Consider the following 57,671-nt stretch of genomic DNA (forward strand, 5'->3'; position numbering starts at 1 on the left):
TTCCGCCATGATCGCCGCCATGCGGTCTACCGACGATGCTACCTTCACCGTTTGGCGAAAATAGCGCCGCTCAATCGAACGGCCGGTCGATCGACGGCGGCGGTTCGCTGAACCACTTGGGCCCGCTATCGGTCATGTAGAAACAATCCTCCAGCCGGATCCCAAACTCGCCGGGAATATAGATGCCCGGTTCGTTCGAGAAACACATGCCCGGCGCCAGCTTCGTCGTCTCGCCGCGCACCAGATTCACCGGCTCGTGCCCGTCGAGCCCGATGCCGTGACCCGTGCGGTGCGAAGTCCCCGGCAGCTTGTAATCGGGGCCCCAGCCGAGCCCGGCATAATAGCTGCGCACCGCATCGTCGACCGCGCCTGCCGGCGTGCCGAGCTTCGCCGCGGCGAAGGCGACGTCCTGCCCCTTGCGCATCTGGTCCCACACCTGCCGCTGCCGCGCGCTCGCCTTGCCGTAGACGAAGCTGCGCGAGATGTCGGACTGGTAGCCATGGACGGTCGCGCCGCAGTCCATCAGCACGACTTCGCCTTCGCGCACCGCCTGCGGCTTGCCCGACCCGTGCGGATAGGCGCTGGCCTCGCCGAGCAAGATCAACTCGAACTCGCTGCGCCCGCCGAGCGCGGCGGTCGCCGCCGCCATGATCGCGCCGATGTCGGCGGGGGTCATCCCCGCCTCGATGCGCGGCGCGGTGTGGCGATAGGCGGCGATGGTGATGTCCGACGCGATTTGCATCAGCGCGACTTCGGCCGCCGACTTGTGCATCCGGCACCCGCGCACCACCGGCGCGCCGTTGATGACCGTCGCGCCCGGCATCGCCTTTTCCAGCCCGTCGACCGCAAAATAGCGCACCGTCTCCTCGACGCCGATGCGCCCCTTCGCCAGCCCGCGCTTGCCGAGCCACGCCGCGACCGCCGCGAGCGGATTTTCGTCCTCGTTCCAGGTCAGAACCTCGGCGTCGATGCCCAGGCTCTCGCGCACCGACGGCTCCTCGAAAAAGGGCGTGACGACCGCGACCTCGCCTTCGCGCGTCAGGATCACCGCAGTCAGCCGCTCGCTGCGGTTCCAGCGCACGCCGGTGAAATAGATCAGGCTCGACCCCGGCTCGATCAGCAGCGCGCCGATGTCGTTCGCCGCCATCAGTTCCTTCGCCTTGGCGATCCGCGCCAAACGCTCGGCCTTGCCAATCGGCACCGCCTTCGCCGCAAGATTGGGCAGGCCCCCCGTGTCGGCCGCCAGCACCGATGTGGGCAGCGTCGCGACCAGCCCGGTCAGCGCCGCGGTTCCCAGAAATTGCCGCCGGTGCATGCTCATCCCCTCAGTCATAGATCAGCATATCGGCGATCTCCGCGCGCCACGCCGCCTCGTCGGGCCCCGCCAGCGCATCGAGATCGCCCGCCGCGGCGCCCGCCTCGTCGACCCATTCGCGCAGGCCCGTGCCGCCGTTGATCACGTCGATCGCGAGCACATCGTCGGTATATTCATATTTGAAATCCGTGCCGCGCCAGATCGGATAGTCGGGATAAAGCGAACGCACCGCCTTGAACCCCAGCGCCTGCACGCGCCACGGCCGGAACGCCGCATGATCGTACCAGCCACCCTCGGCATGGATGAACACGCCGCTGTTCAGCACCTTCATATGCTTGTGGAAGGTCGGCTCGAACCAGATGTCGCGCAGCCTGCACCCCGCGAGCCATTCGGGTGCGAGCCGCTGCATTTCGGCGATCACCGCCTTCGCGTCGATATCGGGGGCGCCGAACAGTTCGAGCGGGCGCGTCGTGCCGCGCCCTTCGCTCAAGGTCGCGCCCTCGACCATCACCGTCCCCGCATAGGCGCGCGCCATGTTGAGGTTCGCGGCATTGGGGCTGGGGTTGATCCACACGCGCTCGTTGGGCCAGCCGAAGCCCGGCCCATCGGGCAACCAACCCTCCATTTCAATCACGCGGTAGTCGACGTCGAGATCGAAGTGGCGGATGAACCAATGCCCCATCTCGCCCATCGTCAGCCCGTGCCGCATCGCCATCGGCCCCGCGCCGACGAAGCTTTCCCAACCCGGCTGGAGCAAGGTGCCCTCGACCGGGCGCCCCGCGGGGTTGGGCCGGTCGAGCACCCACACCGCCTTGCCGTGCGCCGCGGCGGCTTCGAGCACATAGAGCAGGGTGGTGACATAGGTGTAGATGCGGCAGCCCAGATCCTGCAGGTCGACGAGCATCACGTCGAAGGTGTGCATCGACTGCCCGCTCGGCCGCCGCACTTCGCCGTACAGGCTGAACACGGGCATGCCGTAAGTCGGATCGGTGAAGTCGGGCGACTCCATCATATTGTCCTGCAGGTCGCCGCGCACGCCGTGCTGCGGCCCGAACACCGCGGTGACGTCGATCCCGACCGCGACCAAAGCGTCGATGCTGTGCGTGAGGTCCGCGGTAACCGAGGCGGGATGCGCGAGCAGCGCGACACGCTGGCCCTCGAGCGGTTTGCGAAGCGCAGGGTCGGCGAGCAGGCGGTCGATACCGAAGAGGATAGTCATGCGGGCGGGGGTGCCTCAAGCGTCAGCGCAAAGCAATCGGGATGATGGAAGTCGGGCTTGCCCGGCGGATGGCGGAGCGCCCAGTAGCTTTTGGTGCCGTCCGTCTCCTCGATCACGACCGATAGCCCGAGCTGCCAGTCGATATCGTGGACGCCGGGCTCACCTGAAAAGTCGAACAGCGCCTGAAGGATACCGCCGACGCGATCGAAATCGGGCGCCACCTCGGCGTCGCGCATCCCCGCCCGATAGTCGTCGAAGCGGTAGGACGCCCAGGCGGTCGAGGGCGACAGGTTGAACTCCCAGTAGTCGTCACGCCTCGCGGGTTTCAGGAACGCCTCGCAGCAGGTCGTTTGCCAAAGCCCATCGGTGCGCCCGAGCGCACGGCGCGGCGGCATGATGATCTTGTCCATTTCGCCGTCGACGACGAAGCGCAGATAGAGCGAGCCCGGCTGGTTGCGAACCGCATCGACCGAGATGAACAGGTCGGCGGAACAGGGCGTGTCGGGATGGCAGGTCAGCAGCATGCCCCATCCTACGCCAATCGCGCCGACGCTGGAATGACGGGTTTGAGGAATTTCTCACACATGCTAAGCGCCCGCGCGCTATGACCAGTTACAAATCCGATTTGCTCCGCGTGCTCGACGGCCGCGGCTATATCCACCAGACTACCGATGCGGAAGGCCTCGACGCCCTTGCCGCCAAGCAGATCATTCCCGCCTATATCGGCTTCGACGCCACCGCGCCGTCGCTGCACGTCGGCAGCCTGGTCCAGATCATGATGCTGCGCCGCCTGCAGCAGACGGGGCACAAGCCCGTCGTGCTGATGGGCGGCGGCACCACGCGGATCGGCGACCCGACGGGGCGCGACGAGAGCCGCAAGATGCTCGATGATGCGACGATCGAGGCGAATATCGCGTCGATCCGCACGATCTTCGAACCCTTCCTGACCTTCGGCGACGGCCCGACCGACGCGGTGATGGTCAACAACCACGACTGGCTGGGCCAGCTCGGTTATATCGAACTGCTGCAGGAGGTCGGCACCCACTTCACGATCAACCGCATGCTGACCTTCGATTCGGTCAAGCTGCGGCTCGAACGCGAACAGCCGATGACCTTCCTCGAATTCAATTACATGATCCTCCAGGGCTACGATTTCCGCCACCTGTCGAAGGCGATGGGCGTGCGGCTGCAGATGGGCGGGTCGGACCAGTGGGGCAATATCGTCAACGGCATGGAGCTCGGCCGCCGCATGGACGGCGCCGACCTCTATGGCCTGACGACTCCGCTGCTGACCACCGCGGCGGGCGCCAAAATGGGCAAGACCGCTGCCGGCGCGGTATGGCTAAATTCCGATCAACTGTCCCATTTTGACTATTGGCAGTACTGGCGCAACGCCGACGACCGCGACGTGGGCAAGTTCCTGAGGCTGTTCACCGACCTGCCGCTCGAAGAGATCGCGCGATTGGAAGCGCTCGAAGGCGCCGAGATCAACGAAGCGAAGAAGATCCTCGCCGACGCCGCGACCGCGCTCTGCCGTGGCGAGGAAGCGGCGCGCACCGCCGCCGAGACCGCCGCGCAAACCTTTGAAAAAGGGCAGATCGGCGGCGATTTGCCGCAGGTCGCGGCGCCCGCCGAGGGCATCCGCATCCTCGATGCGCTGCGCGAACTCGGTTTCGCGGCGTCGAACAAGGAGGGGCGGCGCAAGCTCGACGAGGGCGCGGTCAAGGTCGATGGCGTCGTGGTCCGCGACCCCAATCATGTGATTTCGCCCGCCGCCGACCCGGTGCCGCTCAGCCTCGGCGCCAAGAAGCACGGGCTGGTCACGCGCTGACGGCTTGCCGCAGCGTTTACCACTTCTTAGGTGAATCGCGGCGATCACTCCTCGCTCGACCAGCGAGAGTGATGGAATGCGCAAGATCGACACCAACAAGGCCCATTATGTGGGGCTCGACCAGCGGCTCGCGCCGCGGAGCGACGTCTATTGCCGCTTGCCGATGGTCCTGCCCGACGGCAGCCAGGACATGTGCACCTGCGTCAACATCAGTTCCGACGGGCTGCTGATGCGGTACGAGCGCGGGCTCGAAATCGGCGACCTCGTGGTATTCCGCATGCCGATCATCGGCCGCATCGCCGCCAAGGTCATCTGGTCGCTTGCCGGCAAGACCGGGGTCCAGTTCGAACAGATGATCGCGGTCGAGGATTACCTGCCGATGATCCGCGCCATGGGCGCCAGAGGCGACATCTAACCGCTCCTATTCCAAACCCGTTCGCCCTGAGCTTGTCGAAGGGCTGTCCTTTCTTTCGACCGCGGAAGAAGGAAGAACGGTGCTTCGACAAGCTCAGCACGAACGGTTTTGAGTTGGTTTGCAGTCGCTAACCGCTCCGGAGCAGCGGCACCGCCGCATCGCGTTCGAACAGATAGAGGCAGAGCCGCACCGCTTCGCCGCGCGCGCCGTCCATCCCGCCGTCGCGTTCGACGAACAGCCGGGCATCGTCGTGGGCCACGGGGAGCAAGCGCACGAGCTGCTCGGCGCTCGCGACGCGGTAATCGGCGTCGCCCGACTGCTTGAGCCCGAGCAGTTCGCCGCCGCCGCGCAGCTCCAGATCCTTCTCGGCGATCAGGAAGCCATCATTCGTTTCGCGCATCAGCGCCAGCCGCTCGCGCGCGGTCTCCGACAGATTCTGCGAGCGCAGCAGCAGGCACACCGACTTCGCCGCGCCGCGCCCGACGCGCCCGCGCAGCTGGTGGAGCTGCGCCAGCCCGAAATTCTCGGCATGCTCGACGACCATCAGGCTGGCGGCGGGGACGTCGACCCCGACCTCGATCACCGTCGTCGCGACGAGCACGCCGATCCAGCCCGCCTGAAAGCGCGCCATGACCTCGTCCTTGTCGGGGCCCTTCATCCGCCCGTGCACCAGCCCGACGCGATCGTCGCCGAGCCGCAAACGCAGCAGCGCCGCGCGCTCCTCGGCCGCCGCCAGCTCGCTCGCCTCGCTCTCGGCGACCAGCGGGCACACCCAATACGCCTGCGCCCCGCTCGCGAGATGGCGTTCGAGCCCGCCGATCACCTCGTCGAGCCGGTCGACCGAGACGACGCGCGTGTCGACCGGGGTGCGCCCCGGCGGCATCTCGTCGATCCGCGACACATCCATCTCGCCATGGTTGGCGAGCTGCAGCGTGCGCGGGATCGGGGTCGCGGTCATCACCAGCAGGTGCGGCGGCCGCTGACCCTTGGCGGTGAGCATCAGCCGCTGTGCGACGCCGAAGCGATGCTGCTCGTCGACGACGACCAGCGACAGGTCGCGATAATTCACCGCCTCCTGGAAGATCGCGTGCGTGCCGACGAGGATGTCGATGCTGCCGTCGGCCAGCCCCATCAGCGTCGATTCGCGCACCCGCCCCTTGTCGCGCCCTGTGAGGATCGCGATGTTCACCGGCAGCCCGGCAAGCATGCCCTGCAAGGTCGCGAAATGCTGCCGCGCCAAAATCTCGGTCGGCGCGAGCAGCGCCGCCTGCGTCCCTGCTTCCACCGCGGTCAGCATCGCGCGCAGCGCAACCAGCGTCTTGCCCGACCCGACGTCGCCCTGCAGCATGCGCAGCATCGGCACGTCCTGCGCCATGTCACCCGCGATCTCGCGCCCGACCCGTTCCTGCGCACCCGTGAGTCCAAACGGCAGCTTGAGCGCGCCGGTCAGCCGCCCGTCGCCGGCGATCCCCCGCCCCTTGCGTTTGCGCAGCCCCTCGCGGATCAGCATCAGCGCAACCTGGCTCGCGAAAATCTCGTCATAGGCGAGCCGGTCGTGCGCCGCGGCATCGTGCGGGCTCGCGTGCGCGCGCGCCAGCGCCTCCTGCCAGCCCGGCCATTCACGCAGCGCCAGCAACGGCCCGTCGATCCATTCGGCGAGCTCGGGCCGCCGTTCGAGCGCGATCTCGACCAGCTGGTTCAGCCGCGCATTGGTCAGCCCCTCGGTCAGCGGATAGACCGCCTCGCTCGTCGCGATCGCGGCGTCGCCCGGTTCGCCGACATGGTCGGGATGGACGATCTGGCGCATGTCGCCATAGGCGTCGAGCCGCCCCGACACCTGCCGCGGCTCACCGAGCGGAAAGAGCTTTTTCGCGAGCCCCGCGGTGCGCCCGAAATAGACGAGCCGGACATGGTCGCCCGCGCCGTCGAACGCCTCGACCCCGAAGGGCGCACGCGGGCTCCGGCCGGGGCGATAGTCTTGCGCGGTCAGCGTCACGATGATCTGCTGCCCGACCTGCGCCGCGTCGAGCCGGTCGACCGGATAGCGCTGTACCAGCCCCGTCGGCAGGTGGAACAGCACATCGATCACGCGCTCGAGCCCCAGCCGCGTCAGCGGCTTGGCAAGCTGCGGCCCGACCCCTTTGAGGTCGGTCAGCGCGGCAAAGAGCGGATTGAGTATCTCGGGTCGCATGGCTAGGGCTTGTCTAGCCCCCACATTCCGTTCGTGTCGAGCGAAGTCGAGACACCCAGATGGCATGCGCCAGACCGATGGGCATCCCGACTTCGCTCGATGCGAACGGAGTTGGGAATGGCCGAGTAGAAGTTCGAGAAAAGACGATGACCGACCGCCTCAAACGCCTCAAATTCCGCGCCTGGCATCGCGGCACGCGCGAGGCCGATTATATGATCGGCGGCTTCTTCGATCGCTATGCAGCCGCATGGAACGACGAGGACATCGCCTGGTACGAGCTGGTGGTCGAGGAGGATGACGTCGACATCATGGCCTGGGCGCTCGGCACCGGGCATCCGCCCGCGCATCTCGACCGCCCCGACATGATCGCGGCGATGCGCCGGCTGGACTATATCCCGCTGCCATGACCCGAAGCGCCGCCGATATCTTTGCCGCCATTGCGTCGGCCAACGCGCCGTTGACGATTTCGCGCGCGGCCGACGGTTTCCTGCCGCTGCTGCTCGCCGACCTCGCGCGCGCCAGCGACAAACGCCTTGTCTATATCGCGACCGACGATGCCGCGATGCAGGCGGTCGCCGACGCCGCGCCTTTCTTCGCGCCCGACCTCATCGTCCACCGCTTCCCGGCATGGGACTGCCTGCCCTATGATCGCGCGGGCCCGTCGATGCGCGTCAGCGCCGACCGGCTCGCGACGCTGTCGGCGCTGCAGGCGGCGCCGAAACGCGGCGAACTGATCCTCACCACCGTCGCCGCGGTCACGCAGCGTACGCTGACCCCCTTCCGCATCCGCCAGCTCGCGACGACGCTCGGCCCCGGCATGCGGATCGACCGCGACGCGCTCGCCGAACTGCTCGTCTCCAACGGCTTCAGCCGCGTCGACACCGTCGCCGACCAGGGCGAGTTCGCGGTGCGCGGCGGCCTGCTCGATCTGTTCCCCGCGGGCGAAGAAACCGGGCTGCGCGTCGATTTCTTCGGCGACGAGATCGAGAGCATCCGCCGCTTCGACCCCGCCGACCAGCGCAGCCTGGGCCCGGCCAAGGCGCTGCAACTGCTGCCCGCGGCCGAGACCCTGCTCGACCAGGACACGATCAAGCGCTTCCGCTCGGCCTATCGCGAAATCTTCGGCGCGCAGGCGACCGGCGACCCGCTCTACCAGGCGGTCAGCGAGGGCCGGCGGCAGGCGGGGATGGATCATTGGCTGCCCTTGTTCGAGGAGCGGCTGGCGACGATCTTCGACCATATCGATCCCGCGACCCCGGTGCTGCGCGGCCACCGCACCGAGGCGACCGCCGAGACGCGCTTTGCCGCGATCGCCGACTATCATGCGAACCGTGTGGCGGCGGCGCAAGAGCATGCGGGCAGCTATCGCCCGCTGAAGCCCGAAACGCTCTACCTGACGACAAGTGAATGGTCCGACGCCGCGGCGAGCCGCCCGGTGCATGTCGTCACGCCCTTCGACGTGCCGCCTGCCGCGAGCGTGGTCGATCTCGAAACCTTCGCCGCACGCGACTTCACCCCCGAGCGCGCCGCCGACCTCAACGTCTACGACAAGGTCGCCGACCATCTCTCCGACGAGCGCCGCAAGGGGCGCCGCACGATCATCGCAAGCTATTCGGGCGGCGCGCGCGAGCGCCTGTCGGGGCTACTCCGCGATCATGGGGTGACTTCGCTCGCCCCCGCCGACGGCTGGCAGGAAGCCCTCGGCACCGCCTCGGCCGAAGCCGGCGGCACCACCGCGATGGTCGTCCTGCCGCTCGATCATGGCTTTGCGTCGGACGCGATCAGCCTGCTCACCGAACAGGATATCCTCGGCGAGCGGCTCGTCCGCCGCCAGAAACGGCGGAAGAGCGCCGACGCTTTCCTGGCAGAGCTCGCGACGCTCAGCGTCGGCGACCTCGTCGTCCATCTCGACCATGGCATCGGGCGCTACGAGGGGTTAACCTCGATCCCCGTGGGCAACAGCCCGCACGATTGCGTCGCGCTCACTTACGCGGGCGGCGACAAGCTCTACGTCCCCGTCGAAAATCTCGACGTGCTGTCGCGTTACGGCGGCGAGAGCGAGGGGGTCGCGCTCGACAAGCTCGGCGGCGAGGCGTGGCAGCGCCGCAAGGCGCGGATGAAGGAGCGCATCCGCGAGATCGCGGGCGAATTGCTCGCGACCGCGGCGCAGCGCGCCTTGCGTTCGGGCGAACTGCTCGCCGCCGACGCCTCCTATCCGGCCTTCGCCGACCGCTTCCCCTATCAGGAAACCGATGACCAGGACCGCGCGATCGGCGACGTGCTCGCCGATATGGCGTCGGGGCGCCCGATGGACCGGCTCGTCTGCGGCGACGTCGGCTTCGGCAAGACCGAGGTTGCGCTGCGCGCCGCCTTCGTCGCGGCGATGGCGGGGGTGCAGGTCGCGCTCGTCTGTCCGACGACCTTGCTCGCCCGCCAGCATTTCACCAATTTCGTCGAGCGCTTCAAAGGCTTCCCGGTCAATATCGGCCGCCTGTCGCGCCTCGTCCCCGCCGCCGAGGCGCAAAGGACGCGCGACGGCCTCGCGAGCGGCCAGATCGACATCGTCGTCGGCACCCATGCGGTCATCGCCAAATCGGTCGAATTCAAACAGCTCGGCCTCGTTATCGTCGACGAGGAACAGCGCTTCGGCGTCGTCCACAAGGAGCGGCTGAAGCAGCTCAAGACCGACGTCCATGTCCTGACGCTCACCGCGACGCCGATCCCCCGCACGCTGCAGATGGCGATGTCGGGGCTGCGCGAACTCAGCGTGATCCAAACGCCGCCGGTCGATCGCCTCGCGGTGCGCACCTATGTCGCGCCGTGGGATCCGGTCGTCATTCGCGAGTCGCTGCTGCGCGAGCATGATCGCGGCGGGCAGAGCTTCTTTGTCACCCCGCGGATCAAGGACCTGCCCGACATCGAGGAATTCCTGCGCACGCGGGTGCCCGAGATCAAATATGTCGTCGCGCACGGCCAGATGGCACCGGGCGAGGTGGAAGAGCGCATGGGCGCCTTCTACGATCGCAAATATGACGTGCTCGTCTCGACCACGATCGTCGAAAGCGGTCTCGACATCCCGAGTGCCAATACGCTGGTGGTCCACCGCGCCGACCGCTTCGGCCTCGCGCAATTGTACCAGCTGCGCGGGCGGGTCGGGCGGTCGAAGACGCGCGCCTATGCCTATCTGACCACCCCCGACCATGGCGCGATCACCGACACCGCCGAAAAGCGCCTCAAACTGCTCGGCGATCTCGACACGCTCGGCGCGGGGTTCCAGCTCGCGAGCCACGACCTCGACATCCGCGGCGCGGGCAATCTGGTCGGCGACGAGCAGTCGGGGCATATCCGCGAGGTCGGCTTCGAACTCTACCAGTCGATGCTCGAGGAAGCGATCCTGGTGGCCAAGGCCGAGGGCGCGGGGAAGCTGCCGCCGCGCGAAGCCTTGTCGCCGACGATCACCATCGACGCGCCGATCCTGATCCCCGAGGATTATGTCCCCGACCTGCCGCTGCGCATGGCGCTCTACCGCCGCCTGAACGACGCGCAGGACCGCCCCGCGCTCGACGCCTTCGCCGCCGAGATGATCGACCGCTTCGGCCCGCTGCCGCCCGAAACCGCGAACCTCGTCCAGCTGATGGAGATCAAGGCGAACGCGAAGCTCGCCGGCATCGCCAAGCTCGACGTCGGGACGAAGGGCGCGCTGGTCAGCTTCCACGGCGACGCGTTCGCGAACGTTCCGGGCCTGATCGCCTATGTCGAGCGGCTGAAGGGCCGCGCACGCATCCGCCCCGACAACAAGCTGTCGATCAGCGGCGATTGGGTCAGCACGGGCGCGCGGCTGAACGGCGCGCTGCAATTGTCGAAGGGTTTGGGGAAGCTGGCCAAGCAGGCCGGCTAGGCCTGGAGCAGCGCCACCAGTTCGTCCCCAGGCACCGGCCCCGACTTCAAAAACCCCTGCCAGGTCGCGACCCCCAGTTCCTTCAGCCGCGCGAGCTGCGGCTCGTGCTCGATGCCCTCGGCGACCACCAGCAGCCCCAGCGCGCGCGCGAGGTCGACGATCGCGCGCACGACGATGCGGTCGCGGTCGCTGCCGTCGATCGTGCGCGTGAAGCCGCTGTCGATCTTGAGATAATCGATCGGCAGCCGCGCGAGCAAAGACAGGCTCGAATAGCCGGTGCCGAAATCGTCGATCGCGATCGCGCAGCCGAGTTCGCGGATCTGCGCGAGCTGCGCCGCGGCGCTCGCGGGGTCGCTCAGCATCGCCTGTTCGGTCAGTTCGAGCGTCAGCCGGTCGGGATCGACCCCCGCCTTATTCGCCATCGCGGCGAAGCGGTCGGCGAAATCGGGATCGCCGAGGTCGGCGGCGGTGATGTTGAGCGAGACGCGCAGCTTCGCCAGCGCCTTCGGCCACCCTGCCATTTCTTCCAGCGCGACGCGGTGCGCATGTTCGGTGAGTTCGCATTCGAGCCGCGCCGCGCGCGCCGCGGTGACCAGCGCGCCCGCGCCGAGCAGCCCGAGCTCGGGATGCTGCCAGCGCAGCAGCGCCTCCACCCCGGTCATCGCGCCGCTCGCGACGTCATATTGCGGCTGATAATGGATCACCACCTCGCCCGCGGCGAGCGCCGCCTTCACCGTCGCGCCGTCGCGCGCCGAGGCGGGGCGCGCGAGCTGGTCGCTCGCCGTGCGGAGTTGCTCGGCCACCGGCTCGTCGCGCGTGATTCGTGCCGCGGCGATGCGGATCGCGAGGCGGCCGTTGGGATCGCCGACCATCGGCTCGGCGAGCGCGACGTGCAGCGCGCGTTCCTGCGCGCGCAGCGCTCCCAGCGACAGCGCCGCCGCGGGCACGATCAGGAAGCGCGGCCCGTCGAGCCGGTCGACGTGCGAGCCGCGCCCGAATTCGTCGCCCGCGAAATTTTCGAGCCGCCGCGCGACTTCCTCGAGTACCGCGTCGCCCGCCTCGGTCCCCGCGCTGTTGTTGATTCGCGCGAGCTGGTCGACCTGGACCAGGATGACGCCGATATCGGCATCGTGGCGCAGGTGGAGCGCCTCGAGATGCCGGACGGCCGCTGCGAACGTGTCAACTATGCGATTCATCGGCGCGGCCATAGCAGGCATTGCTTGCCAATCCCCTGTCTTTTGCATCACAATCGCACAATATGGCCGCTCCGCTGCCTTCCCCTGCCCCGCTGACCGACGGCCACGGCCGCCGGATCGACTATCTGCGGCTGTCGGTGACCGACCGCTGCGACCTGCGCTGCCGCTATTGCATGGCCGAGGACATGACCTTTCTGCCGCGATCCGCGGTGCTCAGCATCGAGGAGATGGGCGAGCTCGCGGCGCGCTTCGTCGCGCGCGGGGTGCGGCGCATTCGCCTGACCGGGGGCGAGCCGTTGGTGCGGCGCGGCATCGATTTGCTCGCGGGCCGACTCGGCGCACTCATCGGGCACGGGCTCGACGAGCTAACGCTGACCACCAACGGCATGCGCCTCGCCGAATATGCACCGATGCTCGCCGAGGCCGGCGTGCGGAGGATCAACGTCAGCCTCGACACGCTCGATCCCGCCGCGTTCCGCCATATCACCCGCGTCGGCGACGTCGATATCGCGCTGCAGGGCATCGCCGCCGCGCGCGCCGCGGGGATCGCGGTCAAGATCAACATGGTCGCGCTCGCGGGGCTCAACGAGGACCAGTTGCTCCCGATGCTGAGCTGGTGCGCCGACAACGGCTGCGACCTGACGTTGATCGAGACGATGCCACTCGGCGAGATCGCCGACGACCGCAGCGACCATTATATCCCGCTCCATCGGTTCATCGCGCCGCTGCGCGAAACCCACGCGATCTTCCCCGTCGACAAGAAGACCGGCGGCCCCGCGCGCTATTTCGGGGTCGAGGACAGCCCGGTGACGCTCGGCCTGATCACCCCGCTCAGCGATAATTTCTGCACCACCTGCAACCGCATCCGCCTGACCGTAGAGGGACGCATCTATATGTGCCTGGGGCAGGACGACCATGTCGATCTGCGTACGGCCTTGCGCGAAGGCCGCGACGTCGATGGCTTGATTGATGCGGCATTGGCTGGCAAACCCCGCGCGCATGACTTTCATATCGAACGAAAGTCCGCACCGGCGGTCGCGCGTCATATGAGTGCAACGGGCGGCTGACACGTCGCCCACCAGGGGGACCAATATGCATCGCAAGATCGCGCTCGTCGCATCGAACGCGCCCGCGGGACTGGAGGCCGAGGCCGAGCTGCGCCCGCTCTACGACTTCGTCGAACTCAACGAGGCCGACCTGCTCATCGTGCTGGGCGGCGACGGTTTCCTGCTCCACATGCTGCACCAGTTGCTCGACCAGCGGCGGAGCATGCCGGTGTTCGGGATGAACCGCGGCACCATCGGCTTCCTGATGAACGAGTTTCGCATCGAAGGGTTGCTCGACCGGCTCGCCGCGGCGCGTCCCTTCCTGATTCATCCGCTGTCGGGCGACATCACGACGGTCAGCGGCGAGCGCCACATCCTGCCCGCGATCAACGAGATCTCGCTGCTGCGCGAAACGCGCCAGGCGGCGAAGCTCGAGGTGCTGATCAACGAGAAGTCGATGCTCGAGGAACTGTCGTGCGACGGCGTGCTTGTGTCGACCCCCGCGGGGTCGACCGCCTACAACCTCAGCGCCAACGGCCCGATCCTGCCGCTCGAATCGCAGATGCTGGCGCTGACCCCGATCAGCCCCTTCCGCCCGCGGCGCTGGCGCGGCGCGTTGGTCCCCGAATCGACGAGCATCCGCTTCAACGTCCGCGAGGCCGCGAAGCGCCCGGTGAGCGCGGTCGCCGACCAGCGCGAAATCCGCGACGTGAAGACGGTGCTCGTCACCACCGATCGCAGCCGCCCGCTGACCCTGCTCTTCGATCCCGACCACGGCCTTGATGAGCGCATCGCGATGGAACAATTTATCGTCTAAAGGGGCTTGCAATATCGAACGCGCGGCGGCAAAGGGGCCGCCTTGCCCGCCACGGCGGTCTGTTCCTCGGTAGCTCAGCGGTAGAGCTCTCGACTGTTAATCGAGCGGCCGTAGGTTCGAATCCTACCCGGGGAGCCATTCACCGACATCGACTTTATCAGGCGTCGGCTCGCGTCGTGGCCCGAAAAGGTGCGCCACGCAGTCCAGAGCGAACCTGTCTCCGGCTGAAATTCGCTGTTTTCAGGGATTTACACGGAAATCATCGAATTTCGGATGCGTTGTGCGCAGCTTCGCCGCCCCGAACCCCCGGAAAAGTGCGGTATTCGGTCAGCCGGCATCGGAAATTCCCTAAAAAATAACAGGGAAATCCTCTCGCGATAACAGGAAACATAGTTGCGGCGAACAGGGAAGGCGGGCGCCCCGTCTGGGTGCAACCCGCGCAGGACCCGAGCCCTCTCGCGCATGCTCTCCTCGGCGCGGCGCGCGAACAAGGCATAGCGACGCTCGCGTATCCCAATGGTGCGATAATGGAAGCGCCGGAAGGCGCCGCCATCAGCGACATGCTTGTGCGCGGCGGCCGACGCCAGTCGCTCTACCGCGCTTATGTTCATCCCGTATCGGACCAGCCCAACCTCACGATTCTGACGGGCGCACAACCTCGAAAGCCGAAACGCAGCAAGGCTGGTGGATAGGCCCAGCTGGAGACAGGCAAATCTCCGAATAGCCGGTAGCGGTCGTTCCGCTTCTAGAGCCAAGGTTCGAAAGCGGTCTTTGCAGACCGGTCGCCATCTTTTCTATTTTGTGGAACATTGAGGTTAATTTTATCAGCCTGTTTCGCACAAATGCTTCAGCGTAAACCGACCTCGCCCCGAACGGATCGGGAAGACAGTTTAGCAACAGGAGCTTCAGCCATGTCGACCAAAGCCACCCCGACCCCCGCCAAAGCGCTGCTGGATCCCAGCAACCATGCGCTGGTCCTTATCGATTTCCAGTCGCAGATGGCCTTCGCCACCAAGTCGATCCCCGCCGAACTGCTGCGCAACAACGCTGCGCTCGTCGCCAATGGCGCCGCCGGCTTCAACGTCCCGACCATCCTGACCACGGTCGCCGAAAAGAGTTTCTCGGGTCCGATGTTCGACGAGATCACCGAAGCTTTCCCGGGCCAGAAGCTGCTCGACCGCACCAGCATGAACACCTGGGAAGACGCAGCGGTGATCGACGAGATCAACCGCATCGGCAAGGACCGCATCGTCTTCGCCGGCCTGTGGACCTCGGTCTGCATCGTCGGCCCCGTGCTCTCGGCGCTCGAACAGGGCTATGAAGCCTATGTCATCACCGACGCCAGCGGCGACATTTCGGAAGAAGCGCATGAGCGCGCCGTCGAACGCATGGCGCAGGCCGGCGCGAGGCCGATCACCGCGCTGCAATATCTGCTCGAGCTGCAGCGCGACTGGGCGCGCGCCGAAACCTATGACCTGACCACCGGCATCGCCCGCAAATGGGGCGGCGCCTACGGCCTCGGCATCACCTATGCCAAAACGATGTTCGGTGCCTCCGAAGGCGGTCACTGATAGTCTCGGGACCGGGCGCTTTCCGCCCGGCCCGCTTTCCTATCCATCCACGCACAGCGAAACGAAGGAATTCCCCATGGCCTATGTTACCACCAAGGACGGCGTCGAAATCTTCTACAAGGACTGGGGACCGAAGGATGCCCAGCCCATCGTTTTTCATCATGGCTGGCCGCTGTCGTCGGACGATTGGGACGCGCAGATGCTGTTCTTCCTCGCGAACGGCTATCGCGTCGTTGCGCACGACCGCCGCGGCCACGGCCGATCGGAACAGGTGAGCGAGGGTCATGACATGGATCACTATGCGGCGGACGCCGCGGCTGTGATGGAGCACCTCGACCTCAAAAACGCGGTTCATATCGGACACTCGACCGGCGGCGGCGAAGTCGCCGCCTATGTCGCCCGCTATGGCATTCCGCAGGGCCGCGTCGCCAAGGCGGTTCTCGTATCGGCGGTCCCGCCGATCATGCTGAAAACCGAACGTTATCCGGGTGGCCTGCCGATCGATGTATTCGACGGCATCCGCAGCGAACTCGCGGCCAATCGCTCGAAATTCTTCCGCGACCTGCCCTCGGGCCCCTTCTACGGTTTCAACCGCGAGGGCGCGAACATCATTCCCGCGGTGATCGACAATTGGTGGCGCCAGGGCATGATGGGCAGCGCCAAGGCGCATTATGAAGGCGTGAAGGCCTTTTCGGAAACCGACCAGACCGACGATCTGAAGGCGATCGGCGTGCCGACACTCGTCCTCCACGGCGACGACGACCAGGTCGTCCCCTATAAAAACGCTGGCGTCCTGCAGGCCGAAATCCTGCCAAACGCGACGCTCAAAATCTACGAAGGCTTCAGCCACGGGATGCTGACGGTCAACGCCGACGTCATCAATCCCGACCTGCTCGCCTTCGTGCAGACCTGAGGCATAAAGAGGGAGAACGGACGATGAAGATTTACCTGGTCTCGCTCGGTGCCGGACTTCTGGTCGGTATCGTCTACAGCCTGCTCGGCGTCCGTTCTCCCGCCCCGCCGATCGTCGCGCTCGTCGGCCTCGCCGGAATCCTGCTCGGCGAACAGATCGTGCCGGTTGCCAAGCGACTTGCCGACCGGATCGAACTCGTTCGCTATTTTCACGAAGATTGTGCCCCGCAGATATTGGGGACGCCGTCCACCGCCAAGGAGCGCGACGCATGAACCCGATCACCCGCCGCCGGGCGCTCGCCGGTGCCGCTACGACAGCCCTTCTCACCGCCACGGAAAGTCTTGCCATGACCCAGCCCGACCTCGTCATCGTCAACGCCAAAGTGACCACGCTCGACAAGGCCAATCCCGAGGCGCAGGCGGTCGCTATCCGCGGGGGCAGATTCCTGAGCGTCGGCAGCGAGCGGGGGGTCCGCGCCGCCGCCGGTCCCGATGCGACCGTCATCGATGCGAAAGGCCGCCGCCTGATCCCCGGCCTCATCGACAGCCACATCCACGTCATCCGCGGCGGGCTGAACTATAACATGGAGCTGCGCTGGGACGGCGTGCCGAGCCTTGCCGACGCGATGGCAATGCTGAAGCGCCAGGCGGCGAACACCCCGTCGCCGCAATGGGTACGCGTCGTCGGCGGCTTCACCGAGCATCAGTTCGCCGAAAAGCGCCTGCCGACGCTCGACGAAATCAACGTCGCGGCGCCCGAGACGCCAGTCTTCATCCTGCACCTCTATGACCGCGCGCTCCTCAATGCCGCCGCGCTGCGAGCGGTGGGCTACACCAAGGACACGCCGAACCCGCCAGGCGGCGAAATCGTCCGCGACGCCGCCGGCAACCCGACGGGCCTGCTGCTCGCGCAGCCCAACGCGACGATCCTCTATGCGACGCTGGCCAAGGGGCCGAAGCTGCCCGAGGACTATCAGGTCAATTCGACGAAGCATTTCATGCGCGAGCTCAATTCGCTCGGCGTCACCAGCGTGATCGACGCGGGCGGCGGCTTCCAGAATTATCCCGACGATTACCAGATTATCGAAAAGCTGCACAAGGACGGCGAGATGACGCTGCGCATCGCGTACAATCTCTTCACGCAAAAGCCGAAAGAAGAGCTCAAGGATTTTGCGACCTGGTCTAGCCAAGTAAAGCCTGGCGATGGCGACGATACCTACCGTCACAATGGCGCGGGCGAGATGCTCGTCTATTCGGCCGCGGATTTCGAGGATTTCCGCGTCGAGCGGCCCGACATGCCGGCGAACATGGAAAGCGACCTCGAGCCCGTGGTGCGCCTGCTCGCCGAACGTAAATGGCCGTGGCGCCTCCACGCGACCTATGACCAGACGATCGGCCGCGCGCTCGACGTGTTCGAAAAGGTCAACAGGGACATCCCGCTTCAGGGTCTCAACTGGTTCTTCGACCATGCCGAGACGATCAGCGAGCGCAATATCGATCGCATTGCAGCACTCGGCGGCGGCATCGCACTCCAGCACCGAATGATGTTCCAAGGCGAATATTTCATCGAACGCTATGGCGCCAAGGCGGCAGAGGCGACCCCGCCGATCAAGCGGATGATGGAAGCCGGCATCCCGGTCGGCGCCGGGACCGACGCGACGCGCGTCGCGAGCTATAATCCGTGGGTCTCGCTCTCGTGGCTCGTCACCGGCAAGACGCTCGGCGGCACAACGCTCTATCCCGTTCGCAACCGGCTCGACCGCGAAACCGCGCTGCGCCTCTGGACCGAAAAGAACACATGGTTCTCGAACGAGGTCGGCAAGAAGGGCCAGATCAAGGCTGGCCAGCTCGCCGATCTCGCACTGCTGTCGGACGATTATTTCGGTGTCGCCGACAGCGAGATCGTCCATCTGCGTTCGGTGCTCACCATCCTCGGCGGCAAGGTCGTGCATGGCGAAGGCGACTACGGTCCGATCGCCCCCGCTTTGCCCAAGCCGATGCCCGAATGGTCGCCGGTCGCGACCTTCGGCGGCCATTATCGCAGGCCCGAAGGCGCCCAGAAGATGGCAGCGGCGTGCGGCTGCGCGAGCGCGTGCAACGTCCATGGCCACGACCATGCCGCGGCGCTCGGCGCCAACGTGCCTGCCGCCGACGTCCAGGACTTCTGGGGCGCCTTCGGCTGCGGCTGTTGGGCGGTCTGAGCGATGATGGCGCCCGGCCCTGCCCCCGCTCTTGCGGCCCGCCTTCTCGGCGATCAACGCTTCGCGGTTCTCGCCTCGGCGCTTCTCACGCTTCCCTACTGGACAAGCGGCTTCGCCAAGCTGCTCGATCTTCCGGGGGCGCTCGGTGAGGCGCGGCACTTCGGGCTCGAGCCGGCGATGCTGACCGTCGCCGCGACGGTCCTTGTCCAGATCGGCGGTTCGTTGCTTGTCATCCTCGGCCGTCAGGCCTGGGTCGGCGCGGGCGCACTCGGCGTGTTCACTGCGATCGCGACGCTGATCGCCCACCCCTTCTGGGAGGTCACCGATCCGGTAGCGCGCTTCCACGAGCGCAACACGTTCCTCGAACATGTCGGGCTGATCGGCGGGCTGATGCTTGTCGCGATCCTGCGGACGCATAAATCATGACCGATACGGCCGCCTCTCCCCCTCGCCCGCTTGCCAGCCCGGTATTCCGCGCCCTCTGGATTGCGACCGTCGTTTCGAACATCGGCACTTGGATGCACGACGTCGGTGCGGGCTGGCTGATGACTTCGCTCTCGCCCGATCCGCTGATGGTCGCGCTGGTGCAGGCCGCAACGACCTTTCCCATGTTCGTTCTCGCGCTTCCCGCGGGCGCACTCGCCGACATCGTCGACCGGCGGAAGCTGTTGATCGGCGCGCAGCTGTTCGGGCTGGCCGGCGCTGCCATCCTGTCGGCGCTGACGCTTGCGGGCCTCACCAACGCCTGGATCCTGCTCGCCTTCACCGCGACCATCGCGATCGGTGCAGCCTTCTCGGCGCCTGCCTTCCAGGCGATCGTCCCCGAACTCGTGCCCGGCCCGGCCCTGCAGCAAGCGGTCGCGCTCAATTCGCTCGGCGTCAATATCGCCCGCGCGATCGGCCCGGCGTTCGGCGGCCTGATCATCGCCGCCTCGGGACCCGCAGCGGTCTTCGCGGTCAATGCCCTGTCGATCCTTGGCATCCTCGTCGTCCTCGCCCGCTGGCGCCGGATCGCGCCCGGCCGGCACCTCCCCGCCGAACATATGGTCGGCGCGATGCGCGCGGGTCTGCGGTACGCGATGCGTGCGCCCGAGCTCAAGGTCGTGCTGGTCCGCTCGGTCGGCTTCTTCCTTTTTGCGAGCGGCCTCTGGGCGCTCCTCCCGATCATCGCGCGGCGCGATCTGGGGCTCGGCCCGCTAGGCTATGGCGGCCTTCTGACCTTTATGGGACTGGGCGCGATCAGCGGCGCGATGGTCATGCCGCGGCTTCGCGGCAAGATCGGTACGAACGCAATCACCCTCGCCGCCTCGATCCTGCTCGCCATCGCGATGGCCGGACTCTCGCAATCGGCGCAATTCGCCGCCGCTGCCGCAACGCTGTTCGTCGCGGGCCTCGCGTGGATCGCGATGATGGCCTCGCTCAACGGCGGCGCGCAGGCGACGTCGCCTGGCTGGGTCAAGGCGCGCGCGCTCGCGATCTACCTCCTCGTCTTCCAGGGATCGATGACGGCGGGCTCGACCTTATGGGGTTCGGTCGCGTCGCAAATCGGCGTCCCCTCGACCCTGCTCGTCGCGGCCTCGCTGCTCGTCGCGGCTAGCTTGTTCCTCGGTTGGCGCTTCCCGCTCGACAAGGCGAGCACGCTCGATCTCGCACCCTCGGCGCACTGGCCCGCCCCGATCGTCGATGGCGCTGTCGAGCATGACAGCGGCCCGGTCCTCGTCACGATCGAATATCGCGTCGATCCGGCAAAGCTCTCCGAATTTTTCACCGCCGTCCAGGAGATGCGTCGCATCCGTCGCCGCGACGGCGCCATTCACTGGGGCGTTTACGAGGATACGGCCAACCCGGGCACCGTCATCGAGACCTTCACCGTCGAAAGCTGGCTCGAGCATCTCCGCCAGCACGACCGCGTGACCAACGCCGACCGCGTGCAGCAGGACGCGCTCGCCGCCTATCTGACCGGCGACGCTCCGCCGGTGGTACGCCATTTCGTCACGCGCTGATGCGCCTTCCCCTGCTTCTCGCGGCGCTCGCCCCCGGGGCCGCCCTCGCGCAATCGGTCGAGCAGACCAATTTGCGCTATGACGAGGACTGGTCGGTGCTAAGCGACGAACCGCGCGAAGGCTGGCGGCAGTCCAAATATGTGCCGCTCGACGCAAGCGGAGATGCCTATCTGACCCTCGGCGGCCAAGCCCGCGCGCGTTTCGAAGGGTTCGACGACAATCTGTGGGGCGACCCGCCCGCGCCCGACGACGGCTATCTGTGGCTCCGCGTCATGCCCCACGCCGACCTCCACGTCGGCCCTGCGCGTGTCTTCGTGCAGGGCATCGCGGGCTATGTGCGCGGCGTCGGGGCCGGCAAGGGGCCGGCCGACGAAACAGGGATCGATTTGTTGCAGGGCTTCGGCGACATCAGGCTGAAGCTCGGCACAGACAGCAGCCTCACGCTGCGCGCCGGTCGCGAGCTTGTCGCGCTCGGGTCGGAACGGCTTGTCGGTATTCGCTACGGCCCGAACATCCCGCAGGCCTTTGACGGCGTTCGGGCGATCGCCGACCATGGTCCGATCCGCGTCGACGCCTTCCGTCTCCGTCCCGTCGCGATCGGTGCCGGCAATTTCGACGACCGGACGTCGAATACGCGGCGGCTCGACGGCATTTACGCGACGCTGGCAGCCGCGCCCAGCATCGGTATCGACGCTTACTGGCTCGGTTACCAAAATGAAGAGGCCAGATTTGCCGGTCGCACCGGACGCGAGACCCGCGACACTGTTGGCCTGCGCTTCTTCGGCAAGCGCGGCGATCTCGGCTGGAATTGGGAGGCGATGCTCCAGCGCGGTCATTTCGACGGTGCCCGCATCCGCGCCTGGTCGCCCGCCACCGAGACCGCATGGAGCTTTCCGCATGCGCCGCTCAAACCGGGCCTTCGCCTTCGTGCCAATATCGCCAGCGGCGACCGCGATGCCACCGACGATCGCCTCGGCACCTTCAACGCCCCTTTTCCCAAAGGAAAATACTTCGGCGAGCTATCACCGATCGGTCCACGCAATATCCTGAACTTACATCCCAGCGTCGATTTCGATCTGGGCAAGGGCGTGACCTTCGAACTGACGGCCGCGCGCTTCTGGCGCGAAAGCCGCGGCGACGGCATCTACGACATCCCGGGCAGCCTGATCCGTCCCGCGGGAGCCAGCGACGCGCGCTATATCGGCGACCAGATCGAGATTTCGGCGGGCTGGCAGGTAAGCGCCCTCCTGTCCTTCACCGCATCGCTCTCGGCCTTCCGTCCAGGCGCCTTCATTCGCGACACCGGCCCCGCGCGGACGATCCATATGATCGGCGCCGAGGCGATGCTAAAGCTTTAAAGATCGATCATCCCGGCGCGTTCGGCATCGTGCTGGCCGAGGACGACAAACTGTTCGAGCAGCCACGATGCTGCCGGCCCCGGCGGCGTATCGCGGCGCCAGACGCCCGCGAAACGATAGGTACCCCCCGGATGGTCGGGCATCGCCAGCTGGACGAGCGTTCCCGCGACCAGATCGGGCTCGATCATCGGCAATGGCATGTTCCCCCACCCAATCCCTTCGCGCAGCAACGCATGCTTGGCGCCGAGGTCGGCGAGACGCCAGGTCTTGGGGCTCATCACCGAATAGTCGCGCCCTTCGGTAAAGCGCGAACGGTCGGTCAGGACGAGCTGCGTATAATCGCGCCCCGCTCGGGGGGGGATGCGCTCCATCCGGCCGAGCGGATGGTCGGGGGCCGCCACCGGGACCATGGAAATCGACCCCGCGGCGACGCATTCGACACCCTCGACCCCGGCCGCTAACGGCCCCGATATGCCGAGGATCGCCTTGCGATCGAGCACCATCGCGGTGATGGCGCCGAGCGCTTCGACATGAAGCCGGAGCTGCACCGTCGGAAACTCGGCGGCAAAGGCGCGCAGCACACGGCCGAGCCGCTCCGACGGCAACATCACGTCGACCGCAAGATCGACCTCGGCCTCCAGTCCGTCGAGCATCCCCTTCACCTTGGCGCGCAAGCCGTCGATGCCGGCCGAAATCGCCCGCGCTTCTGACAAGAGCGCGCGGCCCGCGACGGTCAGTTGCGGCTTGCGCGTCCCCTCGCGCTCGAAGAGCGTCAGGCCGAGCTGCGCCTCGAGATTGGAAATGCCGTAGCTGATCACCGAAACGGCGCGATTGAGCCGGCGCCCCGCCGCCGCGAAACTGCCCGTGTCGACAATCGCGAGGAAGATGCGAAGCTGGTCCAGCGTCGGCGTGCCCGGGTTGTTAACTTTTCCATTTCCTCGAACGTTTCGAAGCAATTTATCCCACTGAACCAAATGGGCTGCAATGCCTAAATTCTGTTCAACGGCGGCCGACCCCGGCGCGCCACGGAGATAGAAAATGATCGAACTTCGTCCTTTCGACAGCCTCGGCGGTGCCAACCACGGCTGGCTCGACGCCAAACATCACTTCTCGTTCGCGGGCTATCATGATCCCGCGCGCACGAGCTGGGGCAGCCTGCGCGTCTGGAACGACGACACGATCGCGCCGCAGACCGGCTTCCCGCCGCATCCGCACCGCGACATGGAAATCATCACCTATGTCCGCGAAGGCGCGATCACGCATCAGGACAACCTTGGCAACAAGGGCCGCACCGAAGCGGGCGACGTCCAGGTCATGAGCGCCGGCACCGGCATCCGCCATTCGGAATATAATCTGGAAGACGTTACCACGAAAATCTTCCAGATCTGGATCATCCCGACCCGCGACGGCGAAGCGCCGCAGTGGGGCGCCAAGCCTTTCCCCAAGGGCGAACGGTCGGGCAAGTTCGTGACGCTCGCGTCGGGCTATGAAAACGACAATGACGCGCTGCCTATCCGCACCGACGCCCGCGTGGTCGGCGCCACTTTGCTGGCTGGCGAGACCGCCGAATATCCGCTCGGCAAAGACCGCAAGGCCTATCTCGTCCCGGCCAAGGGCGCAGTCCAGATCGACGACGTCCGGGTGAATGCCCGCGACGGCGCTGCGATCAGCGATATGGACGTGCTGCGCGTGACCGCGATCGAGGATAGCGAAATCGTCCTCGTCGACGCTGCCTGACAATGACCGGAGCGCCGCCTGTCAGGCGGCGCTCCATCTTCCGGGAGAGAGCCATGATCCAGTTCAGGGACCGCGGCGCACGAGGTCGCCACCAAGGCGCTCAGATCGACGCCCACCACAGCTTCTCCTTCGCCGACTATAACGACCCCAAGCATATGGGATTCCGTGCGCTCCGCGTGCTCAACGAAGACCGCGTCGTTCCCGGCGCCGGCCTGCCCGAACATGGCCATGGGGACATGGAGATCGTGACGATCGTGCTGAAGGGGGCTGTCGAGCATCGCGACAATCTCGGCAACAGCGCTGTCGTCCGCGCGGGCGAGGTCCAGCGGATGAGCGCCGGCACAGGCATCCGTCACAGCGAGCGCAACCCGAGCGCCGACGAACGCACCCACTTGCTCCAGATCTGGATCATCCCAGCCGAAACCGGCGGTCCGCCGACCTATGAGCAAAGGTCGTTCGCCGACGACGGCGAGCGCAACCGCTGGATCACCATCGCCAGCGGCGATGGACGCGACGGATCGCTGACGCTGCGTCAGGACGCGGCGATGGCGATCGCCCGGCTTGACGAGGGCATAACGATCAACCGCGAGCTCGACCCGGCGCGCGGCTATTGGGTCCAGGTCATCGCCGGAATCGTCGGCCTCAACGGAACAGAAATGCGTGAAGGAGACGGTGCCGCGATCACTTCGGAGGAGGAAATCTCGTTCGAGGCAGACACGGACGCCGAAGTCTTGCTCATCGACCTGCCGTAACTGGAAACCGATGCCTCCAAGAATCGGCCAAGATCGACTGCCCCAAGCCAGATCAGGAGAAAGACGATGACCACGACCTCCATCCCGCAGTCGACCCCGACGCCGCCGATTTCAATCGCCTTCTCCGTGAGAACCTCGAGCGCGTGGTCAACGAGAGAGAGAGAGAGAGAGAGAGAGAGAGAGAGAGACGCAGAATTGCGATCTGCTGCGATCGACGAGCTCTATGATGCGGCCCCGGTTATGTACGAGCCCGACGCAGTGTTAGAAGGGCGAGCGGCAATCTCTGCCGTCGCCGGCAAACTGCTCGAACAGTTCGGTCCCGAATTCCGGTTCTGGCCGATCTCGGACCGGCAGCTTTCGGGCCCCAACCGCCAGAAGCGGACGTTACCCCGGACGTGGACGGGCCAGTCATTATCAAAACCGAACTTCGCCCGCGCGCTGTCGAGCGCGTCCGCAGCGTCGGCATAGGAAACGGATCGGGCGGATGGGGTCCGTCAGCTTCCGAGCGTAAGTCTCGCAGAAACGGGTACTCGGCCTGTTAGAAATCAAGGGGCTTGCGCTACTCGCGACATCAAATCATGATAGCGCTACCATAACGGAGCTTGGGAGAGCGCATGAACACCACGTCGGGAAGCCAGACCAATCTGGCGCTCATTTTTGCGATCGTCGCCGTCGCCACGATCGGGGGTCTGCTGTTCGGTTACGACAGCGGTGCGGTTAACGGGACGCAGGACGGATTGCGCACCGCCTTCGCCCTGGGCGAGGCGGGGCTGGGCTTTACCGTCGGATCACTGCTTATCGGCTGTTTTATAGGCGCATTCCTTGCAGGCAAGCTCGCGGACGTGCTTGGCCGACGCAATGTGATGATATTGTCTGCGGTGCTGTTCCTCGTCGGTGCGCTGATTCAGGGCTTTGCCCATGTCCAGGCGCTGTTCGTCGTCGCCCGGATCATGGGCGGGATGGCGGTCGGCGCGGCGAGCGTGCTGTCGCCGGCCTATATCTCCGAAGTCGCTCCCGCGCATATCCGCGGCCGCATGACGACGGTGCAGCAGATCATGATCATTACCGGGCTGACCGCCGCCTTCGTCGTCAACTATTTCCTCGCCGCGAGCGCCGGCACCTCGACCGCGCCTTATTGGGCGGGGATCGAGGCGTGGCGCTGGATGTATCTGATGCAGGCGGTCCCCGCGGCGGTCTTTCTGATCGCGCTGCTCTTCATCCCCGAAAGCCCGCGCTATCTGGTGTCGAAGGGGCGGATCGACGAAGCCGGCCAGGTGCTGACCAGATTGTTCGGCGCCGACGAAGCGGCGACCAAAGTCGCGGAGATCAAGGCGAGCTTCAACGCCGATCATCGCCCGCGGCTGTCGGACATCTTCGATCCGGTGAAGGGCGGGGTGCGCCCGATCGTCTGGGCGGGCCTCCTGCTCGCGGTGTTCCAGCAGCTCGTCGGGATCAACGTGATCTTCTATTATGGCGCGACGCTTTGGCAGCTGGCGGGTTTTACCGAGGACCAGTCGCTGCAGATCAACATCGTGTCGGGGGTCGTGTCGATCGCGGCCTGTTTCGGGACGATCCTGCTGGTCGACCGGATCGGTCGCAAGCCGCTGCTGCTGATCGGATCGGCGGGGATGGCGGCGACGCTGTTCGCGCTCGTCTACGCCTTTGCCAATGGCACGCTCGACGCCGACGGACAGCTGCAACTATCGTCGTCGCTGGGCACGCTCGCGCTGATTGCCGCCAATCTGTACGTGATCTTCTTCAACCTGAGCTGGGGCCCGATCATGTGGGTGATGCTGGGCGAGATGTTCCCGAACCAGATCCGCGGATCGGCGCTGGCGATCTGCGGATTTTTCCAGTGGTTCGCGAACTTCCTGATCTCCTTCACCTTCCCGATCATGGCGGTCGGGCTGGGCCTCGCGGTCAGCTACAGCTTCTATGCGGTCTGTGCGGTGATCAGCTTTTTCCTGGTCAAGCGCTTCATCGTCGAAACCAAGGGCAAGGAACTCGAGGCCATGACCGGCTGAGCGCGTCCCAGCGAAGCCTGTCGAAGGGGGCCGGGCGACCGGCCCCCTTTTTCGTGGCCGGGATCAGGCGGCGCAATGCTCGCGGATATAGTCGCGGTGGAGCGGCATATGGTCGACCGACGCGGTGACCGCCGCCTTGATCTGGCGCAGCCGGTCGCGCGTCTGCTCGATCGGCATCAGTTCGGCGACCGGGTCGAAGCCGCGCGCGCCGAGCCGTTGCCCCTCCATTACCGCGAACCAGCTGGTGTCGTTGAACAATTCCTCATGCTCGCGAAAGGCGCGGCCGCTGCTCTGGAACACACGGATCTTTTCGGCGAGCCGGTCGGGGATCGGCATCGTGCGGCAATAGTTCCAGAAATCGGAGTCGTCGCGCGTCGTCACATGATAGTGCAGCACGAGGAAATCGCGCACCAATTCGCTCTCCTCGACCATCAGCCGGTTGTAGCGCTCGATGCTTGCCGGTTCGAAGCCGCGGTCGGGAAAATTCGATAGCAGGCGCGCGATGCCCGTCTGGATCATCCAGATGCTGGTCGATTCGAGCGGTTCCATGAAGCCCGCCGACAGGCCGATCGACACGCAGTTCTTTTCCCAGAAGCGCGCGCGGTGGCCGGTCGTGAATTTGAGGAAGCGCGGATCGGCGAGCGGCTTGCCGTCGAGATTGGCCAGCAGCACCGCCGCCGCCTCGTCGTCGGAGATATAGTCGCTGCAATAGACATGGCCGTTGCCGATGCGGTGCTGGAGCGGGATGCGCCATTGCCAGCCCGCCGAGCGCGCGGTCGACCGGGTGTAGGGCGTGAACTCCCCGCCATGTTCGCACGGCACCGCGACCGCGCGGTTGCACGGCAGGAAAGACGACCAGTCGACATAGGGGACGCCGAGCGCGCGCCCGATGAGCAGGCCGCCGAACCCCGAACAGTCGATGAACAGCTGTCCGCCGACGACGCGCCCGTCCGCCATCGTGACATGCTCGATATGGCCGGTTTCTCCATTGCGCGCGACGTCGGTGATCTTGCCCTCGACGCGGCGCACGCCGTTCGCCTCGGCCAGTTCGCGCAGATAGAGCGCGTAGAGGCCGGCGTCGAAATGAAAGGCGTAGGCGATCGACGACAGCAGCGAACCCGGCGCGGTCGTCGGGCGCATGAACTTGCCGTGGCGGGCGGCCTTCGCCATCACCGAATAATCCTCGACGTCGGCGAACTCGGGTTCGCCGCGCAGCCGCTGCCAGAAAGCGTGGAAGGACACGCCGCCCATATCGACGCCGATGTTGCCGAAGGGGTGGAAATAGCGCTGGCCGATCCCGCCCCAGTCGACGAACTCGATCCCGAGCTTGAAGCTGCCCTTGGTGCGGCGGACGAAATCATCCTCGTCGATGCCCAGCATGCGGTTGAAGATGTTGATCTGCGGGATCGTCGCCTCGCCGACCCCGACGGTGCCGATCTCGTCCGATTCCACCAGGGTGATGCGCGCATAGTCGGGGCCCAGGATGCGGGCGAGGGCGGCCGCGGTCATCCAGCCCGCGGTGCCGCCGCCGACGATGACAATCGATTGAATTCGGTTCGTTTCCATCACACTCCCCCTCCGGCGTCGGCATTTTTGTCACACCCGATCACCATCGTTGATCCCTAGCGCAAATCACCGCTTGTCGAAAGCCGGTGTATGCCATATGACATGCAAATGGTAGCGCTACCTTTTCAGGTTCGCGACTATATGAGGCCGAAAAGGCCCGTGACATGGGAGGGGTTTAAATGCCTGTTGCAACGATATTTTCTCGTAAAGCGCAGCACACGAATCACGCGGCGCCCTGGCTTCGTATCGGCGCCTCGACGCTGGCACTCGTGGCCGCCACGATAATCGCTACCCCGGCCCTGGCCCAGGACAGTGACGAGAGCGAGGTCGCCGAGGCGAGCGGCGACGACGCGATCGTCGTGACCGGCTTCCGCGCCGCGCTGCAGAGCGCGCAGGGTCGCAAGGAAAATGCGGATACCGTCATCGACTCGATCACCGCCGAAGATATCGGCGCGCTGCCCGACCGCTCGGTTACCGAGGCGCTGCAGCGTATTCCAGGCGTCACCATCAACCGCTTCTCGGCGGGCGTCGACCCCGACCATTTCTCGGTCGAGGGGTCGGGCGTCACCATCCGCGGCCTCAGCTATGTCGGATCGCGCTTCAACGGCCGCGACGCATTCAGCGCCGGTAACGGGTCGGGGCTGAGCTTCGCCGACGTGCCGTCCGAGCTGCTCGCGGGGGTGGATGTCTACAAGACGCCGTCGGCGGACCTGATCGAGGGCGGCATCGGCGGCATCGTCAATTTGCGGACACGCCTGCCCTTCGACCAGACCGGCCTGCTGATCGCCGGTTCGGCCGAGCTCAACTACGGCGACTTCGTCGAAAAATCGGCGCCGACCTTTTCGGCGCTGGTCAGCAATCGCTGGTCGACCGGCATCGGCGAGATCGGCATCCTGGCGAGCGCCTCCTATTCGCAGCTCTATTCGCAGGCCGACCGCATCGGCATCTCGAGCTTTCGCCCGCGGACGAGCTATTCGGACGGGACGCGCACCGATGTGGTGCCCTTCTCCGGCGCGACCGCAGGACCGTCGGTCCTGTTCCCGCGCGGCGCCGTGCTCGGCCGCCAGAATTTCAACCGCGAACGCTACGGCTATTCGGGCGCGCTGCAGTGGGAAAGCAACGACGGCACGTTGGCCGCGACCTTCCAGTTCCTGCGGTCCGACGCGCGTCAGGCGTGGAGCGAGAATACGATCGAAATCGCCACCGACAATGTGTCGAACAACGGCGATTCACGCGCCGTTGCCGGCACCTCGCTTGATTTCGACGACAGCGGCGTATTCGAAAATGGCGTGATCACCGGCCCGACCGGCTGGCGCGCCGACCAGCAGACCGACGACGTGCGCACCCCGGTGCTCGGTCTCCAGTCGAACAATATCCGGCGCGATCATTATGAGCGGATCAAGACCACCGACTATTCGGCCAATCTGCGCTGGACGCCGACCGAGAATTTTGCGCTGAACTTCGACTATCAGCACGTCGATTCGAAGAGCGACGTCGAGGACAACACGCTGTGGGGTTCGTCCTATCAGGATGCAGCGATCACGCTGAACGGCAAGGGCCTGCCGCTGGTGCAGTTCCTGCCGCCGCAGACCTGCATCAATCCGGCCTGCCCGGGTCCGGAAGGATCGACCGGCGGCACGATCGGTTTCGACGACGACGACCATCCCTCCTATTTCGGGACCAACCACCAGAGCTTCACCGATCCGTTCAACAGCTTCTATCGCGCGGCGATGGACCATCTGGAAGCGAGCGAAGGCAGCGAGGACGCCTTCCGCGTCGATGCCGAACTCTCCTTCCCCGACAGCGGCTTCCTGAAGTCGGTGCAGGTCGGCGGGCGCTATGCCGATACCGAGCAGACCGCGCGTTTCTCGATCTACAATTGGGGCGTGCTCAGCGAGCAATGGGGCAATGGCGGGCCGGTCTGGTTCGACGACAATGTCGACGGCGTGGTCGGCGGCACCGGCGGCACCCCGCCGCAGGGCTATGAGCAGGTCTTCTATCCGAACTTCTTCCGCGGCGCCGCCAACAATCCGATCGCGGGCCAAGGGCGCCTCTTCTACTCGGGCGACACGGTGAAGGACCGCGAAGCCTATATCGCCTATGCCAACGCCATCGCGCGCGAATGGCAGGGGACGACGACCTGCGGCGTCGATGGCCGGACGATCAACGCGGGTTGGAATTCGCTCGCCGACCGCTGCGGCAATGTCGCGGGCACGCCGTTCCAGCCGGGCGAGATCAACCCGCAGCAGAACAAGAATTTCGCACTCTACGGGATGGTCAAGTTCGACAGCGAATTCGGCGGCGGAACGCGGCTGACCGGCAACGTCGGGCTGCGCTACACGCGCACCAAGCGGACGTCGCAGGGTTTCCAGCAATTCGCCAACAATCCGACGTCGATCACGACCGAGCAGGCGTGTATCGATGCCGCCAATGCCGGGCAGCCGGCGACCGGTTTCTGTACCTTCACGCCCGCCGTGCGCCAGCAGGCGCGCGACTATTTGAACGGCGCGCTGCTGCCGATCGACGCCAAGACGACCTATGATTATTTCCTGCCCAGCGTGAACCTGAAGCTCGAGGTCGGCGGCGGGTTGCAGTTCCGCGCGGGCTATTTCAAGGGCGTCTTCGCCCCGCCCTTTGGCTTCTCGCGGAATTATTTCAATGTGACGGGCCTGTCCGCCGAGCAGAATGTCGACAGTAGCGGCGCGGCGATTCCGGGCAGCTTCCGGATCCAGTCGACGGTGACCGCCGGCAATCCCAATCTGTTGCCCACGACGTCGGACAATTTCGACCTCACCGCCGAATATTATTTCAGCAAGGTGGGACAGATCACGCTGTCGCTGTTCCACAAGCGGCTGCACAATGTGGTGACCAATGCGACGGTGTCGACCGACCTCACCAACAATGGCGCGACCTTCCCGGTCGTGCTGACGACGGCAGTGAATTCGGAGGACACGGGCAAGGTCACCGGTGCCGAAGTGTCGTACCAGCAGGTGTTCGACTTCCTGCCGGGGCCGCTATCGGGCCTCGGGCTGCAGGCGACCTATACCTATGTCAAATCGTCGGGTGTGCCGCAAACGACGCTGTCGGCAACCGACCCCGATGTTGCGGCGGGGCGGCAGTCGGCGATTTCGGGCGACGCGTTCCCGCTCCAGGGGCTGTCGAAGCATACGATCAACTTCACCCCGTTCATCGACATCGGTCCGCTGTCGCTGCGCGCGTCCTACAACTGGCGCTCGCGCTACCTGCTGACGATCCGCGACGTGATCACGCCGTTCGATCCGATCTTCCAGCGCGCCTATGGCCAGCTCGACGCATCGGCGACGGTCAGCGTCACCGACAATTTCAAGCTGGGCGTCCAGGCGGTGAACATCCTGAACTCGCAGACCAAGACCGAGGCCGCGGTGCTCAACGGGGCCGGCGAGATCCAGTACGTCCCGCGCCAATGGTATATGAGCGACCGCCGCTTCACGATCCTGGCGCGCTTCACCTTTTAGGAGTGCATCCCGCCTCCTTCCCTCGGGCCGCCGCTTCGCAAGAAACGGCGGCCTTTCTTTATGCGGGCGGGCGATAGGCGAGGAACATCGTCGCGGTCAGGCGGCCCGAACGCGGATCGGCGGGATGCGCGACGGCGGGGTCGATGATCCCCGCGTGCAGGCTGTTGCTGCGATAGAGAATCAGCCGGTCGAACGCCGCCGGGATCGCGGCGACGCGGACATGGTCGGCGGTATCGGGCGACGGATAGGCCGGGCGATGCTGCACGGCGAGCGCAGCGTCGCGGGCGCGATCCCACTCCGCCTCGCGGTCGGGCGAAATCGCCTCATAGCCCGTCGACCGCTGCCGGAAAAAGGCGGTGCCGCCGAAATGGGGCGGGCAGAGATAGTGGACCGTCGCGAAATGCAGCGGATCGCTGGTGTCGATGTGCGGCACCGTCTGGAGCGGGACGAGCTTGGCCGCCGGCGTCGTGACGATCGAAAAGAAACATTCGGCGCGCGCGAGCCGGGCATCGCCGAGTGCATAGACGCGGCGCACGAGCGGATCGAGCCGCGTCGCCATTGCCCGCACATAGTCGAGCGGCATCGGGGCGCGAAGGCCGGGGTAGAGATTGCCCGCGACAGGCGAAAAGGCGACGGCGTTGCAGGCGAAATCGACGAGCGCGTTGGGGTCGGTCGTCGCGCCGTCGATGCGGATCAGCGGCGCGCGCTCGGCGCCGATCGCGAGGACGTCGATGACCGCGCTGTCGGCGGGACGGCAATCGGGCGCGGTCGTCATCCGCCCTTCCTTCGCCGCGATCGCCGCGCGGTCAAGTGCGCGGCGCGGCGCCCGCGAACAGCTCGGCCAGTGCGGCGCGCATCGGATGCGGGCGATAATCGTCGCCATATGGACAGCAGCGCTGCGGCAGGCCGTCGGCGCGCGGGGCAAAGCCTTGCAGCCAGCTATATTTATCGACCATGCCCCAAGCGAGGATATCGCGCAGCTGCGGATAGGCGAGCATCACCTCCATATAAGCGCGCGTGTAGTTCGCGACGCCGGCGTCGCGCGCGGCATGGTCGGCGGGCAGGCCATTGTCCTTGACGTCGAATTCGGTGAGCAGCAGCCGGTAACCCATGCCGGTGACCGCGTCGCAAAAGGCGCGCCACTCCTTGAGGTCATAGGGGCCGATGCCCGTCTTGCGGTCGATCGTGCGCATTTCGATGTGCGACTGGATGCCGAGCGCGTCGCACGGCACCCCGCGCTTGCGGAACCCCTCGAGCAGGCGCAGCACGCCGGCGCGGTGGTTCGCATGGCCGGGTTCCCAGCTCATATAGTCGTTATAAACGAGCTCGGCGTCGGGCAATTCGGTCCGCGCGGTGTGAAAGGCGAGATCGACGACCGCCTCGTGGCTGCCCATCGCCTTCGACATCGACGTATCGACGAAGGCGCCGGTCTTGTCGTCGAACAGTTCATTGACGACATCATAGCTGTGGATGACGCCGCGATAGCGCCGCGTCACGGTCTCGATATGGCTGGTGATCAGCCGCGCCGCCACGGTCGCGGGGCGCGCTCCATAGTAGTAATTATTGACCCACTCGGGCAGCCATTTCGGGCGGTGCCAGAGCAGGGTGTGGCCGCGGATATCGAGGCCCTTCGATTTGGCATAGCGGACGATCGCGTCGAAGGCGGCGAAATTATATTGGTCGGGGCCGGGGCGGATCGCCTGCCACTTCATCTCATTCTCGGCGACGACGAGTCCGCATTCGCGCTCGACTATGGTGCGATAGTCGGGATTGCCGATCGAGCCGCTGTCCGATCCTTCGGCGCCATAGGCGATTGCCGAACCGAAGCGCAGCCCCTTGCCCTGCGCGATGGCGTGCAGGCCCTCGTCCGGAGGCGGCGGCGAGGCAGCCGACCCGGCGCCGCCCGCGCAAGCGGCCAGCGATAGGGCCGAGAGGCCGGCGAGCGCCTCGCGCCGGCTGAGCGTGGTATCGATCATGGCGTGACAACCAGCTTGACGCTCTGCACCTCGGCGGAGTTCGGGCCCACCATGATCTCGAACTCGCCGGGTTCGATGACGCGCTTCATCTCGGCATTCCACATCTGGAAGGCCGCGGGGGTTAGCGTGATCGTCACCGGCCTCGTCTCGCCGGGTTTGAGCGTGATGCGCTGGAAGCTTTTCAATTCCTTGACCGGGCGGGTGACCGAACTGATGCTGTCGCGGACATAGACCTGCACCACCTCGTCGCCTTCGCGCGAGCCGGTGTTGGCGACGTCGACGGTCACCGAAACCGGCTGCCCCGCCGCGATCGACGGGGCCGACAGGCGCGGCGTCCCGATGGTGAATTTGCTGTAGCTGAGCCCATAGCCGAAGGGGAACAAGGGCGCCTTATCGTCGAACAGATAACCGCGCCGCGCGGTCGGCTTGTGGTTGTAGAAGAAGGGTAGCTGGCCGACGTTGCGTGCGACGGTGACGGGCAATTTGCCGCCCGGATTGACGCGCCCGAACAGCGCGTCGGCGATCGCATGCCCCTGCTGCTCGCCGCCGTACCAAGTCTCGAGGATGGCATCGGCCTTGGCGACGACGCCCGGATAGGAGGGCGGGCGGCCGTTGACGAGCACCACCACGACCGGTTTGCCGAGCGCCTTCAGCGCGTCGAGCAACTCCTCCTGCTCGCCGACGATGTCGATGTCCGACCGATCGCCGAGATGCGTGTCGGCCCAGCCCTCGCGGCTGGTCTGTTCGGTGTCGCCGATGAAGAGCAGGATATGGTCGGCGCCGCGCGCCGCCTCGACCGCGGCGGCGATGCGCTGGCGGTTTGCGGCGGGATCGGCGAGCTGGACCTCGTCGGCCCACCAGTCGTCATTTTCGGTGATCTTGACGCCTTCGCTATAGACGACGTTCGCCTTGTCGCCGACGAGTTCCTTGATCCCGTCGAGCGGCGATACGGTCTTGGGCGGGATGCCGTAATAGCCGCCGAGCCGCGCCACCGCGGCGTTGGGGCCGATCACCGCGATTTTGGGTTTCGCCGCACCGGCGGCCGGCAGCGCGAGTGGCAGCACGCCATCGTTCTTGAGCAGCACCAGCGACTTTTCCGCCGTGCGCCGCGCCAGCGCGATCGCCTCCGCATTGTTGGTGACCGCGGTATCCTTGATCCGCGCGAAGGGGTTTTCGAACAGCCCGGCGAGGAACTTGATCCGCAGCATCCGCGTCACCGCGGCGTCGATATCGGCCTCCTTCACCTTGCCCGCGCGCACCGATTCCACGAGCGTCTTGTATGCCGCGCCATTGGGCAGGTCGCTGTCGACCCCGGCCGCGAGCGCCTGGCGCGCGGCATCGGCGAGGTCGGGGGCGATCTTGTGCAGCCGGACGAGGTCGTCGATCGCATAATAGTCGCTGACGACAGCGCCCTCGAAGCCCCATTCGCCGCGCAGCACGTCGCCGAGCAGCCATTTGTTGACGTGGCTGGGGACGCCGTCGATCTCGTTATAGCTCGCCATCACCGCCTCGATGCCGGTGCGCTTGACCACCGCCTCGAACGGCGGGAAAAAATCCTCGCGCAATGTGCGTTCGGCGATCGGCGCGGGGCCGACGTTGGTGCCGCTTTCGGGCTGGCCGTGGCCGGTCATATGCTTGAGCGTCGCGAACACCTTCCCCGGCGCGAGCGGGCCGGGGCGACCCTTGCCCTGCAAGCCCTCGACCGCGGCGACCCCCATTTCGCTGACCAGGTAGGGATCCTCGCCGAAGGTTTCCTCGATCCGGCCCCAGCGCGGGTCGCGCGCGACGTCAACGACGGGCGAGAGCACATAGGGCACGCCGCGTGCGCGCACCTCGCGCGCGATGACGCTGTTGACGTCGCGGATCAGATCGGGGTCGAAGGTCGAGGCCATGGCGATCGATTGCGGGAAGCTGGTGGCGTCGCGCGCGGCGAGGCCGTGCAGCGCTTCCTCGTGGAAGAGCACGGGGATGCCGAGGCGTGTGTTCTTGGTCGCCCAGGTCTGCACCGCGTTCACATAGTCGACGCTCTCCTCGATCGAGCGCAATTTGTTGGTGCGCGGGCTGCTGGGGCCGCTGCGGTCGGACGGGCGCGCGACCTGGCCGAGGCCGTCGGGGAATTTCAACGACGCCTTCGCCGCATTCCACGTCGTGTCGGCGTTCTGCACATCGGCCTTGCTGTCCCACAGGGTGATGATCTGCGCGACCTTTTCTTCGAGCGTCATGCGCGCGAGCAAATCGGCGACGCGCGCGTCGACCGGCAGGCTGGCGTTGCGATAGGGGGCGCTGGCGGGAGGCTTTGCGGTCGCGGAGGCGGATACGGGTGCCGCGGGCTGCCCTGTGACCTGCGTCAGCGGCAGGATCATCGTCGTGGCCAGCAAGGCGGCCGCCAGCGTCATGCGCATGATCGTCTCTCTCCCTTTTTTCTTGCGCGGATCGATTCTCCACGCTTATGGTAGCGCTACCATGAACAGTCGCGACGGGCGCTGTCAAGTCATGGCGAGCGCGAAAAGGGGGAGACGAGCAAAGAGGATGCGGGGTGCAGCGACGATCCTGGCATTTGTGCTCGCCCTGCTGCTCGCGACCGGCCCCTCGCGGGCCGAGGACGGCTACGACCTGTGGCTGCGCTATCGCCCGCTGGAACCCGCTTATGCCAAAGAGGTACGGCAAATCGCGCCCGCGCTGTCGGTCGACGCGCCGCCGGGTCCGACGATCGATGCCGCAACCGCCGAGCTCAGCCGCGCCTTGGGCATCTGGCTGGGCCACCCGCTGGCGCTCGTTCCCGATGCGCGCGAAGCGCTTCAGTTGTGCCGGCGCGACCGGCCCTGCGCTGCGGCGCTGCCGACGCTGCGCGGCACCGGTCCGCCCGGTTCCTTTGGCATCGATCGTGTCGGCAGCCGGACGGTAATTTCGGCAGCAGACGACATCGGCCTGCTCTACGGCAGCTTCGCACTGCTCCGCCATATCCAGCAGCAGGCGCCGCTGAACGCGTTGCCGCAGGCCGACGCGCCGCGCGTCGCGATCCGCATGCTCGACCATTGGGACAATCTGGATGGCAGCGTCGAGCGCGGCTATGCCGGCCGCTCGATCTTCCAGTGGTGGCGCCTGCCCGGCTATGTCGATCCGCGGCTGACCGACTATGCGCGCGCCAACGCGTCGGTGGGGATCAACGCGGTCGCGGTGAACAATGTCAACGCGCCCGCGACCTTCCTGACCCCGCGATTCATCGCCAAGACGCGCGCGCTCGCCGACACGCTGCGCCCCTATGGCATCCGCGTCTTCCTGTCGGCGCGCTTTTCGGCGCCGCGCGATCTCGGCGGCCTGACCACCGCCGACCCGCTAGACCCCGAGGTTCAGCGCTGGTGGCAGACGAAGGCCGACGAAATCTATGCCGCCATCCCCGATTTCGGCGGTTTCCTGGTCAAGGCGAATAGCGAGGGCCAGCCCGGACCGCAGGATTATGGTCGGTCGCACGCCGATGGCGCCAATATGCTGGCGCGCGCGGTCGGCGACCGCGGCATCGTGATCTGGCGTGCCTTCGTCTATGATCCCGACCCCGCGGTCGAGCGGACGATGCAGGCGTACAACGCCTTCCAGCCGCTCGACGGGCAATTCGATTCCAATGTCGTCGTGCAGGTCAAGAACGGCCCGCTCGATTTCCAGCCGCGCGAGCCGGTGAGCCCTTTGTTCGGCGCGATGCCGAAGACACAGCTCGGGCTCGAACTGCAGATCACCAAGGAATATCTCGGCTTCTCGACCCATCTCGCCTATCTGGCGCCGCTGTTCGAAGAGGCGCTCGACACCGGCGGGCTGGGCCGGGATGAGCGCGCGACGCTGGCCGACATCGTCGCGGGCGGCCCCACCAGCCTGATCGCCGGGATCGCCAATATCGGGTCCGACCGCAACTGGAGCGGGTCGCATTTCGACCAGGCGAACTGGTACGCCTTCGGCCGGCTGGCCTGGGATCCGACGCGCTCGTCGGACGCCATAGCGCGCGAATGGGTCGCGCAGAGCTTCGCGCCCGACCCGGTGCTGATCGACGCCGTCGTTCCCATGATGCTGACGAGCCGCCAGACGGTGGTCGACTATATGACCCCGCTCGGCCTCGCGCATCTGATGGGCAGCGACCATCATTATGGCCCCGCGCCCTGGGTCGACGATCTGGAGCGGCCCGACTGGAACCCGGTCTATTACCACCGCGCCGACGCCGACGGGATCGGTTTCGATCGCACGGCGGAGGGCAGCAACGCGCTCGGCCAATATCCCGCCGGTCTGGCAAAGGCCTATGCCGAAGAAGGCGACCCCGCCCTGCCCTTCCTTTTGTGGTTCCACCGCAAGCGCTGGGACGACCGGCTGGCCACCGGGCGCACCGTCTGGGACGAACTGGTCGTCCGCTACGACCGCGGCGTCGCCGGAGTCGATGCGATGGCGCTGCAGTGGAACGGCCTTCGCAGCCGGTTCGACGCGCGCCGCCACGGCGAGGTTGCGGCGCTGCTGGCGGTCCAGCAGCACGAGGCGCGCTGGTGGCGCGATGCGTCGATCGCCTATTTCCAGTCGCTGTCGAGGCGCCCGCTGCCGCCCGGCCATGCGGCTCCGCCGTACCCGCTCGAATGGTATCGCACCCAACGCTTCCCCGAGGCGCCCGGCATATGATCGCGGCGCGCCTCCGATATTCGCCTAGCGTCGGCAGGTCAGACGTTTTAGGGACGCTGGCATGAGCGAAAAGAGCGCTACCATGCCCCGCCAGGGCCGCCGCCAGGGCAAGGCCCCGACCATTTCCGACGTCGCCGCCGCCGCGGGCTGTTCGCCGATGACGGTGAGCCGCGTGATCAATGGCGATTCCAACGTGCGGGCGGCGACGCGCCAACAGGTGATGGAGGCGATCGCTGCGCTCCGCTATATGCCGAACCGCGCCGCGCGCAGCTTGGCCGGCGGCGAGCAGTTGCGCATCGCGCTCCTCTTCGACAATCCCTCGGCATCCTATCTCAGCGAATTCCTGATGGGCGCGCTCGAAGAAGCGACGCGGAGCGATATCCACCTGATCGTGCAGAGCTGCCTCGACGTCGCCGAGGCTCAAGCGCTGATGCGCAACCTGGCGCAGGGCGGGATCAAAGGCTTCATCCTGCCGCCGCCGCTATGCGACGACCAGAGCGTGCTCGACCTGGTCAGCGAGCTCGATGCCATCGCCATCGCGGTGGGACCCGGCAAGGCGACGGGGTCGCACGGTGCGGTGATGATCGACGATTTCCAGGCCGCTTACGACATGACCCGGCATATCATCGACTTGGGCCACGAACGCATCGGCTTCATCATCGGCAATCCCGAACAGGTTGCCAGCGGCCGGCGGCTGAACGGCTATCGCGCCGCGATGGCCGACGCCGGACTCCCCGTCCTGGACGAATTGATCGTGCAGGGGCGTTTCAGCTATCGGTCGGGGATGGATGGCGCAGAGCGACTGCTCGCCGTCGATCCCCGACCGACCGCGATTTTTGCGTCGAACGACGATATGGCCGCGGCGACCGTGGCGGTCGCGCATCGCCGCCACCTCGACGTCCCCAACGATATCACTGTCTGCGGTTTCGACGATACCGCGATGGCGAGCACCATCTGGCCCGAGCTGACGACGATCCGCCAGCCGATCCGCGAGATGACCGCCTGGGCGGTGTCGGCGATCGCGACGATCATGCGCGCGCGCAAGGCCGGCGAGCATGCGCAGGAGCAGCAGATGACGATGCCCTATTCGCTGATCCGCCGCGAATCCGACGCCGCGCCCAGCCTCGCCACGCGGCGGCCGAAGGGGGTCGAGCGGCGGTGACCGGGTCCCCGCCCCGCCCCCGGCTGCGATCGCGCGACTGGTTCGACAATCCCGAACGCTGGGACATGACCGCGCTCTATCTCGAGCGCTTCATGAATTACGGGACGACCCCCGAGGAACTGCAGTCGGGCAAGCCGATCATCGGCATCGCGCAATCGGGCAGCGACCTGTCCCCGTGCAACCGCGTCCATGTCGATCTCGCGAAGCGCGTGCGCGACGGAATTCGCGATGCGGGGGGCATTCCGATCGAGTTTCCGGTGCACCCGATCTTCGAAAATTGCCGTCGCCCGACCGCTGCGCTCGACCGCAACCTTGCCTATCTGGGGCTCGTCGAGATATTGAACGGTTATCCACTCGACGCCGTGGTGCTCACCACCGGCTGCGACAAGACGACGCCGTCGCAGGTGATGGCTGCGACCACGGTCGATATTCCCGCGATCGTGCTGTCGGGCGGGCCGATGCTCGACGGCTGGCACGATGGCGAACTGGTCGGGTCGGGCACGGTGATCTGGCGCAGCCGCCGCGCGCTGTCAGCGGGGCTTATCGACGAGGAGGAGTTCCTCGAGCGTGCCACATCGAGCGCGCCGTCACTGGGCCATTGCAATTCGATGGGTACCGCGTCGACGATGAACGCGGTCGCCGAGGCGCTCGGCCTGTCGCTCACCGGCTGCGCCGCGATCCCGGCGCCGTACCGCGAGCGCGGGCAATATGCCTATCGCACCGGACGGCGGATCGTCGAAATGGTCCATGAGGATCTGCGCCCGTCGCACATATTGACGCGCGAGGCGTTTTTGAATGCCATCGCCACGGTCAGCGTGTGCGGCGGATCGAGCAACGCCCAGCCGCATATCGTCGCGATGGCACGGCACGCGGGGGTCGAACTCGAACCCGAAGTGTGGACCGACCATGGTTATGATCTGCCTTTGCTGGTCAACATGCAGCCGGCGGGGAAATATCTGGGCGAGCGCTTCCACCGCGCCGGCGGGGTGCCCGCGGCGATGTGGGAATTGCTGAACGCAGGCAAGTTATTCGGCGATTGTCTGACCGTCACCGGGCGCCGCATCGCCGACAATCTGGCGGGGCAGGAGAGTGCCGACCGCGAAATGATCCGACCGTTCGCCGATCCGTTGCAGGCGAAGGCGGGATTCCTGACGCTGAAAGGCAATTTATTCGACTTCGCGGTCATGAAGACATCGGTCATCTCGCCCGAATTCCGCACGCGCTATCTGTCGCGCCCCGGCGCCGAAGGGGTGTTCGAGGCGCGCGCAGTCGTTTTCGACGGATCGGACGACTATCATCACCGCATCAACGACCCGGCGCTCAACATCGACGAGAATTGCATATTGGTGATGCGCTCGTCGGGCATCCTCGGCTGGCCCGGATCGGCCGAGGTCGTGAACATGCAGCCACCCGATGCGCTGATCCAGCGCGGCATCCAATGGCTGCCGACGCTGGGCGACGGACGCCAGTCGGGCACGTCGGACAGCCCTTCGATCCTCAACGCTTCCCCCGAAAGCGCGGCGGGGGGCGGTCTCGCATGGCTGCGCGACGGGGACATGATCCGCATCGACCTCAACGCCGGAACCTGCGACATGCTGGTCGACGCGGACGAGATCGAGCGGCGAAAAGCCGAAGGCCTCCCCGAAATCCCGCCGAGCAATACGCCCTGGGAAGAGCTGTTCCGTGAAAAGACGGGCCAGCTTGGCGAAGGCGGGGTCATGGAGTTTGCACTGAAATATCGCCAGACGTCAAAGACGCTGCCGCGGCACAATCACTAAACTGCTGTCACCGGATCGGGATCTCGAAGCTGGTGACCGGCAGGTTCGCGCCGTCGAACAAATTGACCACCGGACTGTCCGCCCAAGCGTAACGGACGCGTGTTGCCGGTTGCCCATCGTCGGCGATCTCGACCGTAGCGCCTTTCGCCAACGCGGACGCAAAACGGCAGCTACCCGCCGCATCGCCGCACAGTTCGAATCCGATTGCCTGCGCGCTACTCCAGCTCGCCAAGGTACCGGTCACACCGTCGAACCGCACGACGATCGCACCGCCTTGCCGCGCCGCGCCCAGCACATGCGGGAACGCCTTGCCCCCGGCGGCGCGCGCTAGCCGGTGACCGAGTTCGATCTTGTTCGCAGGATGGATGTCGAGCCGCTCGCCGAGGTCGAGCGCGGGGATCAGCGTCATCGCGGGGTCGGCATCGGCAGCGCGGCGTTGTTCGTCGCGGAGCATCCCCCAGCCGCTATCGAAAGGCTTGGTCACCGGATCGCCATAATTGGCGAGACCGACAACGAGCAGCGGCAAATCATTGCGGCCGAACTGGGCGCGCCACCCGGCGATCAACGCCGCAAGCCGCGCGTCATATCCGGGCGTCCCGACGTCGGCCTCACCCTGATACCAGGCGATGCCGTCGAGGCGGATCGCGCCGAGCGGCGCGACCATCGCGTTGTGGATCAGCCCCAGTCCGGCGATCTGGTCCCACGGCGGGCGCGGCGCGGCGCCCGCCTTGTCCGTCGCGATGGCATAGGACCAGCCATCGCCGATCGGCATTTCGCTGCCATCGGCAAAGCTGAGCTTGAGCGCATCGGCGGGACCCTGAAAGCCGCCATTGCCCCAGCTGTCGCCGACGAGGACCATGATCTCGTTCACCCCGGCGCGCCAATATCCGGCGGGAACTGCATAACGGCGCGCATCGGACCAGCTGAAGCTGTTGGCGATTACCTCGCCATTGACGAAGGTTTCGTCGCTGTCGTCGATGACGCCGAGCGAAAGCGTCGCGCCTTGCGCCGCCTGCGCAGCGGTTAACGTCACGCTGCGCCGCGCCCAGACATAGCCGTTGAAGCTTTTGAAGTCGGCCCCCTTCCATTCGTCCCAATAGGATATCGCGGGAAAGGGCTGCCATGTCAGGCGGTCGGGCTTGATCCACGGTTCCTCGCCCGGTGCGTCGCCGCTGAGCTTTTGCCACCAGCCGGCCCAGCGCGGGAAGAACGCCTGGTTCGCCGCAAGCGGGTCGCGCGTGTAGAGCGCCAGCAGATCGGCCTCGTCCTGGCCGTAAATCGACCGTGTCGCGGCGGGCGTCAGCCAGGCGCGGATTTGCGTCCCGCCCCACGTCGCATCGATCGCGCCGATCGCCACCCCGCGCGCCGCCCGCAGGTCGCGCGCCATATAATAGCAGGCGGCGGAGAAATCGGGGACACTGTCGGCCGACGCGGGCGACCAGGACGGCAGCGCGGCGAAACGGCGTTGCGGCAGCGTCGCGGTCGCCTTTTCGACCGTCAGCAGCCGCAGGTCGGGGTCCGGGAAATTCGCCGCCTGCGTGTCGAAATCGAGCGCGCGGCGCACCGGCAATTCCATGTTCGACTGGCCCGAGCAGAGCCAGACATCGCCGAGCATGACATCCTTGGCCGCCGCCGCCACCTGACCGTCCGCGCCGCGAACGGTGAGTTCATAGGGACCGCCCGCCGGAAGCGCGGCGAAGCTGGCCTGCCAATATCCTTCGCCATCCGCGATTGCGGTCGCCTTCTTGTCCGCGAGCGTAACCGTCAGCTTGTCGCGGGGCGCCGCGGTGCCGTTTACCAGGATCGGCTGGCCGCGCTGGATGACGGCATGGTCGGTGAAGGTCGGGGCTAGCGTGACCTGGGCGTGCGCCGGACTGGCGCAAGCCGCGGCCGCCAGCAGCAGTGCTCGCCAGATCATGCCGCGCGCACCAGCGGCAGCGGGTGGCCGCCAACGTCGGGGCGAAAGGCGAAGAGCGCACCCGCGAGCGGCTGATCCGCGCGTTCGACGTCGGACATTTCCTGATGCGCCGATGTCGCATAGAGCGTCGCCAGATCGGGGCCGCCAAAGGCGAGCTTGGTGATGTTCGCGGTCGGAAAATCGACCTTCGCAATCTCTTCGCCCGCCGGGTTGAAACAGCGCGCCGCCCAGCCCGCGTAACAGCCGACCCAGACATTGCCCGCGGCGTCGGTGATCGACCCGTCGGGGTGCCCCATGCCGTCGCCGAAAGTCACGAAAGGCCGCAACGCACCGGGCAGTCCGTCCGGCCCGATCGGGGCGGCCCGGATTGTTCCGGCGAGCGTATCGGTGAAATAGATCGTCGCGCCGTCGGGCGCGATGGCGGGGCCGTTGGTGATCGCGATCCCGCTGGGGCCCGCCTGCTCGACCTGTCTCGCCGCCAGCCGATAGAAATTGCCGGTTTCGTCCTCGCACGCATTGTCCATCGACCCGAACCACACGGCGCCCCTGGCATCGGTGCAGGCGTCGTTGAGGCGATTGCCCGGCCGATCGGTCTCGACCGCCAGCCAGGCCGTAAATTCGCCGCTGGCCGGGTCGAACCAGTGGAGTCCGCCCTGCAATCCGCAGAGCAGCCGGCCGTCGTCCGCCGGCAGTGCCCAGCCGATTTCGCCCGGCGCGGACCACTGGTCCAGCGCAGCCGATGCGGGGTCGAAGCGCAGGAGCCGCTTCTGCTTGATATCGACGAACCACAGGCACTGGCGCGCCGCGTCCCACACCGGCCCCTCGCCGAGCGAGGTCGACGGCAAGGCGACCGGTTCGGGCGTCATCGTCATCAGCGCCAGCCCGCGTCGACCCAATAGTCGTGGCCGGTGCACATGCGCGCGTCGTCGGAGGCGAGGAACAGCGCCATCGCCGCGACATCGGCGGGCTGAACGCGCGCCTTCAGGCATTGCGCGGCGATGATCTCGGCCTCGCCCTCGGGCGTGTACCATTTGGCCTGGCGCGGGGTTTCGACATTGCCGGGGATGATCGTGTTGACGCGGATATTGTCGGCGCCAAGTTCGCGCGCCATCGAGCGCGTCATCCCCTCGATGGCGGCTTTTGCGGTCTGGTAAAGCACCAGATCGGGCAGCGCGAGGTGCCAGCTGATCGATCCGAAATTGACGATCGATCCGCCGCCCGCCGCCTTCATGCCCGGAATGACCGCCTGCGCGGCGAAAAACAGATGCCGCAGATTGACCGCGATCCGCTCGTCCCAATAGGCGGGGGTGACGTCGCTTATCGCGTGGCGGTCATCGTTCGCCGCGTTGTTGAGCAGGATGTCGAAATCGCCCATTTCGGCGGCGAGCGTCGCAACATTATGCCCGAGGCTGTCGAGGTCGGTGAGGTCGCAATGGGCGAAACGCGGCGCGACAAACCCCTCACCCGTCAACCGCCGCACCAGCGCCTCGCCGGCGGCGTCCTGCATGTCGAGAAAGGCGACATGCGCGCCCTGCCCGGCGAAACCCGTCACCAGCGCCTCGCCGATCCCCGTCGCGCCACCGGTTACCAAAACCCGTTTGCCCGCCAGGCTGGGATATTTCGCCGCCGACTTGTCGGCCTGTGTCGTCCGCGTCAGCACGCTCAATCCCCCGTGTAGACCGTCTTGATCTGCGTATAAAATTCGACCGCCGCAAACCCCTGTTCGCGCGGACCATAGCTCGACTTGCGCGTCCCGCCGAACGGCACATGATAATCGACCCCCGCGGTCGGCAGATTGACCATCACCATGCCCGCGCGGACATGCTTGCGGAAATGGCGGGCGTGCTTCTGGCTGTTGGTGACGATCCCCGACGACAGCCCGAATTCGCCGGCGTTGGCGATGTCGAGCGCCGCGTCATAATCCTTGACCCGCACGGTCGAAACCACAGGGCCGAAGACCTCCTCCCGATTGATCCGCATGTCGGGATTGGTGTCCGCGATCAGCGTCGGCGTCATATAATAGCCGGGCGTATAGGCCTTTGCGGCCTCGCCCCCGGTGACGCAGCGCCCACCCTCGTCGACCGCGATTTTCGCGTAACGCATATTCTGCTCGAACTGCGCTTCGCTCGCCGCGGGGCCGACCTGCGTTTCGGGGTCTAGCGCGGAACCGACGCGCAAGCCCTGCGCCTTTTCGGCGAGCGCGGCGACGAAGCGGTCGTGGATCGCATCCTCGACGATCACGCGCGACGAGGCAGTGCAGCGCTGACCGGTCTGGAAGAAACCACCGTCGAGCGCGATCGCCACCGCCTTGTCGAGGTCGGCGTCGGCAAGGACGACGAGCGGGTTCTTGCCGCCCATTTCCAGCTGCACCCGCGCCTGCCGCGCCATCGCGGCCATGCCGACCTTGCCGCCGACGCCCTGCGATCCGGTGAAGGAGATCGCGTCCACGCCGGGATGGTCGGCGATCGCCGCGCCGACCTGGCCCTGCCCGAGCACCATGTTGAACACGCCCGGCGGCGCCCCGCATTCCATGATGATGTCGGCGAGCGCGCTCGCAATCGCCGGGGTCACATTGGCGGGCTTGATTACGACGGTGTTGCCGAAGGCCAGCGCCGGCGCCGATTTCCACGAGGGAATCGCGATCGGGAAGTTCCACGGGGTGATCAGGCCATAGACGCCGACCGCCTCGCGATAGGTCGCGACGTCGAGCCCCGGCCGCGTCGATTCGAGCGTCTGCCCGTGGCGGCGCAGCGCCTCGCCGCCGAAATAGCGGAAGATGCGCGCGGCGCGCATCACTTCGCCCGTGCCTTCGGCGCGGGTCTTGCCCTCTTCGCGCGCCAAAAGTTCGCCAAGTTCGGCGGCGCGCGCCATGATCGTCGCCGCGACCTTGTCGAGCAGGTCGGCGCGGATCTCGGGCGACGCGGCGGCCCAGCCCGGCTGCGCCGCGCGCGCGGCGGCAACCGCGGCGTCGACCACTGCGGCGTCGCCGGCAGGAAAAAGCGCGACCACCTCGTCGGTGTTCGACGGGTTCAGGCTTTCCAGCGCGGCGTTGTCGGCGCCGATGCGCTCGCCGTTGATCAAATGCCCGAGTTTCAAAGTCACGGCGTAGGGACGTCCTTCAAATATGATCGATGAGCCCGCGGCTCGCGAGATTGCGGAACAATTCGGTGATGCCCATCGTCCACGGCGGCGCATCGCGCGATGTGGTGACGGTATTTTCCAGCGCTCCGAGCCGCGGCGAGGAAATCGTCACCCGGTCGCCGACCTTGTGGGTGAAACCGCCACCCGGCACGTCGCGATCCTGCGTCGGCGCAAACAGCGTGCCGAGATAGAGCGCATAGCCATCCGGATAATGATGCTCGCTGCGCGCCTGCGCGGCGAGATCGAGCGGATCGCGGCTGATCTGGCCCATCTGGTTCTTGCCGGTCAGCACATAGCCATCGGCGCCCTCGATCCTGAGGTCGATCTCGGCGCTGCGCACATCGTCGATCGTGAAACCGTCGTCGAACAGGCGGATGAAGGGCCCCAGCGCCGCCGAGGCATTATTGTCCTTTGCCTTGCCGAGCAGCAGCGCCGAGCGGCCTTCGAAATCGCGAAGGTTCACGTCGTTGCCCAGTGTCGCCCCGACCGCCTCGCCCGCGCTGTCCATGACCAGCGCGACTTCTGGTTCGGGATTGTTCCAGCTCGAATCGGAGCGGACGCCGACCGGGGCGCCATAGCCGACCGAAGAGAGAACTGCCGATTTGGTGAAGACTTCGGCATCGGGGCCGATCGCGACCTCCAGATATTGCGACCACATATTCTCGGCAATCAGCGCCCCCTTGAGCGCGGCCGCCTCGGCCGAGCCCGGGACGACCGCGCGAATGCCCTGCCCGATATGCTGCTCCAGCCCGGCGCGGATGCTCGCGGCCTGCGACGCGTCGCCGCGCGCGCGTTCCTCGATCACGCGCTCGATCGCCGACACGGCAAAGGTGACGCCCGCGGCCTTGATGCATTGCAGGTCGATGGGGCTGAGCAAGCGCGCCCCGTCGCGCAGCGCCGGCGCCTCGGGATCGAGCACCGCGACCTGCCTGCCATGCTCGGGAAGCCATTGGCGGCGCGCGATCGCGGCCGATACGGTCGCGGCGCTGGGGGTCAGGTCGTAAAGCGTGCCGCCGTCGATCAGCACGGGCGTCGGACCCGCGCCGAAATCGACTCGTCCGAGCAGGCGAGCAGACCGCCAATCGGCAGGCAAAACGGGGCCCAACGCAAAACCCATTGACCTGAAACCTCCCCACAGCCATTGTTGTGATAGCGCTACCATCACGCTCTAGGGGGTCGTGTCAAGGTTGGCGATCAGAAAATCCGTCGCCGGGCGGGGCCGCAGCCTCACCGGACGAATGGAGGGGAGAGGCGCGTTGCGGGGTTGGTGCTATATTGCCTGGGCGGCTTGGACTCTGGCGGCGACGCCCGCCGCGGCCCAATCGGACGTGCCGCCCGTCGCAAGCTTTGACTATGTCGCCTATTCGGGCACGCCCGATGCCGAATCGGCGGTCGCCGGACCCGGCGATTTCGCCAATCCGGTGCTGCCCGGTTTCCAGCCCGATCCCTCGATCGTTCGCGTCGGCGACGACTATTATCTGGTCAATTCGACCTTCAGCTGGTTCCCCGGCCTGCCGGTCTATCACAGCCGCGACCTTGTCCACTGGCGCCAGATCGGCAACGCCATCGACCGCCCCAGCCAGCTGACGATCGGCAAGGTCGGCGTCACGCGCGGACTGTTCGCGCCGACGATCAGCTACGAGGGCGGGCGCTTCTATATCGTCAACACCTGCATCGACTGCGGCGGCAATTTCATCCTCACCGCCGACGATCCCGCCGGACCCTGGTCCGATCCGCACTGGCTCGACTTCGGCGGCATCGACCCGTCGCTGTTCGTCGATGATGATGGCAAAGCGTGGATCGCCTACAATGACGCGCCGCCGGGGCCGCCCGAATATGACGGGCACCGCGCGCTGTGGCTGCAGCAGATCGACCTGGCCGCGATGAAGATGGCGCCGACGCGCACCTTGCTCGTCGACAAGGGCGTGCACGCTGCCGACAAGCCGGTGTGGGCCGAGGGACCGCATATCTACAAGGTCGGGCGCCATTATTATCTGACCGCCGCCGAGGGCGGCACCGCCGACCAGCACAGCCAGACCATCTACCGCGCCGAGGCGGTCACCGGCCCCTATCGACCCGGCCCGACCAATCCGATCCTGACCCAGCGCGACTTGCCCGAAGATCGGCCCTGGCCGGTGCAGGCGACGGGCCACGCCGACTTCGTCCAGATCGCCGACGGCAGCTGGTGGGCGGTGTTTCTCGCGACGCGGCCCTATGCGGGGCAGCAGACCAATTTGGGGCGCGAGACCTTCCTGTTGCCGGTGCAATGGAAGGACGGCTGGCCGCTGATCCTGCCGTCCGGAACGGCGATCGCGCCGACCGGCAGGCGCCCGGCCCTGCCCGCCTTCGCGGGTGACACGCTGGGCCAATGGCGCGACGACTTCGACGATCCGCGCCTGGCGCTCGACTGGATGATGCTCCGCACCCCGCAGGGTCGCGCCTGGTGGAGCCTGTCAAGCAGCAAGGGGGCGCTGCAGCTGACCGCCCGCCCCGTCGCCGCAGGGTCGCTCGACCAGCCGAGTTTCGTCGGCAAGCGGCTGCGCCATCACGACGCGGTGTTTGAAGCCCGCGTCACCTTTGCGCCCACCGCGACCGGCGACCACGCCGGGCTGCTCGCGCTCACCGACGAGAATCATTTTCTCTTCTTCGGCCGCGAGCGGCTGGCGGGCGGCGACGCGATCGTGCTGCGGCGCCGCGGCGCGGCGACGGAACCCGCCGAGGGTGTGGTCGTGAAGCAGGCTACGCTCGGCGCTAGGCCAGCCGCCGCGATCGATTTGCAAATCCGCCTGAACCGTGACAAGGCCGCGCTGCAATGGCGCGCGGCCGGGGCCACGGATTGGCAGACGCTGGCCGCCGATGTCGACGCGTCGGTGCTCGCCACCGTCGGCGCCGGGCTGTTCACCGGCGCGGTCATCGGCCCGTACGCAGCGCGCACGGACGCCCGGCCTTGACCCGGCCCGAGCCCGTCCGCGTGGTCATATTGGGCGGCGGCACCGCCGGCTGGATGACCGCCGCCGCGCTCGCCAAATTGCTGCCCGGACAGGCCGACATCCATCTCGTCGAATCCGAAGAGATCGGCATCGTCGGGGTCGGCGAGGCGACGCTGCCCCACCTGCGCGAGTTCATCCGCCGCTTGGGGCTGGACGAGATGGACTTCATGCGCAAAACGCGCGCGACGTTCAAACTCGGCATCGATTTCGTCGACTTCGGCGCGATCGGCGAGGGTTATATCCATCCCTTCGGCGCCTATGGCACCGACATCGCCGGGGTCGGCTTTCACCATTATTGGCTGCGGATGAAGGCCGCGGGCCGTGTCCCGCCGATCTGCGACTTCTCGCTCCCGATCGTCGCTTCGCGCGCGAGGCGCTTTGCGCCGATCCCCGCAGGCGGCGACTTCCTCGATAGCAGCTACAGCTATGCCTATCAGTTCGACGCGACGCGCATGGCGCCGATGCTGCGCGCCTTTGCCGAGGCGCATGGCGTGCGGCGCAGCGAGGGCAAGGTGGTCGGAGTCGAGCGCGATGCGGCAAGCGGCGATATCGCGGCGCTGCGCACCGACCGCGGCGACGTGATCGCCGGCGATCTGTTTGTCGACTGCTCGGGCTTTCGCGCGCTGCTGATCGGCGAGACGCTGGGCTCGCCGTGGGAGGATTGGTCGCAGTGGCTGCCGTGCGACCGCGCCGCGGCCTTGCCGTGCACCGCGCCCGACGGGCCGATCGAGCCCTATACCCGCGCGACCGCGATGCCCGCCGGCTGGCGCTGGCGCATCCCGCTCCAGCACCGCGTCGGCAACGGCTATGTCTATTCGAGCGCGCATCTGTCGGACGACGAAGCCTGCGGCGCGATCCTGGGCGCGATCGAGGGCGAGCCGCTCGCCGATCCGCGCGTGCTGCGCTTTCGCGCCGGGCGGCGGACCAAAAGCTGGGACCGCAATGTCGTCGCGATCGGCCTCGCCAGCGGTTTCCTCGAACCGCTCGAATCGACGAGCATCCACCTCGTGCAACAGGCGGTGACGCGGCTGGTCGAACTGTTCCCGCAGCGCCGTATCGACACGTCCGACCGCGACACCTTCAACGCGCTCGTCGATCGCGAATATGACCGCATCCGCGACTTCTTGATCCTGCACTATCATGCCACGCGGCGCGACGATTCGGATTTCTGGAACCATGTCCGCACGATGGCGGTGCCCGAAACGCTGCAGCGCAAGATGGACCTTTGGCGGACGAGCGGGCGCGTTGAACTCTATACGCAGGGCCTGTTTCTCGAGGCGAGCTGGGTCGCGGTCTATCTGGGCCAGGGGGTCGTGCCTTTATCCTATGACCAGCGCGCCGACACGCCGGCGCCGGACCGCCTCGCCAGGTCGCTGACCGAACTCGATCAGGCGATCCGCCAGCGGGTCGCGGCCTGGCCCGACCATGGCGACTATCTGCGCCAGTCCGGCGCGTGGGAAGCGGCATGAGCGGAGCGGCGGGCGCGACGCGGTCGGTGCTGGTCGTCGGCGACGGCGTCGTCGGGCTGGCCGCCGCGATTGCGCTCCGCCGCGCGCTGCCGGGCGCCGCGATCCGGCTGATGCAGTTGCCGGGCGACGAGGACAGCTGGCTCAACCGGCTGGGCGCGGCGAGCCCGATCATCCATCGCTTCCACCGGCAGATCGGGCTCGACCCCCGGCTCTTCACTCGGCGGACCAACGCCGATCGGGCGTATCTGCGCCACTGTGTCCGCGACGGGCAGCCGGCAGTTCGCGAAGCGAGCACCGCGGCGATCCCCTTTGTCGAGGGTGTGCCGCTGCATCACATCTGGCTGCGCCACCGCCTCGAGGACGGCGAAGGCGCGACCGATTTCGCCGCGATGCTGCTCGCGCTGCGCGAAGCGCGCGGCGACGAGGGCGGCTTCGGCCCGCGCTTCGACATCGCCGCCTATCAAAGCCTGCTCGGCGAGATGGCGGCGGCGCTCGATATCGGCATCACGGCGGCGGCCGACGTCACGGTCACGGCGGACAATGGCGCGGTCGCGGGTATTTCGGCCGATGGCGGCGCATTGCTGCGCGCGGATCTCTATGTGGATGCCGCCGGTCCGCGCTCGCGCCTGCTCACCGCGCTCGGAGTCGGATGGACCGACTGGTCGGACTGGCTGCCGAAGCTGTCGCTTTCGATATCACCGGACGGCGGCGTCGCGCAGGGCGACGAGCGGCTGACCTACGAAGGCGGCGCGATCGTCTGGCAGACCCGCGTTTGGCGCGCCGCGCTCGCCCCCGATGCAACCGCCCGCGGCCCCGGCTGCCTCGGCCGCTGTTGGCTGGGCAACGCCGTCGCCATCGGCGAAGCCGCCGTGCGCGCGCCGACCGCCGATGGCGTCGGCCTCGGCGTCGCGCTCGAGGATATCTTGCGGCTGATCGCGCTGCTGCCACGTCCCGACGGTGGCGGGCAAGAGCAGCGCGAATATGACCGCCGCGCTGGGATCGCCTATCGCGCGCTCGCCGACTGGAGCGGCCTCGGCACAGCGCCGGGCGCCGACGGCCCGCCAGGCCTTGCCGAAATAGGCGCGGCCTTTGCCGCGCGGGGCCGTGTGGCGATCGACGAACTCAGCCCGATCCAGCCCGGCGAGTGGCTTGCACGGCTGATGACGCTTGGCCCGCCGCCGCGCCGCGTCGATCCGACCGCATGGGCGCTGCCCGACGCCGTCGTCCGTTCCACCATCGCGCGCGCCGCGCCGGCGCGCGTGCCGACCTGAATCGCCAAGAGAGGATGAGGATGCGCAAAAGTCTATGGCTGATGCCGCTGGTGCTGGGCGCCTGCGCCGCACAGGGCGGCGGACCCGCAGCGTCGGCGGCGTCCGCCGACGCGGGCAAGCTCCTACTCGCGCCGGTCCCGCCCGAGGCGACGGCGAATCCCGCGCTCTGGCCCAAACCGCACTGGCCGCAGCCGCGCGATGCCGCGACCGAAGCGCGCATCGCCGCGCTGATCGCGCGAATGACCGTGGAGGAAAAGGTCGGCCAGATCGTGCAGGCCGACATCGCCAGCGTCACGCCGGAGGAGGCCAAGGCCTACCATCTCGGATCGATCCTCAACGGCGGCAACAGCGGCCCCGGCAACGACGATCTGGCGCCGCCCGAAAAATGGCTCGGGCTCGCCGACGCTTTTTATGCGGCGTCGATCGATACGTCGGGCGGCGGCGTCGGTATCCCGATCATCTGGGGCACCGATGCGGTGCATGGCCATAGCAACATCGTCGGAGCGACGATTTTTCCGCACAATGTCGGCCTCGGCGCCGCGCGCGATCCCGACCTGATCGAGCGGATCGCTCGCGCGACGGCGCTCGAAATTCGCACGACGGGCATGGAATGGACCTTTGCCCCGACCGTCACCGTGCCGCAGGATTATCGCTGGGGCCGCGCCTATGAGGGCTATTCGTCCGACCCGGCGCTCGTCAGCGAATATGTCGGCCGCATGGTGCGGGGACTCCAAGGTCCGGCGACCGGCAAGGATTTGCTCAAAGGCCCCTATGTCATCGCCTCGACCAAACATTACCTCGCCGACGGCGGCACCGTCGACGGCCGCGATCAGGGCGATGCGCGGATCAGCGAAGAGCAGTTGCGCGACATCCACGGCGCGCCTTACGTTCCCGCGCTCGAACAGGGCGTCGCAACGATCATGGTCAGCTTTTCGGGCTGGAACGGGGTCAAGAACACCGGCAACAAGTCGCTGCTGACCGATCTGCTCAAGGACCATATGGGGTTCGACGGCTTCCTGGTCAGCGACTGGAACGCGCACGGCCAGGTCGCAGGGTGCACCAACGCCTCCTGCCCGCAGACGATCAACGCCGGGCTCGACATGGTGATGGCGCCCGACAGCTGGAAGGCGATGTGGACCTCGCTCGTAGCGCAGGCGAAGGACGGCACGGTGCCGATGGCGCGGATCGACGATGCCGTCGCGCGCATCCTGCGCGTCAAGATGCGGCTCGGGCTGTTCGAGGCAGGCAAGCCGTCGAGCCGGCCCTATGCTGGGCAATGGGATTTGCTAGGCGCGCCCGCGCATCGCGCCATCGCGCGCGAAGCGGTGCGCAAGTCGCTCGTGCTGCTGAAGGATCAAGGCGGAGTGTTGCCGATCAAGCCAGGCAGCCACATTCTCGTCGCCGGCGATGCCGCCGACGATATCGCCCGCCAGTCGGGCGGGTGGACGCTGACCTGGCAGGGCACCGATGTCACCAACGCCCACTTTCCGGGCGCCACCTCGATCTGGAAGGGGCTGGACGACGCCGTAAGGGCAGCCGGCGGCAGCGCCGAATTGGCGCCGGGCGGCGCCTACCGCAAGAAGCCCGACGCCGCGATCGTGGTGTTCGGTGAAACCCCCTATGCCGAATTCCAGGGCGACCTGAAGACGCTCCAACTCCGCCCCGAGCTTCGCGCGCCGTTCGCGACGATGCAGAAGTTGAAGGCGGCGGGCATCCCGGTGATCGCGGTGATGATCAGCGGGCGGCCGCTGTTCATGAACCCGGAGCTCAACGTCGCCGATGCCTTCGTCGCCGCCTGGCTGCCGGGCTCGGAAGGCGGCGGCGTCGCCGATGTCCTGGTCGCCGGCAAGGACGGCAAGCCGCGGTTCGATTTCACCGGCAAGCTGCCGACCGCCTGGCCCGCCACCGCGCGCGCCGACGGCCCGGTCCTGTTTCCCTTCGGCTATGGGCTGGGCCTGAACGACCGCGCGACATGGACGACGCTGTCCGAAGAACCCGGCGTGGAAGCCAGCGACAGCGGCAATGTCTGGTTCGCGCGCGGCGTTCCCGCCGCGTCCTGGTCGCTGCGCGTGCTCGACGGCGCGGGCGACACGACGCGGATCACCTCGGTCCCCGCCGCGGCGCTCGGCGGGCGCGTGACGGTCACCGCGACCGACCATGTCGTCCAAGAGGGTGCGCGCCAATTCGCCATCGCCGGCGGCCCGGCGACGGTCGAAGTGTCGGGCCACGCCCCGGTCGATCTGTCGCGCGAGAGCAACGGCGACCTGTTGCTGGTCGCGACGATGCGCGTCGACCAGCCGCCGAAGCAGCCGGCAACGCTGGCCGTCAATCGCACCCCCATACCCTTTGCGGCATTTTCGCTCGCAACCGCGGGGCAATGGCGCAGCTACGGCGTGCCGCTGAAATGCTTTGCTGCTAAGGGGGCCGACATGACCAGGGTCGAGACGCCTTTTCGCCTGACGACCGACGGCGCGGCACGCTTCAGCCTTGCCGAGGTGCGGTTGGCGTCCGTGGCGGATGTCATCATCCCCTGCCCATGAAGGACTGGCTCACCCGCGCCGCGCCGATTGCCGAGATCGACGCGCGCGACGCCAGCGCAGCCCAGGCGGCGCTGGCGGCGGCGAACGGACGCCCGCTGGTGTTGCGAGGGCTGACCGCGGACTGGCCGTTGGTCGCGGCGGGAAAAGAGGGCATCGCGGCGCTGGCAGAGCGGCTGGCCGGCTACGGCCCCGGCGCGCCTATGAATGTCTTCACCGCGCCGCCGGGGACGCACGGCCATTATTTCTATCGCGGCGACATGACCGGTTTCAACTTCCGCACCGAGCAGGCGACGATGCCCGAACTGCTCGACCGGCTGCTGTGGGCGAGCACGCTGGCCGATCCGCCCAGCTTTTACGCGGGATCGACCCCGGCCGCGGATTTCATGCCCGGCTTCCTTGCCGATCACCCCTTGCCGGTCGCGGCCCCGGGCGCAATCCCGCGGCTGTGGACCGGCAATGCCTCGCACATCGCGACCCATTTCGATCAGTCGGACAATATCGCGGTCGTCGTCGCGGGCCTCCGCCGCTTTGTGCTGTTTCCGCCCGAACAGGTCGCGAACCTCTATCTCGGCCCGCTCAACAAGACCCCGGCGGGGCAGCCGGTGAGCATGGTCGCGGTCGACGATCCCGACCTCGCGCGTTACCCGCGCTTCGCCGAGGCGATGGCCGCGGCAGCGGTCGCGACGCTCGATCCGGGCGATGCGATCTTCATTCCCTCGCTCTGGTGGCACAACATCCGCGCCACCGGCCCGCTCAACCTGATGGTCAATTATTGGTGCGATGCCGGCGCCGGCAGTTCGCCCTTACTCGCCTTTGCGCACAGCTTGCTGGCGATCCGCGATCTGCCCGCTGCCGAACGCGCCGCATGGCGGACATGGTTCGACCATTTCATCTTCGGCGACGAGGGCGCGGCCGCCGCCGATCATCTGCCGCCACATGCCCAGGGCGTGCAGGGCGCAGCGTCGCCCGAGCGCGATGAGACGATCCGCAATTTCGTGCTGCGCGGGCTGATGGGGCCGCGCTAGCGGCTGACGAGGCGCGCGATATGGTCGGCGTGCTTTGGCATCGCACGTGCCTGGGTTTCGAACACCGACGCGATCCGCTCCATCGCCGCGACGATCCGTTCGTCGTCGGTCGCGTCGACCAGCGGGTCATAACCCTCGGGCATGATATTCTGCCCCAGCATCACTGCCGCCCAATTGGCGATCCCGAACAGGTCGTGGTCGAAGCGGCGGATACGGCCCTTGGTGCGGAACAGCTCGATCTTCTGCGCCAGGCTGTCGGGGATCTCCATCGCCGCCATGTCGCGCCAGAAGGGCGTGTCGCTGCGCGCGGTCGCCTTGTAATGCAGCACGATGAAGTCGCGGACATATTCATATTGATCGATCATCAGCCGGTTATATTCGTCTCGCTCGGCCGCGCTGAAGCGCATGTCGGGGAACAGCCAGAACAGCTTGTTGATCCCGGTCTGGATCAGGTGGATGCTCGTCGATTCGAGCGGTTCGATGAACCCGCCCGCGAGGCCGAGCGCGACGACATTGCCGTCCCACAAACGCTCGCGCACCCCCGCCGTGAAGCGCAGGCCGCGCGGTTCGGCGAGCGGCTCGCTGTCGAGATGGGCGAGCAGGGTGGCGCGCGCTTCCTCTTCGCCGGCATAGGCGCTGGAATAGACGATGCCGTTGCCGGTGCGGTGCTGGAGTGGGATGCGCCACTGCCAGCCGAAGCCATGCGCAGTGGCGCGCGTCGCGGGTATGAGCGGATCGACGCGCGCCGACGGCACCGCGAGCGCGCGATCGCACGGCAGCCAGCGCGACCAGTCGCGATAGCCGACTCCCATCTCTTTGCCGAGCAGCAGGCTGACGAAGCCCGAGCAGTCGATGAAGAGATCGCCCGCGACGGCGCGCCCGTCGGTGAGGTGCAGCGCCGCGACATGCCCGCTCGCCGGGTCGCGCGACACGCGCTCGATGCGCCCCTCGATGCGGGTGACGCCCCCGGCCTCGGCGCGGCGGCGCAGATAGGCGGCGTAGAGCGCGGCGTCGAAATGATAGGCGGCCGCCATCTGGTGGAGCGGCGAGCGCGGGTCGCCGCTCTGCGGCGCATAGCCGCCATGGCGCACCGCGGCGCCGGTGATGAAATAGTCGGTGAAGGGCCGGATGCGCGGATCGTCCCGATGCTTGAGCCAGAACTGGTGAAAGGCGATGCCTTCGAAATTGTGGCCGGGGTCGCCGAAGGGGTGGAGATAGCGCTCGCCGAGCGCGCCCCAGTCGACGAATTCGATCCCCAGCTTGAAGGTGGCGCCGGTTTCGCGCAGGAACTCGGCCTCGTCGATGCCGAGCATCCGGTTGAAGTCGCGGATCGGCGGGATCGTCGCCTCGCCCACCCCGACGGTGCCGATCGCATCGGACTCCACGAGCAGGATGCGGCGCTGGCCGTCATTGAGGAAACGCGCCGCCGCGGCCGCCGCCATCCAGCCGGCGGTGCCGCCGCCGACGATCACGACGGTGCGGACCGGATCGATCACCGTGCCGCTTCCCGAGCCCGGGTACCGAAGCGCACCCGCGCTGCGATCGTCTCGCCCGGCGCGGCGACGGGCATCGCTTGCCCGCGGTCGCCGAGGTTCAGCGCATTGTTGCTGTGCGGCACCGGCTCGAAGCAGAAATAGGCGGCGCCCGGCGGCGTATAGACCACCGCGCACGGCAGGTCGGAGGTGATCGACAGCGCGAGCCGCCGTCCCTCCCACGCGATCCCGGCCAGCCCGGTCCAGCCGTCATACCCATTATCAAGATCGGTCGCGGCTACCGCCAGCCCACCGCGGAAATCCTCGGCGGGCCCCGGGGTGTCGGCGTGCAGCGGAAGCCCGTCGCGCGCCGAGCCCCAGACCTGCGTCGCCGCAAAGTCCAGATGCGCGCCCGCGGCATCGAAATAAGGATGCATACCGAACGCCAGCGGCACCGCGATATCGGCACCGTTGGTCGCGGTCATGCGGATGTCGAGGCCGCTGCCGGTCAGTTGGAAATGCTGCTCGGCCACAAAGGGCCAAGGCCAGTCGGCGTCGTTCTCATGGTCGAGGCGCAGCACCGCGCGGTCGGCCACCGCCTCGACCACGCGCCACGCGCGGCGCCAACCGACGCCGTGGATCGCATGCCGGTCGGGCAGCCCGCTCGGCGGCAGGCGATATTCGGCGCCGCCCCAGCGGAAATGCCCGCCGCCGATGCGGTTCGAAAAAGGGA

At 66.9% G+C, this 57,671-nt stretch carries 44 protein-coding genes and 1 tRNA gene (1 of these 45 only partly in view); 28 read left to right on the forward strand and 17 right to left on the reverse strand.

The genetic code is table 11. The features are described from left to right. Nucleotides 1–70 precede the first annotated feature (70 nt). The 3 genes from BWQ93_RS10530 to BWQ93_RS10540 are packed head-to-tail and all read right to left on the reverse strand — an operon-like array spanning nucleotide 71 to nucleotide 3,058. A complete protein-coding gene (locus BWQ93_RS10530; protein WP_232314586.1) occupies nucleotides 71–1,333 on the reverse strand; it encodes a M24 family metallopeptidase in 1,263 nt (420 codons plus the stop codon). Further along, nucleotides 1,326–2,528 (reverse strand): exo-beta-N-acetylmuramidase NamZ family protein, encoded by a 1,203-nt coding sequence (locus BWQ93_RS10535; protein WP_077032324.1) that lies wholly within the window; start codon nucleotides 2,526–2,528, stop codon nucleotides 1,326–1,328. Before BWQ93_RS10535 ends, BWQ93_RS10530 begins: the two co-directional genes overlap by 8 nt. Nucleotides 2,529–2,530: 2 nt before the next feature. Continuing rightward, nucleotides 2,531–3,058, reverse strand: a complete 528-nt coding sequence (locus BWQ93_RS10540) for a DOMON-like domain-containing protein (RefSeq protein ID WP_077030510.1) — start codon at nucleotides 3,056–3,058, stop codon at nucleotides 2,531–2,533. Between the two features lie 80 nt (nucleotides 3,059–3,138). Between BWQ93_RS10540 and tyrS the strand changes: the two genes are divergently transcribed. Together tyrS and BWQ93_RS10550 are read left to right on the forward strand one after the other, a co-directional pair. Next, nucleotides 3,139–4,365: a tyrosine--tRNA ligase gene (gene tyrS, locus BWQ93_RS10545; protein WP_077030511.1), complete on the forward strand. Its 1,227-nt coding sequence runs from the start codon at nucleotides 3,139–3,141 to the stop codon at nucleotides 4,363–4,365. Nucleotides 4,366–4,441: 76 nt separating this feature from the next. After that, nucleotides 4,442–4,780 (forward strand): PilZ domain-containing protein, encoded by a 339-nt coding sequence (locus BWQ93_RS10550; RefSeq protein WP_077030512.1) that lies wholly within the window; start codon nucleotides 4,442–4,444, stop codon nucleotides 4,778–4,780. A gap of 127 nt (nucleotides 4,781–4,907) precedes the next feature. Here BWQ93_RS10550 and recG read toward each other — a convergent pair whose 3' ends face one another. After that, entirely contained in the window at nucleotides 4,908–6,971 is a 2,064-nt protein-coding gene (gene recG / locus BWQ93_RS10555) for an ATP-dependent DNA helicase RecG (RefSeq protein WP_077030513.1), read from the reverse strand. A 146-nt stretch (nucleotides 6,972–7,117) separates the two neighbouring features. Here recG and BWQ93_RS10560 point away from each other — a divergent pair, with 146 nt between their 5' ends. Together BWQ93_RS10560 and mfd are read left to right on the forward strand one after the other, a co-directional pair. Further along, nucleotides 7,118–7,378, forward strand: a complete 261-nt coding sequence (locus tag BWQ93_RS10560; protein ID WP_077030514.1) for a succinate dehydrogenase assembly factor 2 — start codon at nucleotides 7,118–7,120, stop codon at nucleotides 7,376–7,378. After that, the gene (mfd, locus tag BWQ93_RS10565; RefSeq protein ID WP_077030515.1) at nucleotides 7,375–10,869 is read left to right on the forward strand and encodes a transcription-repair coupling factor; all 3,495 of its coding nucleotides are present in this window, start codon (nucleotides 7,375–7,377) and stop codon (nucleotides 10,867–10,869) included. Before BWQ93_RS10560 ends, mfd begins: the two co-directional genes overlap by 4 nt. Here the strand turns inward: mfd and BWQ93_RS10570 are convergent. Then, nucleotides 10,866–12,065, reverse strand: coding sequence for a GGDEF domain-containing phosphodiesterase (locus BWQ93_RS10570; protein ID WP_077032325.1), 1,200 nt, complete (start codon nucleotides 12,063–12,065; stop codon nucleotides 10,866–10,868). The genes mfd and BWQ93_RS10570 overlap by 4 nt on opposite strands. Nucleotides 12,066–12,127: 62 nt before the next feature. Between BWQ93_RS10570 and moaA the strand changes: the two genes are divergently transcribed. The 11 genes from moaA to BWQ93_RS10625 all read left to right on the forward strand — a co-directional run bounded on the left by moaA (nucleotide 12,128) and on the right by BWQ93_RS10625 (nucleotide 21,973). Continuing rightward, nucleotides 12,128–13,132: a GTP 3',8-cyclase MoaA gene (gene moaA, locus BWQ93_RS10575; protein ID WP_077030516.1), complete on the forward strand. Its 1,005-nt coding sequence runs from the start codon at nucleotides 12,128–12,130 to the stop codon at nucleotides 13,130–13,132. Nucleotides 13,133–13,157: 25 nt separating this feature from the next. Next, nucleotides 13,158–13,928: an NAD kinase gene (locus BWQ93_RS10580; RefSeq protein ID WP_077030517.1), complete on the forward strand. Its 771-nt coding sequence runs from the start codon at nucleotides 13,158–13,160 to the stop codon at nucleotides 13,926–13,928. A 63-nt stretch (nucleotides 13,929–13,991) separates the two neighbouring features. Beyond that, nucleotides 13,992–14,066 (forward strand) — tRNA-Asn (locus BWQ93_RS10585). Between the two features lie 290 nt (nucleotides 14,067–14,356). Next, nucleotides 14,357–14,620 (forward strand): GMC family oxidoreductase N-terminal domain-containing protein, encoded by a 264-nt coding sequence (locus BWQ93_RS21505; protein ID WP_077030518.1) that lies wholly within the window; start codon nucleotides 14,357–14,359, stop codon nucleotides 14,618–14,620. 219 nt (nucleotides 14,621–14,839) lie between these two features. Further along, entirely contained in the window at nucleotides 14,840–15,499 is a 660-nt protein-coding gene (locus BWQ93_RS10595; RefSeq protein WP_077030519.1) for a hydrolase, read from the forward strand. Between the two features lie 76 nt (nucleotides 15,500–15,575). After that, nucleotides 15,576–16,412, forward strand: coding sequence for an alpha/beta fold hydrolase (locus tag BWQ93_RS10600; RefSeq protein WP_077030520.1), 837 nt, complete (start codon nucleotides 15,576–15,578; stop codon nucleotides 16,410–16,412). A gap of 23 nt (nucleotides 16,413–16,435) precedes the next feature. Then, nucleotides 16,436–16,684 carry a XapX domain-containing protein gene (locus BWQ93_RS10605; protein ID WP_077030521.1) on the forward strand — a complete coding sequence of 83 codons (249 nt, stop codon included), beginning with the start codon at nucleotides 16,436–16,438 and terminating at the stop codon, nucleotides 16,682–16,684. Then, nucleotides 16,681–18,612, forward strand: coding sequence for an amidohydrolase (locus BWQ93_RS10610; protein ID WP_077030522.1), 1,932 nt, complete (start codon nucleotides 16,681–16,683; stop codon nucleotides 18,610–18,612). The genes BWQ93_RS10605 and BWQ93_RS10610 overlap by 4 nt, the downstream gene beginning before the upstream one ends. Before the next feature lie 3 nt (nucleotides 18,613–18,615). Then, nucleotides 18,616–19,038: a DoxX family protein gene (locus tag BWQ93_RS10615; protein ID WP_077030523.1), complete on the forward strand. Its 423-nt coding sequence runs from the start codon at nucleotides 18,616–18,618 to the stop codon at nucleotides 19,036–19,038. Then, a complete protein-coding gene (locus tag BWQ93_RS10620) occupies nucleotides 19,035–20,615 on the forward strand; it encodes an MFS transporter (protein WP_077030524.1) in 1,581 nt (526 codons plus the stop codon). Before BWQ93_RS10615 ends, BWQ93_RS10620 begins: the two co-directional genes overlap by 4 nt. Further along, nucleotides 20,615–21,973, forward strand: coding sequence for an alginate export family protein (locus tag BWQ93_RS10625; RefSeq protein WP_077030525.1), 1,359 nt, complete (start codon nucleotides 20,615–20,617; stop codon nucleotides 21,971–21,973). Before BWQ93_RS10620 ends, BWQ93_RS10625 begins: the two co-directional genes overlap by 1 nt. On the opposite strand, the gene BWQ93_RS10630 is transcribed toward BWQ93_RS10625, so the two are convergent. Further along, entirely contained in the window at nucleotides 21,970–22,929 is a 960-nt protein-coding gene (locus BWQ93_RS10630) for a LysR family transcriptional regulator (RefSeq protein WP_077030526.1), read from the reverse strand. The genes BWQ93_RS10625 and BWQ93_RS10630 overlap by 4 nt on opposite strands. A gap of 82 nt (nucleotides 22,930–23,011) precedes the next feature. Here BWQ93_RS10630 and BWQ93_RS10635 point away from each other — a divergent pair, with 82 nt between their 5' ends. The 4 genes from BWQ93_RS10635 to BWQ93_RS10650 all read left to right on the forward strand — a co-directional run bounded on the left by BWQ93_RS10635 (nucleotide 23,012) and on the right by BWQ93_RS10650 (nucleotide 26,486). Beyond that, nucleotides 23,012–23,710 carry a pirin family protein gene (locus BWQ93_RS10635; RefSeq protein ID WP_077030527.1) on the forward strand — a complete coding sequence of 233 codons (699 nt, stop codon included), beginning with the start codon at nucleotides 23,012–23,014 and terminating at the stop codon, nucleotides 23,708–23,710. 53 nt (nucleotides 23,711–23,763) lie between these two features. After that, a complete protein-coding gene (locus BWQ93_RS10640; protein ID WP_077030528.1) occupies nucleotides 23,764–24,462 on the forward strand; it encodes a pirin family protein in 699 nt (232 codons plus the stop codon). Nucleotides 24,463–24,528: 66 nt separating this feature from the next. Further along, the gene (locus BWQ93_RS10645; protein ID WP_077030529.1) at nucleotides 24,529–24,930 is read left to right on the forward strand and encodes a hypothetical protein; all 402 of its coding nucleotides are present in this window, start codon (nucleotides 24,529–24,531) and stop codon (nucleotides 24,928–24,930) included. Nucleotides 24,931–25,076: 146 nt separating this feature from the next. Beyond that, entirely contained in the window at nucleotides 25,077–26,486 is a 1,410-nt protein-coding gene (locus BWQ93_RS10650; RefSeq protein ID WP_077030530.1) for a sugar porter family MFS transporter, read from the forward strand. 63 nt (nucleotides 26,487–26,549) lie between these two features. On the opposite strand, the gene BWQ93_RS10655 is transcribed toward BWQ93_RS10650, so the two are convergent. Then, nucleotides 26,550–28,052, reverse strand: coding sequence for a tryptophan halogenase family protein (locus BWQ93_RS10655; RefSeq protein ID WP_077030531.1), 1,503 nt, complete (start codon nucleotides 28,050–28,052; stop codon nucleotides 26,550–26,552). A 269-nt stretch (nucleotides 28,053–28,321) separates the two neighbouring features. Here BWQ93_RS10655 and BWQ93_RS10660 point away from each other — a divergent pair, with 269 nt between their 5' ends. Then, on the forward strand, nucleotides 28,322–31,546 hold the full coding sequence (locus BWQ93_RS10660; protein WP_198040365.1) for a TonB-dependent receptor: 3,225 nt from the start codon (nucleotides 28,322–28,324) through the stop codon (nucleotides 31,544–31,546). A gap of 58 nt (nucleotides 31,547–31,604) precedes the next feature. Here BWQ93_RS10660 and BWQ93_RS10665 read toward each other — a convergent pair whose 3' ends face one another. The 3 genes from BWQ93_RS10665 to BWQ93_RS10675 are packed head-to-tail and all read right to left on the reverse strand — an operon-like array spanning nucleotide 31,605 to nucleotide 35,924. Then, nucleotides 31,605–32,321 carry a DUF6445 family protein gene (locus BWQ93_RS10665; protein WP_077030533.1) on the reverse strand — a complete coding sequence of 239 codons (717 nt, stop codon included), beginning with the start codon at nucleotides 32,319–32,321 and terminating at the stop codon, nucleotides 31,605–31,607. 31 nt (nucleotides 32,322–32,352) lie between these two features. Further along, entirely contained in the window at nucleotides 32,353–33,522 is a 1,170-nt protein-coding gene (locus BWQ93_RS10670) for an endo-1,4-beta-xylanase (RefSeq protein WP_077030534.1), read from the reverse strand. Next, nucleotides 33,519–35,924 carry a glycoside hydrolase family 3 N-terminal domain-containing protein gene (locus BWQ93_RS10675; protein ID WP_232314587.1) on the reverse strand — a complete coding sequence of 802 codons (2,406 nt, stop codon included), beginning with the start codon at nucleotides 35,922–35,924 and terminating at the stop codon, nucleotides 33,519–33,521. Before BWQ93_RS10675 ends, BWQ93_RS10670 begins: the two co-directional genes overlap by 4 nt. Before the next feature lie 127 nt (nucleotides 35,925–36,051). On the opposite strand from BWQ93_RS10675, the gene BWQ93_RS10680 reads away from it, so the two are divergent. The 3 genes from BWQ93_RS10680 (at nucleotide 36,052) to BWQ93_RS10690 (ending at nucleotide 41,112) form a co-directional block, all read left to right on the forward strand. Continuing rightward, on the forward strand, nucleotides 36,052–38,172 hold the full coding sequence (locus BWQ93_RS10680) for an alpha-glucuronidase family glycosyl hydrolase (protein ID WP_077030535.1): 2,121 nt from the start codon (nucleotides 36,052–36,054) through the stop codon (nucleotides 38,170–38,172). A gap of 82 nt (nucleotides 38,173–38,254) precedes the next feature. Next, nucleotides 38,255–39,334, forward strand: coding sequence for a LacI family DNA-binding transcriptional regulator (locus BWQ93_RS10685; RefSeq protein WP_077032327.1), 1,080 nt, complete (start codon nucleotides 38,255–38,257; stop codon nucleotides 39,332–39,334). Continuing rightward, nucleotides 39,331–41,112 carry an IlvD/Edd family dehydratase gene (locus tag BWQ93_RS10690; RefSeq protein WP_077030536.1) on the forward strand — a complete coding sequence of 594 codons (1,782 nt, stop codon included), beginning with the start codon at nucleotides 39,331–39,333 and terminating at the stop codon, nucleotides 41,110–41,112. The genes BWQ93_RS10685 and BWQ93_RS10690 overlap by 4 nt, the downstream gene beginning before the upstream one ends. Before the next feature lie 7 nt (nucleotides 41,113–41,119). On the opposite strand, the gene BWQ93_RS10695 is transcribed toward BWQ93_RS10690, so the two are convergent. The 5 genes from BWQ93_RS10695 to BWQ93_RS10715 are packed head-to-tail and all read right to left on the reverse strand — an operon-like array spanning nucleotide 41,120 to nucleotide 47,288. Next, entirely contained in the window at nucleotides 41,120–43,030 is a 1,911-nt protein-coding gene (locus tag BWQ93_RS10695) for a sialate O-acetylesterase (protein WP_077030537.1), read from the reverse strand. After that, nucleotides 43,027–43,902 carry an SMP-30/gluconolactonase/LRE family protein gene (locus BWQ93_RS10700; RefSeq protein WP_077030538.1) on the reverse strand — a complete coding sequence of 292 codons (876 nt, stop codon included), beginning with the start codon at nucleotides 43,900–43,902 and terminating at the stop codon, nucleotides 43,027–43,029. The genes BWQ93_RS10695 and BWQ93_RS10700 overlap by 4 nt, the downstream gene beginning before the upstream one ends. Continuing rightward, nucleotides 43,902–44,687, reverse strand: a complete 786-nt coding sequence (locus BWQ93_RS10705) for an SDR family NAD(P)-dependent oxidoreductase (protein ID WP_077032328.1) — start codon at nucleotides 44,685–44,687, stop codon at nucleotides 43,902–43,904. The genes BWQ93_RS10700 and BWQ93_RS10705 overlap by 1 nt, the downstream gene beginning before the upstream one ends. Nucleotides 44,688–44,692: 5 nt before the next feature. Beyond that, nucleotides 44,693–46,132: an aldehyde dehydrogenase family protein gene (locus BWQ93_RS10710; RefSeq protein ID WP_077030539.1), complete on the reverse strand. Its 1,440-nt coding sequence runs from the start codon at nucleotides 46,130–46,132 to the stop codon at nucleotides 44,693–44,695. A 16-nt stretch (nucleotides 46,133–46,148) separates the two neighbouring features. Further along, nucleotides 46,149–47,288 carry a fumarylacetoacetate hydrolase family protein gene (locus BWQ93_RS10715; protein WP_077030540.1) on the reverse strand — a complete coding sequence of 380 codons (1,140 nt, stop codon included), beginning with the start codon at nucleotides 47,286–47,288 and terminating at the stop codon, nucleotides 46,149–46,151. A 211-nt stretch (nucleotides 47,289–47,499) separates the two neighbouring features. On the opposite strand from BWQ93_RS10715, the gene BWQ93_RS10720 reads away from it, so the two are divergent. Genes BWQ93_RS10720 through BWQ93_RS10740 form a run of 5 tightly spaced genes read left to right on the forward strand, consistent with a single transcriptional unit; the run spans nucleotide 47,500 to nucleotide 55,466 of the window. Beyond that, a complete protein-coding gene (locus BWQ93_RS10720) occupies nucleotides 47,500–49,122 on the forward strand; it encodes a glycoside hydrolase family 43 protein (RefSeq protein ID WP_232314588.1) in 1,623 nt (540 codons plus the stop codon). Further along, nucleotides 49,119–50,630, forward strand: a complete 1,512-nt coding sequence (locus BWQ93_RS10725) for a tryptophan halogenase family protein (protein WP_257787748.1) — start codon at nucleotides 49,119–49,121, stop codon at nucleotides 50,628–50,630. The genes BWQ93_RS10720 and BWQ93_RS10725 overlap by 4 nt, the downstream gene beginning before the upstream one ends. Then, entirely contained in the window at nucleotides 50,627–51,901 is a 1,275-nt protein-coding gene (locus tag BWQ93_RS10730; protein ID WP_077030541.1) for a tryptophan 7-halogenase, read from the forward strand. The genes BWQ93_RS10725 and BWQ93_RS10730 overlap by 4 nt, the downstream gene beginning before the upstream one ends. Before the next feature lie 20 nt (nucleotides 51,902–51,921). Continuing rightward, on the forward strand, nucleotides 51,922–54,441 hold the full coding sequence (locus tag BWQ93_RS10735) for a glycoside hydrolase family 3 protein (protein WP_077030542.1): 2,520 nt from the start codon (nucleotides 51,922–51,924) through the stop codon (nucleotides 54,439–54,441). Next, nucleotides 54,438–55,466: a cupin-like domain-containing protein gene (locus tag BWQ93_RS10740; protein ID WP_077030543.1), complete on the forward strand. Its 1,029-nt coding sequence runs from the start codon at nucleotides 54,438–54,440 to the stop codon at nucleotides 55,464–55,466. Before BWQ93_RS10735 ends, BWQ93_RS10740 begins: the two co-directional genes overlap by 4 nt. Here BWQ93_RS10740 and BWQ93_RS10745 read toward each other — a convergent pair. Together BWQ93_RS10745 and BWQ93_RS10750 are read right to left on the reverse strand one after the other, a co-directional pair. Continuing rightward, a complete protein-coding gene (locus BWQ93_RS10745) occupies nucleotides 55,463–56,962 on the reverse strand; it encodes a tryptophan halogenase family protein (RefSeq protein WP_077030544.1) in 1,500 nt (499 codons plus the stop codon). The genes BWQ93_RS10740 and BWQ93_RS10745 overlap by 4 nt on opposite strands. Further along, nucleotides 56,959–57,671, reverse strand: the 3' portion of a protein-coding gene (locus BWQ93_RS10750) for an aldose 1-epimerase (protein ID WP_077030545.1). It continues 184 nt past the right edge of the window; only the last 713 of its 897 coding nucleotides appear in the window; the start codon falls outside the window, past its right edge; the stop codon is at nucleotides 56,959–56,961. Before BWQ93_RS10750 ends, BWQ93_RS10745 begins: the two co-directional genes overlap by 4 nt.

This window comes from Sphingopyxis sp. QXT-31, from assembly GCF_001984035.1.
Classification (GTDB): Bacteria; Pseudomonadota; Alphaproteobacteria; order Sphingomonadales; family Sphingomonadaceae; genus Sphingopyxis.

Bases quoted from the DNA above. Each gene is read 5' to 3' on its own strand.
- BWQ93_RS10560 (WP_077030514.1), top strand. From the start codon at position 7,118: ATGACCGACCGCCTCAAACGCCTCAAATTCCGCGCCTGGCATCGCGGC.
- BWQ93_RS10655 (WP_077030531.1), bottom strand. From the start codon at position 28,052: ATGGAAACGAACCGAATTCAATCGATTGTCATCGTCGGCGGCGGCACC.
- BWQ93_RS10665 (WP_077030533.1), bottom strand. From the start codon at position 32,321: ATGACGACCGCGCCCGATTGCCGTCCCGCCGACAGCGCGGTCATCGAC.
- BWQ93_RS10685 (WP_077032327.1), top strand. From the start codon at position 38,255: ATGCCCCGCCAGGGCCGCCGCCAGGGCAAGGCCCCGACCATTTCCGAC.
- BWQ93_RS10570 (WP_077032325.1), bottom strand. From the start codon at position 12,065: ATGAATCGCATAGTTGACACGTTCGCAGCGGCCGTCCGGCATCTCGAG.
- BWQ93_RS10700 (WP_077030538.1), bottom strand. From the start codon at position 43,902: ATGACGATGACGCCCGAACCGGTCGCCTTGCCGTCGACCTCGCTCGGC.
- BWQ93_RS10635 (WP_077030527.1), top strand. From the start codon at position 23,012: ATGATCGAACTTCGTCCTTTCGACAGCCTCGGCGGTGCCAACCACGGC.
- BWQ93_RS10615 (WP_077030523.1), top strand. From the start codon at position 18,616: ATGATGGCGCCCGGCCCTGCCCCCGCTCTTGCGGCCCGCCTTCTCGGC.
- mfd (WP_077030515.1), top strand. From the start codon at position 7,375: ATGACCCGAAGCGCCGCCGATATCTTTGCCGCCATTGCGTCGGCCAAC.
- BWQ93_RS10625 (WP_077030525.1), top strand. From the start codon at position 20,615: ATGCGCCTTCCCCTGCTTCTCGCGGCGCTCGCCCCCGGGGCCGCCCTC.
- BWQ93_RS10695 (WP_077030537.1), bottom strand. From the start codon at position 43,030: ATGATCTGGCGAGCACTGCTGCTGGCGGCCGCGGCTTGCGCCAGTCCG.
- BWQ93_RS10680 (WP_077030535.1), top strand. From the start codon at position 36,052: ATGCGGGGTGCAGCGACGATCCTGGCATTTGTGCTCGCCCTGCTGCTC.
- BWQ93_RS10610 (WP_077030522.1), top strand. From the start codon at position 16,681: ATGAACCCGATCACCCGCCGCCGGGCGCTCGCCGGTGCCGCTACGACA.
- BWQ93_RS10715 (WP_077030540.1), bottom strand. From the start codon at position 47,288: ATGGGTTTTGCGTTGGGCCCCGTTTTGCCTGCCGATTGGCGGTCTGCT.
- BWQ93_RS10670 (WP_077030534.1), bottom strand. From the start codon at position 33,522: ATGATCGATACCACGCTCAGCCGGCGCGAGGCGCTCGCCGGCCTCTCG.
- BWQ93_RS10740 (WP_077030543.1), top strand. From the start codon at position 54,438: ATGAAGGACTGGCTCACCCGCGCCGCGCCGATTGCCGAGATCGACGCG.
- BWQ93_RS10620 (WP_077030524.1), top strand. From the start codon at position 19,035: ATGACCGATACGGCCGCCTCTCCCCCTCGCCCGCTTGCCAGCCCGGTA.
- BWQ93_RS10675 (WP_232314587.1), bottom strand. From the start codon at position 35,924: ATGCGCATGACGCTGGCGGCCGCCTTGCTGGCCACGACGATGATCCTG.
- BWQ93_RS10735 (WP_077030542.1), top strand. From the start codon at position 51,922: ATGCGCAAAAGTCTATGGCTGATGCCGCTGGTGCTGGGCGCCTGCGCC.
- BWQ93_RS10730 (WP_077030541.1), top strand. From the start codon at position 50,627: ATGAGCGGAGCGGCGGGCGCGACGCGGTCGGTGCTGGTCGTCGGCGAC.
- BWQ93_RS10550 (WP_077030512.1), top strand. From the start codon at position 4,442: ATGCGCAAGATCGACACCAACAAGGCCCATTATGTGGGGCTCGACCAG.
- tyrS (WP_077030511.1), top strand. From the start codon at position 3,139: ATGACCAGTTACAAATCCGATTTGCTCCGCGTGCTCGACGGCCGCGGC.
- BWQ93_RS10580 (WP_077030517.1), top strand. From the start codon at position 13,158: ATGCATCGCAAGATCGCGCTCGTCGCATCGAACGCGCCCGCGGGACTG.
- BWQ93_RS10650 (WP_077030530.1), top strand. From the start codon at position 25,077: ATGAACACCACGTCGGGAAGCCAGACCAATCTGGCGCTCATTTTTGCG.
- BWQ93_RS10540 (WP_077030510.1), bottom strand. From the start codon at position 3,058: ATGCTGCTGACCTGCCATCCCGACACGCCCTGTTCCGCCGACCTGTTC.
- BWQ93_RS10605 (WP_077030521.1), top strand. From the start codon at position 16,436: ATGAAGATTTACCTGGTCTCGCTCGGTGCCGGACTTCTGGTCGGTATC.
- moaA (WP_077030516.1), top strand. From the start codon at position 12,128: ATGGCCGCTCCGCTGCCTTCCCCTGCCCCGCTGACCGACGGCCACGGC.
- BWQ93_RS10645 (WP_077030529.1), top strand. From the start codon at position 24,529: ATGACCACGACCTCCATCCCGCAGTCGACCCCGACGCCGCCGATTTCA.
- BWQ93_RS10600 (WP_077030520.1), top strand. From the start codon at position 15,576: ATGGCCTATGTTACCACCAAGGACGGCGTCGAAATCTTCTACAAGGAC.
- BWQ93_RS10530 (WP_232314586.1), bottom strand. From the start codon at position 1,333: ATGACTGAGGGGATGAGCATGCACCGGCGGCAATTTCTGGGAACCGCG.
- recG (WP_077030513.1), bottom strand. From the start codon at position 6,971: ATGCGACCCGAGATACTCAATCCGCTCTTTGCCGCGCTGACCGACCTC.
- BWQ93_RS10595 (WP_077030519.1), top strand. From the start codon at position 14,840: ATGTCGACCAAAGCCACCCCGACCCCCGCCAAAGCGCTGCTGGATCCC.
- BWQ93_RS10640 (WP_077030528.1), top strand. From the start codon at position 23,764: ATGATCCAGTTCAGGGACCGCGGCGCACGAGGTCGCCACCAAGGCGCT.